This window comes from Bythopirellula sp. (genome assembly GCF_041737835.1).
GTDB lineage: Bacteria > Planctomycetota > Planctomycetia > Pirellulales > Lacipirellulaceae > Bythopirellula.
In genome coordinates, this window is record NZ_JBGSQY010000064.1 from 1 (window position 1) to 56,963 (window position 56,963).

Here is a 56,963-nt window from a genome sequence, read left to right on the forward strand (position 1 = left end):
GACCCCGTTCGATACCGCTTCGCTGGTGGCTGGCATCGACACGAGTATTCATCCCGTGGCGTGTGCTGTCGAAATCGGTCGTGATCTTATGTCCGACTCGGCTGTCGACGTTGGCCGTATCTTGCTGGAGAACATCGGCCAGCGGATGCTATCTGAGCTAGATCGTGTGATTGTGCTGGGCAACGGTACGACTCAACCCCAAGGCATTGCCAATGCGTCAGGAACTACGGACATCGGCAATCCAGCCGGTGGGTCTGGTGCCGTAGCACAAGTTGATGATGTGGAAGCCCTAGTCTTCTCTGTCGCCAAGCAATTTCGTCAGCTTAACTTGCGGCCTGCATTCATTGCCAACGATGTGACCTATCGTCGTGCTCGTGGCATCCCTGTTGGTGCTTCCGATGAACGCCGAGTTTTCGGCATGACTCACAACGATTACACGATTCTCGACTACCCATTCCTGATTAACAACAGCCTGCCAAACAACTACTGGGCTTTTGGCTGTCTCGCCAAATATCGCTTGTATCGCCGACAAGCTCAAGAAGTTCGCTTCACCGATCAAGGCAAGGAGCTTGCACTCAAGAATCAGGTGCTGTTGGTCGTGCGTGGTCGTTTCGGTGGCCGCGTGATGGATGGGGCAGCGTTCAGCTATACCGACAACGCCCAAGCATAACTTCCCAGCCTAGTTGATGGTGATCTTTTATAGGAGGCGGCAAGCCATGTCAAAATCTAACTTAGTGGTGATCGAAGTCGACACGCCACAGAACAGTAACGTCGTCTTCCGGCCCTTGCAGAAGCCGATTCGAGGGAAATTTGACTTGCATCGGGTAAAAGAACCCAACGCGGGCAAGCTCCACTCGTTGTGGCCAGAGCCGATTCCCGGCCAGCTATTGAGCCTGGACCTAGTGACGGCTGAAGGTGTCATCCTTGACCCGCTGTACGATGAGAAGTTCAAGGCCATCCGGGAACGCATCGAGGGTATGGGGCAGAAGCTCCCCCCGCAACGAGAAGTCTTTCAAGGTGCCGATGTAGCGACCTGGGTGTTCTACATGCGGGAACTGGTCACCAGCGGCAAAGCCCGGGTGATCGAAGGGGAGTTTCCGAAGATCGACGAAAGCAAAGTTCAAAGGCGTTTCTTCAGCACGGAACGCCCTGACACGAACGACCGACTCGTTGCAGCCATTGAACGCCAGTCCGACTTGATGGCCCAACTGCTCAACAAGTTGGCCGAAACAAAATAACAAAATAGAAGCAGGCTTTTGCTAGCTTCCCCGCGTTGTCAGTGTGAACGTACCTCCTCACGCAACGCGGGGTTTTTGATCCTCAACGAGAGGCCCGGTGGAGGAACACGCCGCCTGTAGACCGAAGCCGGGATTATTTATGTTCAAAATCTTCAGACGCAAAACTGATCGTGTCAGGCAGCAGCAAGCCAAGCGCATCTTGGACCTGGAGAGCCAGCTAGAGGCCCTGAAGCGTGTCCTAACGATCAAGGATGCTGAGTTGGAGTCTTTGGCTACTGTGATCGCCCGTGATCGTGAGCGGGTCAAAGCGGAGACGGCAGCCTATATCCGCCAGCGTGCGGACAGTGAGGGAACGCATGAGCAACTATCTCGATAATGCGTTCTCGGAAGCCAGTACGATGTACGGCCATGCCAAGGCCGCTGCTGCGTCTTCTCCCGGTGCCATGCTGACCAGTGGCACAATCGGTATGAGCTTGAATCAGAGCAAGCTGTCTCGCCACAGTGAACAGTACCGGCATTTTAGGGGCTGGACGTTCGTGGCCGTCCGTGCCATCGCATCTCGCATTGCTGGTCAAGATATTTGTCTCGCCAAATTAGGGGAGCGTCCCAAAGGTAAGAAGCTCTTCTTGCCAAATTCGCTGAAGAGCCTGGGGGACAAGTTGGCCCCTATCGAAAATCATGAATTCCTTGACGCGTTGTGTGATCCGAACCCCATCATGGTTAAGTGGTCGTTGATGTTCTCCACGGTGGCCAGCATGCTCTTAACAGGCCGTGGCTATTGGTGGGTGAGTGAGGCTGAAAAGGGTTTGGAAATCTGGCCGATTCCGTCGCACTGGATTGAGCCGAGTGACGCCATGCGGGGTGGTTGGAAGCTCAAACCAACTGGCCTGGAAGAGCACGAGCTACCCCCGGAAGCCATCATTGCGTATAGCTTTCCTGACCCGTCTAATCCGTTCGGTGCTGTCTCGCCATTGCAGTCCCAAGCCTTAGCTGTGGCCACGGATGAAGAGATTCAACACGCGCAACATCGGGCTTTCTTGAACGGTATCAACCCCGGTCTATTGGTCAGAGTTGGCAAAAACGATCAAGGCATCCGCCCTACCTTGAACGGTGGCCAGCGTCAGGAAATTATCTCTGCCATCCTCAAGCAGTACGGCGGGACTGTGAATCGGCAGAATCCCTTGATCGTTGATGGCATGATCGAAGGCGTGGAGAAGCTCACCACCAGCCCGCAAGAGATGGATTTTCTTAGCTCCGGTAACCAAACCAAATCACGCATCCTTCAGGCGTTCGGGGTCAACCCGATTGTCGTGGGGGAAATCGAAGGGGCCAACAGGGCTAGTGCCGTCGTGGCAGAGCAAAACTTCTGCTCAGAAACCATTGGCCCTATCTGCGAGTTGATGTCACAGAGCCTGACCCGCTGGTGTCGGTTATGGTACGGTCAAAAGCTTACCGCCTGGGTGGAACCTTGCCGCGTTCACGACCCAGAACAGAAGCTCAAAGAATGGCAGACAGCACGAGCTGCTGGAGATGTCACCACCAACGAGTTTCGAGCCAACGTCTTGAACCTAGAACCCCTTGCTGGTGGTGATGTTCGTACTGACTCGCTGGGCAATCCCCTGGGGACTGAAACCGAACCTGAGAAGACTTTCCGACTTAACGGCCATGCGAGGGTTTAAGCATGGACCCGCTGTCAGAACGTGTCAGACTGTGGCTCAAGACTCATTCCGCTGCTGAGAAGAGTTTCGCCACAGCCTTGCAACGATTCTTCAGGGAGCAAGCCGACAGAGTAGCCGATGCCATCTCTGAAATCTTTCCTGAAAATTTTTCAACTGACCAATTGGCAATGATCTTCCAACCGGCTGTCCAGCACGAGAAGTTTCTGCCCATCATCCAACGCAACCTAGGGGCCATGATGATCCAGGGTGCGAAGCAAGAACTACGCGCCGCGAAATCGCACCAGAGCCATTCTAAAGACTTCAACGCTAATGACGAGTTAGTATGGCAATTCATCCCTCAGAACGTCAAACAACGCATCCTGCAAAGCCTGGAAGACAGCACGAGCCAACCTTACTGGGAAGACATCCAGCGCGGAGTTGAAGCTGACCTACGGGCTGTGATTCAAGCGGGCATCGAAGAGGGGCTAAGCACTTACCAAATCGGAATGAACATCCGCGAGCATATTGGTGGGTATGAGGCAAGACGCCGCGCGTATCGCATATCGAGAACGGAGACAACCGGGGCTCTCAGTGCTGGCCATCAGGCTGCGATGGAAAGCCTGGGCAGTGCGGTTACTTCCAAAAAGTGGCTGGCAATCGGCGACAAAGAAACCCGCGAAACCCACGAGCAAGCCCACGGCCAAACGGTTCCCGTCAACGGTTCGTTTTTGATCGGTGGCCACGAGTGCGACTATCCCGGCCAGTACAGTCTTCCCCCGGAAGAGAGAATCCATTGCCGGTGTACGACTATCAGCGTCCTACGTGAAGACATTCTGGCGGCTGCTGAGAATTTAGAATCTGACCACGTTTTGCATTGACTAGCATTCATTGCTTTAAGGTCACGGTAGGCGGTTCCCAGCTTGCAGGAAGAATAAATCCAGTGTTCCGCAGCTCTAGACTATCACCCGAGAGCGATTCTGAAGTGACGACAGCCAATTTATTCGCGAGCTTGTAGGTAGAATTACGCGTTTGCTCAACTTCTACAAATATTGAGTTTTCGCCATAGGTGGCGACTAAAAGTTTGTTCGGCTCTGACAGTCGATGGAAAAAACTTACTTGATATAGTGCGTGCCACTGCCCAACAGAGTATGCCACCCACGCAGGGATTACGCTGAGAAGCATTAAAAAGCAAACCGCAACAACAATCTTATCGAGAAGACTGTAGCTGCTGCGAAACGAAGAAATCTTGTTCACAGGCTCTGCTGGTAAGAGTGTTGCTAAAAGTACCATCACTATTCCAGATATCAGAGCACTCCAGAGAATAACATGTATTTGATTCCCAAAATCCGCGAACGCAAAAATTCCCACAAGACAGACGACCAATTGAAGTATAGTCGGCCAAATTGTGAAACCACGAAGTCGCCACGCAAGTCCAAAAGTAATACCTATGAAAACGCAAGCAAATACGTTGATATCTAGTGAGCGGTTGACAATGAAATGGATAACAGCAGCGACTATGCATACCAGTACTATTGCGGTGGTAAATTTCACCCATATTGCAGCATGCCACATAATAGTTTCTATGAAAATGGCTCCCATTACTAGCAAAATTCCCACGAACACAAAGGCGATAAATCCAGACAGTAAATAATCTGCCAAATCAAGAGTGATAAAATCTGTTGGGATATTGAAATAGGCGCAATAACCTCTCTCAAAAGCATATCTCACACCGATACCTACACCGCTGATAATCCCGGGGATTAACAATAGAATGACAGACTTTGTAAAGTCATTCAAAGCAAGAAAACCCTCAATTGGTACAGGCTTTTGTATTTCATCATCCATGCTATCTGTGATCCTGTGTTTTATGATGTTTGAACATTGAAGTTACGCGGTTCTTCCGAAAAAACGACGGCACAGCGACAAGATTCTCCACTATTTGCCACAAATTTCCAGTGTCCTACCCTATTCAAATCCTCCCTGAGGGCCTGCCAAATCGCTAGAATGCCCCTTCCAAGGTGTTCGCACTGGTAAGGGCTTCCAGCCTGCTTTAGACCGTGCGAGAATTGCTGGAGGAGTCAGTAACATCTAATCCGCCGCCGAAAGGAACCGTTGATGGCTACGTCCAAGAAAAGTGTCCTCATCGTGAATGTGCTGTTCTGGATCGTGGGAGCGATGCTCTACCCGCTGGCAAGCCTTTTGCCCACCGAATCAGGCGAGACACCAAAGGTATTTTCTCTGTTGATTCCTATCTTGTTCTTGCTCCTGGCGGTTGGATCAACCACCATGATATCTCTTGCCTTGGGCCAACCAGAAGTGAAAGCCAAATAGCCGGGTGTCACTGACACCCGCGAGGGGCGATAAAGGGGTATTCAGAGCGATACCCCTGAGACCAGACTTTGCAAAAAACACGGGAAAACGCTAGGCCTTCGGATTCTAGCGTTTTCCCGTTTTGCATTAAAAGTCCGTTGCTCTACCGACTGAGCTACGGGCTCGTTTTTTATAGCCGAGAACAGAACTTTGAGAGCTCACGGCTTTTTAGTAGGGATGACAGGAGTTGAACCTGCACTCCCGAAGGAACTGGAACCTAAATCCAGCGCGTCTGCCAATTCCGCCACATCCCCATTACAATCATTGCCACGCCAGAGCGGGCAGCACCAAAGTATAATCGCCTCTTGCGTTTGAAACTAGGCGTCAGCTGCCAGCCCGCAGCCACGCGATTTCCACGGTTTTCCAAGCATTTTCATGAACGAACTCCCCACCAATTTGCAGGCCCTCCGCGAAGAAGGCGTTCTCCGGATCACATGGCCCGATACCCAAGCCGATTTCCTGCTCGCGTTTCTCCGCCGGCAATGCGAATGTGCGCACTGCGTCAATGAATGGACCGGCGAGCAAATTCTCGACCCGGCGAGCGTTCCCGACGACATCGTGATCCAGAAGATGGACCTCGTGGGGAACTACGCGGTTCGCCTCGAATGGTCCGACGGCCACAATTCGGGGCTCTACACTTGGAAACGGCTGCGTGAATTGGCCGAAAAGCTATAGTGTGGCATCGCTGCCGGGAGCATGAACTGGCGTCAGGGGCACTTCGACTTGGCGAACGATGCCCCGCGTTTCCACTTCAAAGCGTATCCGCGGCGTATTCTCGGCGAGCAATTGTTGCACGCGGCTCAGCAATTCGTCGCGGCCGGCAAACTGGTTGCCGTCGACGCTGTAGATACGATCATTGACTTGAAAACCGGCCAGCGCAGCGGGCGAATGCGGCACGACGCGCGTGATGTACACCGTCTGCGGTTCCACGGGATCTTCCCGCCACGAGAGACCCAAGTGGACCGGATTGCCCGAGAGCTGAACTTCGACTTCCAGTTTCTCTTCAACGCCGGGCCGTTCGATGGTCACTGGTAACACGCTGCCGCTCCGTAGGGCCATTGTTTCCAGCATTGCGGGATTCTCAACTGGCAATTGATTCACCGCGACAATTCGATCTCCCGCGGCAACAAGACTATCACTACTGAACACGCGATTGATTTGCAGTTTGTTGGGCTCACCGGGAACTGCTTCGGTCGTGAAATTCAACCGTGAGGCCAAAGGAGGGAGCGGCCGTTCAACGCGCCGTTGCGTGAATGGTGTATCCATCCGCGATTCGTTACGAAATCCGGGCAGCGTTTCGGTATCGGCCAGTTCTTCGACTTTCTCCAACAGATAGCCGGTGATTAACCGGATGCCTTCGACGTTGATCTTTTCGACATCGTCCGAGGGGCGATGATAGTCGTCATGCAAGCCGGTGTGGATGTAAATCGACGGCACCTGAGCCTGAAAGAATGTCCAGTGATCGCTGTTCTCTTTATATTCCCAACTGAAATCGAGCCACGCATCATCCAGCCGAGTTGTGCTGAGCTGACGACGCAAGCCAGGGGCACACCGTGAACCGCCGACTTCGATTCGCCCATCGGTGAGCCGACCTACCATGTCGATGTTGATTCCTAGCTTCATGTTATCGAGCGGCAAGGTTGGCTGCTTGGCCCAGTGCGCGGAACCGAGCAGGCCTTTTTCCTCGCCATCCCAAAAGGCAAACAGGATCGACCGCTTGGGGCGATGTTCGGTGCGGGTCATCGCGTCGACCAATTCCAACACAGCCGAGACGCCACTGGCATTGTCGTCGGCACCATTATGCACGTAGCCAAACGGGCCGTAGCTGTTGCTTTTTTTGCCGTAGCCGACGTGATCGTAGTGCGCGCCGACGAGCAGGTATTCGTCTTTCAACTGCGGATCGCTACCCGGCAGTATGGCAAGAATATTGCGCTGATTGCCGCGGAATGCTTGGAAATAGGTCCCGTCGACCCCCGCGGGTTGCAGACCGATTTCCTGGAGATGGTCGACAATATATTTACCCGCGGCGTGTCCGCCCCGTGAGCCGGCTTCACGTCCTTCGAGGATGTCCCCCGCCAAGAAATTCACATGCCCCGTGAGTTCGGGCTTGGTGATCGATGCGTAGGCCACATCAAACCAGGCGTTCTCTACCGCCTGCAACGGTCCTGCCGATGCCGCAAAGATTCCGATGCAGCAAATCCCCGCGAAGCGACGGACAGATTGTTGCAATTTGCGGTGAGAGAACATAACCAGTCCGTGGGCCATCACATTTTTCCTGGGCATATGCCAAGCGAAGCGAGCTAAGGAGTCGTCTCCAAAACATCGTTCTGAAAGTTTATCGACCAGCAACCAGGGAAACTGCTTAGCGCCCTAGCGGAATTTTATTGGTAACGATCAGTTGCAACTAACCAGTTGAATCAAATGCGCACGCCACGGGTGGCTATTTCCCAATACAAAACTGGCTAAAAATCCGATCCAATACGTCATCCGTGTAAACAGCCCCCACCACGCGGCCTAGTTCCGCAAGCGCACTACGGAGATCCGCCGCCAGGAGTTCGTTGCCCCCACCGGCACGCACAAGTGCGAGCGTCGATTCCAGTGATTCTGCCGCGCGGCGTAAACTGTCGGTACATCGTGCCGTCGTCGAGGCCACGGCCCCAGCTTGGGGCGTCGAACCAAGTTGGGTTGCAATCGCTTGTGCTAATAGTTCCAAACCTTCGCCCGTTCGGCTGCTGCACCGAAACATTCCCGCTTGTTGGGGGGCTTCAAGTTGCTCGGATAGCAAATCGCTTTTAGTTTGAACCAAGATTGTTGTTTGACCCAGGGGAGACTCAGGCCAAGACTCCCATGGCGCGGTGGCATCAAAACATTGCACCTGACAGTCTGCCTGCTTTTTCTGCTCCCCTGTCATTTCTTGAGCCAGCCTTGGAATGGAAACGCCAGCGACAAGCGGATCAACGCCCGCCGTATCAATCAACGCACATTGGAACCCATTCAAATCAACTGTGGCCATCAAGTAATCCCGCGTCGTACCCGCAAGCTCCGAGACCAGTGCGCGATCTTGTTCTTCGCTCACACGATATTTATCAACAAGGGCATTGAACAAACTGCTTTTGCCCGCGTTCGGTGGCCCCACGAGCACCACCTTGGGTAGCACCTGAGACTGGTTCCGGCTAATAAGTTGTGCGAGCGTTTCGGCAACCAACTGTTGAGCCGCGATAAGTTGCCACTCAATTTCTGCCGCAGCAATAAACTCGATATCTTCTTCGACGAAATCGAGCCCTGCTTCCAAATGGGCAAGCAGTTGCAAGAGTTGCTCCCGCAGTGCCATCAGCGGTTTTGATAATCCCCCGGCGAGTTGCCCCAACGCGGTGTGCAGCGACTCAGAGTTCTGGGCGTCGATGACCCCCAGCACGGCTTCGGCCTGGGTCAGATCGAGCCGGCCCGCGAGGAACGCCCGCAAAGTGAATTCCCCCGGCTCGGCCATCCGTGCGCCATGTCGGCAAAGCGTGCCCAGTGCCAACTCCAACAGTGGCGGAGAACCAAGCGTATGCAATTCTGCGCTCGGTTGCCGCGTATAACTGCGATCATTGGGCCAGAGCAGCAAATCGCACGGCAGCGTTACACCTTCTTTCAGCGGCAGTTCACCGGCAATCGTTTGCGAACGAGTGGTCGACCCAAGATTGCATGGCACTTTTGGCAGAAAGCATTGAGAGAGGCAAGCAACCGTTTGCGGTCCACTCACACGGATCATCCCTCGCGCCGCGCCACCCGCGGCCGTGCCAATCGCGGCGATCGTGTCGATCAAGTCAGGGATCATGTGAGGATTACAATCATCTCACCCCAGTCGGACGGCAACGCCCGTCCGGGGTTTCCCGGAGAGCGTGGCTCTCCGGCTGGGATTGAATTGCTATTAACGCTTCTTCTTCGGCCGTGAATCGCGTAAGGTGGCACCATTGCGGCTGCCACGGCCAGCAGGCACATCAACGTTGCCCGCGGGGACTAACGCTCCTGGCCCAGGTTTCGGTATAAGCTTACGTTCGGCGATGCCCCAAATGCTCGAAGCGATGAAGTAAATGCACAGCCCCGCCGCGACTTTGTAAAACATAATGCCCATAAAGAGCATCATGTAGGTCATGATCTTTTGTTGGAGGGCTGCCTGTTCGTTGGCCGCTTCCGGCATAAACATCTTTTGCTGCAAAATAAACAGGCCGACAGTCACCAAAGGCAGGATATTGAGATAAGGCCCTAGGCCAAAAATCCCCTCGCCGTTCGTAATGAAGGCAGGCATAATCGCCGACCAATTCCAGAACATGTCAGGAGCGGCCAGATTCGAACACCAGCGAATCGAATCACTGAACAGCGGAGCCTGACGCAATTCCACGTCAACCGCCAGAGCACGGTACAACCCTACGAAGATCGGGAGTTGAATGAACATCGGCAAGCAACCAGCCAGCGGATTGATGTTGTACTTACGATACAACTCCTGCATGGCCTGCGATTGCTTTTGAGGATCCTTGCCATATTTCTCTTTGAGCTTGTCGAGTTCCGGCTTGAGTTCCTGCATCTTCGCCATACTTTGGGCTTGTTTGCGGCTGATGGGGAACATGCAGCTTCGCACGAGCACAGTGAGCATGATGATCGCGAGGCCGTAATTGCCGACCCAGCCGTAGAATGTGTGGAGCAGCCACAACATGCCTTGCGCAACTTTGCCAAACCAGCCGTAGTACATCAAATCGGCTAGCGTGTATTTCGGATCGTTTGAAGCTATATATTGCGACAACAATTCAGGACGTTTCGGGCCAGTGAAAATGTTATACGAGTGGGCCAGCGTTTCACCCGGTTGCAGCATGTTTGTCTTGCTGATCAATCGGCAGCTGACGTTGGCATACAAACCATCGCTCGAACGCGACCGCGGCTTGGGGCTCAACGAAATCGGCCGGGCCACTTCGAGCCAAACCTCTTCGGGCGATTTCTTCATTGGGAGCATCATCGCGGCGAAATACTGGGCATCGACTCCCATGAACGCCATCGAGCCCCCTTCGAAATCCTCCCCTTCGCCGTTGGCAATCGTCGTCGGCGCTTGTTCCTCGGTGCTACCGCCGAAGTAGCGACCCACCACGTCACGCAAACCCGCGGTTCCCCAATGTCGGCCAAACTTGCGGGCATACCACCAACCCTCAATCGGCAAGCCGTTGGGGCCGTCCAAGCGATAAGCCAAATCGACGGCCTTATCGCCCAAGTTGCGAACTTCGACTTCCAGCACGATGCCATAGGCCGGAAAGCTTTGATTTTTTTGTTCTTTTTCGGGAATGGGCGTGAGCTTATACCGCTTGATCAATTCCAGCCGATACTGCGGCAACAGCTTGCGGAACGTGACGCTCTCATCGTCACTAGCCGCGACTTCCCAATAGGTGTCACGCAGCGCGACGCCCTCGATTTCGAGTTCCTCGGGCTGAAGTTCGGTCGCTGGGAGTATGCGGTCCTTACCGACGTGCTGCATGGTGAACACAAACGACGGCACATCGATAAAATCTTTAGGAAGCTCCTTCGTGCGCATCAACACGTTTTCGCTTTCAGGCCGCATCACTTCGAGCGGGCGACGGCTCAACGTGGCCACCAACTTTTGGGGAGCTTCGTCACCACGGGCAACGTTGAACTCAAACTTATTGCGTGGGCGTCGCTTCCCCAAAATTTCGGCGAATTGCTGAGCCGTTTCAACCTTGATCGCTTCCTTATCGCCTTCTACCGAGATGATGCGGTCGCCGACTACGACTCCCGCCTCAGCGGCAGGTGTCCCGGCGCCAACGACTTGTACGCGCAATCCGCCTTCAGGATCAGGCACCAACTCCAAGTGGCCGATGTAGCCACCACGATCTTGCAAATCGCGGAACCGCGGATTCGCAAGTTCCACGCGTCGCACACCGGCCCCTTGATTGGTCAGCGTGAACAGCGCCCGATAAGGCGAAGCGGGATCAGCCGAACCGAGAGTCAAATAAGCGAGATCGCTTTCGTCCTGTTCGGGGAAGTCGGTGAGCTCTTCCACCGATTCCTTGTCGGCATCCACGGCGGGGGCGGCTTCGACGCCAGCCCCTTCGCCCGGCGGGTCGGCGACGGCTTGTTCTTTGGCTTTATCGGCTAATTTTTTCGGAGGGCGCGGCGGCGCTAGAAAGAAGCTGTTGAGCACCAGCACCGCAAACGAAAGGGCCAAAAATAAAATGACGCGGCGTTGGTCCACGACTGCTGATCTTTCTCTTAACGACTGTAGGGGCCGAGGTCTCCGACCTCGAACGAATTGGTCATTGTATGCTCATCGGGGCTCGATGATTAGGCGAAATCAGAACTCGCCTGCCCAGAAAATTGCCCCGGTTTCGGCCAACCTTTCGGCATTTTCACACGAAAACGCCCGTGGCCTCAACGCCCTTCCTTGATGCGGTCTCCCAGGAAATTATCCAAATCGGGAGTTTGATAGATTTTTTCTGCCGTCTTGCCAAAGTCGTAATCCACGCGGTGGAACGTCAATTTGTTGTCTTCCTGGACGACATAGCAAGAACGTGGATCGCCGTCGCGGGGCTGGCCGACCGAGCCGACGTTGACCATAAACTTTTCGTCACCACGAAATTCAAACACATTGCCCGTCTGCTCGGGGGTGATGAACTCTAAGCTCGAAAGAAACACGCCCGGCACGTGGGTGTGGCCTTGAAAGCAGCCCCGGTTGATCAAGCCGAAGAGCTTTTCCATCTTTTTCTGATTATAAATGTCTTCGGGGAAGACATATTCATTGACCGGGTTGCGGGGCGAGCCGTGGACGTATAGCCAAGGTTCATCGCGATAAACACGCGGTAAGGTGCCTAGGAAATCCCAGCGGCGGTCGATCTGGTCGCGTGAACCAGTCGAGTTTTCCAGTTGATTGCGGGTCCAGAAAATGGCCCGCTCGGCGCCGCTGTTGAATCCCTCGGGGTCGAACATCGCGCCCTGGTCGTGATTGCCCAGCAGGCAAACCGTTGATTTCTCGATCACCAGATCGAGGCACTCACAGGGATTCGGTCCGTAACCGATAATATCGCCAAGACAGAAAACTTCTTGGACGCCTTGGCTGGCAATATGCGCGAACACGGCCTGCAAGGCTTCAAAATTGCCGTGGATGTCGCTGATAACCGCACGTTTCACCGGAGAGACGACCTCGCATCAACTAGCTGAACTCGATGTTGCTGGACTAGCTTGAGAGCATCCCCTCATGCCCGCGCTCTCCTATCCACGCGGCGGCACGTGCCAACACGTTGCTACACAGTACGTTGCTGCACAATGCCATTGCCAAATCGCCAGTCTAAGTACCGCTCGAAAGGGGGTCAAGGACGCCCGCTGGGGGTGGCCCGACAACGCCCGACGGGTCGCGGACCGGCGGCTTCCCCTGAATCGTCGCCGAGTTCCCCGCCAAGCGAGCTTTTTTTCGCAAGGTGGGGTCATGCCGCCCTCCACCCTTGGAAGGGGGCGCAGCGACTGGTAGTTTCAATAAATCAGCCAACTCACAGACCGCGGAGCCACCTACCCTTGAGAATTTTGAGCCTGGAAACAAGTTTACGACAAGGCAGCGTGGCCGCGCTGATAGGGGAGGGCAACGGCGTTCAGTTGCAACAAGAGCTGCTGCTTCCCGCAGACGAGCGCTCCGCGCAAACTTTGCTACCCACGATTCAGGAACTCTTGCATGCCTGCCACTGGCAGCCCCAGGAACTTGATTTAGTCTGCGTGACCACAGGGCCCGGTTCCTTCACTGGCCTGCGAATTGGCGTGACCGCAGCAAAGACGTTGGCGTTTGCTGTGGGAGCCAAGCTCGTCGGCTTGCACACCTTGGCTGCACTGGCCGCGAGCGTGTCGCCAGTAAGCGGCCGGTTATGGGCCATCATGGACGCCCAGCGTCAGGAACTCTTCGTGGCAAGTTTCGCTGGAAAAGAAAAAACGAGTGAGCCCGTCACGCGCATTCTCAGCATCGACTCCTGGCTCTCCCAATTGCGTACCGGCGATTCTGTCGTGGGCCCGCCACTCGCGCAATTAAAAGAACATCTGCCCACGGGCGTGACTGCCGCAGACGAAAAGTTATGGCAACCGCAAGCAAGCGTAGTGGGCGAACTCGGCTACAAGCTTTTCCAACAAGGCTGCACGGTCGATCCGATTCAACTCGTGCCCAACTACTATCGCAAGAGTGCCGCTGAAGAAAAATTCTTGCAGGCAAAGTCGTAAGGACCCCGCGATTCGTTGAATTGCGGCTATTTCGAAAACTCAACGAGCACGTCTTCCGCTGCGCTGATTGTTTGATCGATTTCCGCCTCGGTGTGTGCCGCCGACACAAACAGCGCTTCGTATTGGCTGCATGGCAAATAGACGCCGCGGTCCATCATGCCCCAGAAGAATTTCGCGAACAGCCCGGTATCGCAGTGGCTCGCACTTTGCCAACCGGTGATCGGGCCATTGCCAAAGAAGAGCGTCATCATACTCGCCACACGCGCGAAAGCATGCGTTACGCCCGCCTTCTCCGCCGCCGAGCGCAGTCCTGCTTCCAAGCGTGCCGAAAGTTGCTCTAGCCGTTCGTAAGGTGGTTCTTCTTTCAAGAGCTTGAGCGTCGCGCAACCCGCCGCCGTCGCGAGGGGATTGCCACTCAACGTGCCAGCTTGAAAGACTTTGCCCGCCGGCAGAATGTGATTCATAATCTCTGCCCGCCCGCCGTAGGCGCCTACGGGCAAGCCCCCGCCGACGATTTTTCCCATCGTGGTGATGTCGGGGCGAATCCCCAAATACTTTTGCGCCCCGCCAAAATCGATGCGAAAGCCGGTCATTACTTCGTCGCAGATCAAAAGCGCGCCATGCTGCTGGGTCAGTTTTGTCAAAGCCGCGCAAAAATCTTGGCTGGGGATGACCACTCCCATGTTGCCGACGATCGGTTCGAAGATCACCCCCGCGATCCGGCTGCCGTGAGTTTGGAACGCTGCTTCCAACCCAGCCACGTCGTTGTATTCCAAGATTAACGTATCTTTGGCCGTGCCAGCCGTGACGCCCGGTGAGTTGGGCGTTCCCAGCGTTGCTGCTGAACTTCCCGCCGCGACAAGCAAACTATCGACATGCCCATGATAGTTGCCAGCGAATTTGATGATCACTTCGCGGCCCGTATAACCCCGCGCCAAGCGAATCGCGCTCATCGTGGCTTCGGTACCGGAATTCACGAGCCGCACTTTTTCGACCGACTCAATTGCGTCGATGATTCTTTCGGCAAGTTGGCTTTCCGCTTCCGTGGGAGCCCCATAGCTCGTGCCATGTTCCACCGCTTTGTTAAGGGCCTCCACCACGGCGGGATGCCGATGCCCCAGAATCATCGGCCCCCACGAGCCGATGTAATCGATGTACTTGTTGCCGTCGATGTCGTAGAGAAAAGCCCCCTCGGCGCGCTCAATAAAAATCGGCGTGCCCCCCACCGCACCAAATGCCCGCGCGGGACTATTCACCCCCCCCGGCATCAACTGTTGTGCGCGCTCAAACGCAGCAAGGCTCTTAGGACGCAATTTCTTCGAAGGCGAATTATTCATAATATTTTTTATGTTAGCCGGCATCGTCCCGATGCCGTGTCTTCTGGCAGTCCAATCTATTCCGTTTCCAAACTTTCAAGTTTCTCACGAGCCTGCTTCACTTCCACCGCAGCCCAAGGCTTATCACCATACAAGCGAATAATCGCGCGGTACATCAACTTCGCTTGTTCCGGCTGCACGCCTGCCACAACTTCCGCCGCGGCCATACGTTCCTTGACCGCAGGGAGTTGCTCTTTCGCTTCCTCATCGGATTGATTCTTCAGTTTCGCGAGTTCCTGCCTAGCCAACACCAACCATTTGCGATCATCCGCCGTGAGGGCGCTCCGGTCGTTCCCTGTCGCCACTTCACCATCGGCGGTCACGCCCAATGGATCGTACAGATCGATCAAATCGCTGAGCTTCGCAGCGGATTGTTCGGGGTTTGGCGACGCTAGCGCTTCCATGTAAAGCTGCTGAATCGGCCCAATATCTTTTGCTCCCGGCACGCGGCCTTGCACGCGAGCCTTGCGTTCGAGGCGTTGGAACTCGAGTTGATCGACATAGCTGGAAAGTTCCCCGGCCCGCGGATCGTCGGGAAACCGCTCCATGAATTCGGTGAGTTCCGTTTCGATCACACGCAGGTCACTGTCCCCTTCGCGATCAACGGTGGCCGTGATCGAAGTAAAAAGTTCGTCAGCCGTGGCAGGGCGCAAGAGGCGCCACCCTCCCCAGGCCATCCCTCCCAACAAAACAACAAGCGCGACCCAGCGGGCGATCAGCGCAACATGGCTTTCCTCTTCTTCTTGACGTTTGTGTCGCCGGGCTTCTTCGTCCACCGTTGTGAACCGCGTGCCGCTGGGGCGCGGAGTTGTTGACGGTGATTTCGCCTGCGTCACGGCAGCCGGTGCAATGACGGGTTCTTCTGGTTGATCAATCGTCGGCGCGCCATAAATATCTTCTGCCCCCAAAGTTGCTTCGCCGTGCAGCATCATGGGTCCGTCAAATTCGCTCGTGACATCGTTACGCATCACCGCCGTCACGCCCGGTTTCGCCGGCTCGGTTGCCCAATCGACTTCGATTTCATCACTCTCAACGGGTACTGGCGTTGGCCGAGATAACGCTTTTTCCATTGCTTCCATGTGCCGACTTAAAACCAACACATTGGGAAAACGATTTTCCGGATCTTTGGCCAGAAGTTGATCGATCAATCGCCCCACTTGTTCGGGCGTTTCTGGCGCGTAACGTCGCACGGGATCAGGCTCGGCAAAGCGCTGCAGCTGCAACATCTCGGGCATCGACTTCGCGCGAAACGGCGGTCGGCCCGCGAGCAGGGCATACATCACGCCCCCCAAGCTGTATTGATCGCACTTCTCCGTGACGGGTCGGCCATCGGCTTGCTCGGGCGACATATAGTCGGCTGTTCCCAGCACGCCGCCCGCGGTGGTGAGTTGGCTTCCACCAAATAGGCGCGCGATGCCGAAGTCGGCGATCTTGATCCGCCCATCTTTGGTGAGCAATAGATTCGCCGGTTTGATATCGCGATGTACGATCCCATGATCGTGGGCGTGTTTCAGCGCACGGCAGACTTGAATTCCAATTTGCAGCGTTTCCTGCCAACCAAATCGCCGTCCCTTGTTGATTTCTTCTTCAAGGCTCGTACCATCGACCAATTCCATGGAATAAAACAGGTTTCCGTCCTGTTCGCCGTAGCCATAGAGCCGCACGATCCCTTCGTGGCGGAGTTTCTTGAGCGACTCGATTTCCGCTTCGAAGCGTTCTCGGAAGCCGTCTTCCATGGCCAACTGGGGGGCCAGTGCCTTGATAGCAACCCGTGTTCCCGCCCCGGCGCCGGTTCCCTCATAGGTCGCCGTGTAGACGGCCCCCATGCCCCCTTTGCCGATTTGCCGCTCGATGCGGTAAGGCCCGAGTTTCTCAATCTTCATCAATCGCCTCAGTTGCGCAGTTTGCAAGTGAAGTTAGCCTGCATCGTCCCGATGCCGTGATCACGGCAAATTTGTCAGTTCAATCCTAACACCCCCAGCAGACTCCAGCTAGCAGCCAGCATTGCGGCAGACCTTGAACCAGGAAGCTCTTTTTCCTATAAGCCCACTGCAAATCTCCTTTCATTTTCACCTAGCGTGGGTCGTCGGCTCTTTGTCGATGGCTCGACGAGGTCATTGGTATGTCTCGGCTGCAAACATTTTTCGTGGCGATCGTGGTAAGCCTTGTGAGCAATGTCGCGCACAGCGAAACCACGTTTCCGTATGTTGCTTATATCTCCGCGCCGCAAACGTATTCGCGCAGCGGTCCCGGGCAACAGTATTATCCCACGCAGCAACTGGCCCAAGGCCATGCCGTGGAAGTCTATCGCCACGACAGCGACGGTTGGTGTGCCGTGCGTCCCCCAGAAGGAAGTTTCTGCTGGATTCCTTCGCACGAAATTCATCGCGTCTCCAACACGATGGCCGAAGTCTCCGTGCAAACAACAGTAGCTCGTGTGGGAAGCACTGTTTCGCCCGCGCGGAGCGCCGTGCAAGTGATGCTTCGTCGCGGCGAGAAAGTGCTGTTACTTCCCGCGGCTCCGAACGATGATCCGCGCTGGGCTCGCATTACGCCGCCGGCGGGTGAGTTTCGTTGGATCGCGGCCAACAGTCTGTTGCGCACGCCACCCATCGAAGATGGGGCCGGCGTGCAACTGGCTAATGGTTGGACACGTCAACGCTTTCACAATGAGGTCCGACCGACCTCAGGTGAATCCACCGAAGAGTCCGCCGACTCGTTCGCTCACTTGCTGCAAAGTGTGCCGAGCCCGCAGCCCAATTATCCGAATCCCACGGCAACGACCGCCGCCGTAGTCCCCACTCCGACGGGTACCGATCCCGACGCCGTGCAACTCGTGACCGGTTCCCCAGCCGCGATCGAAATGGCCGACAGCACATCGCTCGCCCCACCGGCGTTGATGAATAATTCCACACCGCTACCCGGCAGTTCCAATCCCGCCGCACAATTGCCGGCTTCCATGCCACGTAACAGCACGACACCACGCGTTCGCTTCGATAACTCACCCACGGTGATTGGTCCCGGATCGGCGCGCGTGCAAGAGTTACAATTGCGACTCTCAGAGATCGTGGTGAAGCCAAAAGAAGAATGGCAATTTGGACCTTTGCAAACCGAAGCCGCCGCCATGCTCGAAAAAAGCGATTCCGTTTCCGAACGCGATCACTTGCGAAATTTGTTGGATCGCATCGCCCAATTCCAACAGGTTCAAGTCGGCCAGCCCAGCGAAATGCTGGCCAACATCAACTCCGCCAACGCCTCGGGCGAATTCACGGGACAGACCGCCCGAGTTCTCGATTTGGTACGCAACGACTTGGGTGGCCAAGCGGCTGACAAGAAAGCTGATCCCTTTGATGCCCAACCAACTGACGGCCGCCCAATAACGGATGGCGAAACCGATAATCCCGACGGCCCACGCTACGATGCAGTCGGGCGTCTGAAGCCAGTCGTCTCGCAGCAAGACGATGCGCCACGCTATGCTTTGGTCGACGACAGCGGTGGGGTGATTTCGTTTGTCACGCCAACCCCCGATCTCAACTTGCAGCCCTACGTCGGCATGCGAATCGGAGTGAACGGTTCCCGCGGGTTCATGCCCGAGTACCGCAAAGCCCACGTAACCGCCGGCCGCGTCACCCCGATCGAAGACCGCATTCGGCGGTAATGCATTTCATTGTGTGCATGCCACACAATGTCCGGCGTTAGCTGGCCGCGTCCCGCTGCCGTGATGGCATGCCACCCGCCCGCCGGTCCTCGTGGTACGCACACTTAATTGGTAGCGAATTACTTATTTGCCACTAGCAGTCATACCCTTAATCTGACGTTCAAGCGAGTCGAGACTCCAATCGCCTGGAGCCTGGCTGGGCGGAAATTCCTTCAAGCTCAGAAGAAACTCGCTTGCCACCGCTTGCAGCGGCACCAACACGAATGCCCGATCGATCATCCAATCGTGGTAAGTGTTGGAGTTTTCCTGTGATTTCTCAAAGGGATCGCGGCGAAGATTAAATAACAACGGCAGGCGCAGGTGAACGAAAGGTTCACGCCAGACATCGAGCTGATGAGCACGATTTTCCAGGTAGATTGCCTTCCAGTCGCCGACTCGAATCGCAACGACTTCGCCGCCATCGTTCACATAAATAAAGTTCTTACGCGGTGAGTCTTTCGTCTTGCCGCTCAAGTAGTCCAGCAGGTTGTAACCATCGATATGATTCTTGTAAGTACGTCCGTTAAGTTCGACGCCACCCTTGAGCAACTTTTCCTTAATGTCCGGTGCACCGGCGGCGGCGGCAAAGGTGGGCAACCAGTCTTCATGCGACACAATGCCGTTCAGCGTTGTGCCTGCGGGAAAATGATTGGGCCAACGAACAAAGCAAGGCACGCGAAAGGCGCCTTCCCAGTTGGAATTCTTCTCGCCGCGGAACGGCGTAGTGCCGGCATCTGGCCAGGTGTTGTAGTGGGGTCCATTGTCCGTCGAGTATTGGACGATCGTCTCGTCGGCAATGCCAAGCTCATCCAGTAGATCAAGCAGCTCACCAACGTGCATGTCGTGCTCGACCATGCCGTCGCTGTACTCATCAGAATTCGGTCCAGCCAAGTTCTTATGCTCTTCCTTCACATGAGTGCGCAAGTGCATCCGTGTGCCGTTCCACCAGCAAAAGAAGGGTTTACCCGCTTCGTGCTGGCGTTTAATAAAGTCTTTGGCAGCGGCCAGGGTTTCATCATCAATAGATTCCATGCGTTTCTTGGTCAGAGGTCCAAGATTCTCGATGGTTTGCCCACCCTTACCGTCGGCCGTTGATTTGATAACGCCGCGAGGTCCGAACTTTTCTAAGAAAGTTTTGCCGCTCGGCAGTTTCATGTCTCTTGGGTAGTCGCGATTTTCAGGTTCTTCTTCGGCATTGAGGTGATAGAGGCTACCGATGAATTCATCGAAACCGTGCATTGTGGGGAGATGTTCGTCACGATCCCCCTGGTGGTTCTTGCCAAACTGGCCCGTTGTATAGCCTTGGCCTTTCAACACGGTAGCCATCGTCACATCCGACTTTTGCCAACCTTCCTTGGCGCCCGGCATACCGACCTTGGTCATGCCCGATCGCACCGGCACGCTACCGCTAATGAAAGCAGCCCGACCCGCCGTACAACTTTGTTGCGCATAATAATCGGTGAACGCGACACCCTCTTTGGCGACTCGATCGATATTCGGCGTGTGATAGCCCATCATCCCCCGGCTATTGTGGCTGATGTTCCACGTGCCGATGTCGTCGCCCCAAATGACCAGCATATTGGGTTTTTTAGCTTCCTGGGCAAAAGAGTCGCTCGACGCGGCGGCAACCAGGACGACGACTAAAATAAGCCAGCGAAAAAAACGATGGCGACACATGGCAATGCTCCAAAAACTTTGTGAGGAGAGTCCGCGTCGTGCAGACTACGAGCGATTTTTGTTGCTCACAGTTTAGTGCATGGCAATGGATTGTAAATATTTTTTTCAACGCAAATTTGTGCCGAAATATCGATACTTCAACCAGAACGAAAGTGAATGGACTGACCTCTTGAATGTCAGAGTTTACAGCAACTACAGTCCTTGGCCTCGACTATAGAAATTTCTAGAAACGCATCCCACCGCCAAGATTGGAGAAGAAATTCGCCGCGTCTCCGCCTAACCCCCAGCCGATACGTACTCCGACTTCAAAATTTTGCGTAATCAAATAGTGAACGCCCGGACTGACGTGGGACTGACTCAGTTCTTCTGAGCGGCCATCGGTAAAGATGCCAAAATACTCAATATGAGCATTCCACTGCTCGATCACCTCGACCTTGAGCACCGTCGAAGGCGCCCAGCGATCAAACTGATCGTCTTCTTCCGAGCCATCGCCGTAGCGGATCGCTGAGTCCCAAACCCAGTCTTCAGCCAGCTCCCACCCCCAAACATAAGCGGCCACCAAGTGCGTTGCCGTTTCGGGACCACGCGTGGGCGTGGTGGCTTGCACGATCGTCACACTTCGCGGTATCCAATCCGCTTGTTCCGTGATCGCTGCTTTGAAGCCATAAATCATTTTGGCTTCGGACTCGATTTCTCCTGAGTCGAGGTCGCCGGTTCCGCCCCCGCCGCCGGAAATAGCATTCGATTCACCGCCGACTTCATAGTTTGTACCCAGGCGAAGCTCAAGCCAATCATTAAAACCATAGCGAGAAATGTATTCTGGCAAGCTATGAGTTTCAGGTACGCCGCGATTGTCGATAAACGAGTAACCCGTTTCCAAAATCAATCGCCCCGCCCCGGCGGTTGTTACGGCCGGAGTAAATGAATCACGATCGGTCTCGATGGGTTCTTCCCCGGCTTTTTGAGCGATCGCCTGAGGAGCGGCCAAAAGCAGTACTATTGCAACGAGCGGCAAAATCTTACGCATGGCGATCTTTCAGGATAGGTAAAACCCAAACGCGACCTGCAACCGATTCGCAGCCCCACTTTCACCATTAACAGCTTCAGAATTCGATCGCACAAAAAAACCCCAATCGAACAGAAGACTGCCTCAGGCGGAAATTGTCACTCTTCATCGTGCCGGAGAAGTATATGAAGAGAATTCGCCGCTACTAGCACGATTAGAAAGAGAGCTTCTCTCGTATCGTCGGCAGTACCATAAAATCACTTGAGACGGGGTTCGTTTCGTGGCCAATTTTCTCCGCGATCACCATGTCGCTGCATGGAAATTTTGGATTCCCACCCCCCCTCTTTGTTGGGAGGGCTTTCGCGGAAAAGACGCGCTACGCGCGGCCAATAATCATTGTGGAAATGCATTTCTAAATCACGATAATGGGGCCTTATCGTTAGCATGTTAGAGGCCAGAATGCGTCGCAGGCGGATACGCAGTTCTGGCGACGCACAACCAAACACTACTGCGGTCGTACTTTTGTGATAGCGTTGACAATCATGACCCATTGATGGTGTAAAAATCAGGGCACAGGCCGTGGTCTGGTGAACGCGCTCGGTCTCCCGTAAAACCAACTGGTATTGCATGATGATAGAGAACTTATTGGAAAGAATTTCTGACGGGCAAACAGACTTGGTGTTTGATTACGTTGAGGCTGGCCACTCTGCAAAATCAACACATTTTGGAGATGTGTCGCTCATCAAGTGGTGTGCCTACCACGGTGACGTAACTGCCATCAAATTCTTGCTTCGCGAGGGTGAGTCCCTGGAATCGCTCGGAGACAATTTCGATCTCAATGGCGCAGTCTTTCATGGTTATCCCCGACTTTGTCAGTTCCTTATCGAGCAAGGGGCGGACGTGAACAGGCCGTTATTGGGCACCGGAGAAACACCTTTGCATTCGTCCCTGTGCACAGCAGATCGAAAGAACCATGATTATGTGCTTCAATTACTCCTCGAGCATGGTGCGAATCCAAACTGTGTGACCAATCCCTCTGTTGAAACCGAGTCCTTCATGCGTGACATCAGAACTCGAGCGGAAACACCGCTTCATCGCGCAGCGGCGTTTGGTAACGAAGGAACAATTCAAATGCTGCTTGATGCCGGCGCTCGCGTCGATGCAAAAGACATGAATGGTGATTCGCCGCTCACATGGGCCAGCTGGCATTTACGCCCCCGATCCATTCTGCGTCTGCTCTGTTATAACCATTATCGGGCGTAGATCATCAATCGGCCGCAAAGTGAGATCTTGGCATACTTGCGGTGGTGGAATGTTTTCAAGCCGTTCGATCTCACAGTGTGAATCCGTGTGGTGCCAATCATGAAATGGATCATTGTGATTATCAGTCTTGCAGTTGCAGGGTTCTGTTTGTTCGGCTATTTGGCCACGTTTGAGTTCAATGTCTCGAATGCGATATATTTCCGTATTGGATATGTTCTCATTGGCTTGAGTTGCCTTTTGGGTGCAGCATGGCTGATTCTTTCACGGAAGAGTTCGTCATGAAGACCGAGTCAGTTAACCCACTGCCGGTCAAACGGCCACCCCGCAGTCCTGGCCACGCCGGTGGTCCAGACATAGGCCAAACACGATGAAAAAGCACGAACTTCTTTCGAATCGCGCAAATAAGTCTGCCAAGTTGGAAGAGTTGGCGTTTTTCCGAAGAAAACGAGGGTCGCCACCGGGAATCAACTTGGCAAAGTTGGACAAGTTGAGCACGAAGAGGTGAGAGGTCGGAGATCAGAGGCCAGGACTACTGACCCCGGCCTCTCACCTCTGACCCCTATTTCCATCACCTTTTGATCGTCCCGCGCATGATCCGCGTCGCGAGCTCAGATACCCTTGGGTCCGCGTCCTCGACAGCGACCGCTCGGGCAATGCCGATCAGTTCGGGGTCGTTTGTGGTGGCAAGCGCGGTGAGGGCTTTGAGCCGCACGTTGGCATCGCTGTCAGAGAGCAATTCTTTGAGCCACCGCCGGGCCGTCCGTGCGGGGAGGACTTGCAGATCATCCACGAGGTTTAATCGCACTTGAGGATCGGACGAAGTGAACTTACTACCAAGCACAAGCTCATCGTTCGTAAGACCACGTTCCTTGAGGACCGTGCGAATGAGACCGGCTTGGAATTTGTCGGCCGTATTCAAATCCGTGAGTAAGGTTCGCGTGTCTTGCGACATGAGTTGGGCGATCCGCGACTCCATCACTTCGGGCGAAGGGACATCGATCGTTTCAGCCGCTGCCATGATGGGCGTTGAAACGGGCGCTTGGGCATCGGCCAAGGGTTCAGGATTTGGCGCAGCGGCGACCGGCGTTTTCGTTTGCCATTCCGGCAGCCAATCCGTTGCCGCGGGAAGCTGGGTCGAGCCGGTGATTTCCTCCGCTGAGTCGGACTTCGCAATTGATTCGGCGTCAACCGCAATGGGCAGTGGTGCTGACTCCTGGCGGGAACTGGCGATTGCACGCTCGCTGGGGAGCGCGGGGAGGCGAATCTCGGGTGCAGGGGGCGTTGCCGCGGTGACGACGACAGGTTGTTCGCTGGGAAGTGTTCGTAGGCGTGGACCCACCGGCGGGATCGCGTCGAGGATCGTGCTGCAATTCGCCAACAAAGGAACGGCAATCGCGGGGGGAATGTCGGCAGCCAAGTCAGCGAGTTCCACGGCAAGTCGCGTCGCCCATTGCTGCCCGAACGGCCCGAACTTATCGACGTTTTCCGCCAGCGCCGCGGCGAGCAGATTCGTGGGTGTGGCAATGTCGTACGCCGCATCGGTTTCGTGGCGCAACTTCCACGTGGCGAGTTGCTCCTTGATGATCTCCCGAGCCGCCAAAGCGACATCGGCTTTTTCGGAAGCCGCCGCACGAACCAAGACCGGGATTCCCGGATCCCCGAACCGCGCGACTTGTATGAGTACGGGGCGACAATTGGGGTGCTCGGCGCGTTCGAGTTTGGCAACCAAACCTTGGGCGAGCCGCTCTTGCTGCCAAGTGCGAACCTCTGGCCAAAGCGTAAACGCCGCTATCAACATCGTGGCCACGAGCCCGGTGAGAATCGTCAAACGGGCCAACAGCGAACGCGGTTTGGTGACATCCATGACACCAACTCACAGGTGGTTTTTGAGGGATAGTTCACCGCGATTTTCATCCAAGCTGGCAGCAGCGACAAGATCAACCATCGCCGACAGTGATAGCACTCCCGCGATCCCGCAGCTTTTTGCTGGGGTCGACTCCCCCGCCGTGCCGAATAACTTCTACGACCCGCAAATCTTCTCAAGCGTTGCGGGCAAGGGTAGGGGGGAATTGAATGCATCGCTGTCTGCGCACAACGAGCGCCGTTGCGCTCTGTGGTCATCGACCGCTTCGCCGTTTTGCGGCGTGGTCGTTAATTATCTGTCTCGCACTGAGCTGGGTTGGAAAATCCCGCGCGGCCGAAAAGTCGCTCGAAGCCAGCACCTCGGACCAGGCACGTTCGGAAGCTTTGGAAGCGATCCCGCTACAAAAAATCACTCCCGAATATCGCCAGGCCGTGCAGTCCGTGCTCCAAGACACGAGCGTCTTCCGTCGCCTGCCAACGCAGGTTGTGGATTGCGATCCCGACATGTTTTCGTTTCTGGCCAAGAACCCGGAAGTGCTGGTCGAGATTTGGCGCGAGTTGGGGATCACGCATGTGACTCTCGAACGGATCGATGCCAATTCGTTCCGCATGGCCGACAATGCTGGCACGACGGGCAAGCTCGTCATCGTCGAGCAAGCTTGCGAAGACAAAGCGCAGAACCGGTTTGTGATGTACGCCGAAGGCAGCTACGAGGGCAAACCGTTCAACAAACCGGTGAAGGCGCAATGCGTGCTGCTACTGCGGAGCGGTTCGTTCGTCGAAAGCAATGGTCGCAACTATGTCGCGGCTCGCCTCGATTCATTCATTCACATCGACCGTGCCAGTTTAGAGATTTTCGCGAAGGTGGTGCACCCACTCGTAGGAAGAATGGCAGATCGCAATTTTTCCGACACCGTGACCTTCGTGGGCAGTTTCTCGCAAGCCGCTGAAATGGAGCCCGCACGCATTAAGCGGCTGAGCGAGAATCTGGAGAATGTGAGTGTGAATCGGCAACGCGAATTGGCAAAAATTGCCTACGATTGCCACGAACACTCGAATCTCGACCTGACAGCTGCTGGCCCCGCAAAAACGGTGAAATAAGCTACCGCAAAGCATTTCGCCGTTTTCCAGCAGAAATATACCAAGGTTTGTTCCGTTCCCGCGAAGACGTTCTCGACAGCATGTGCCTCCATTAGGGGGCATTGCGGCTGACCGGGTTCGTCAATAATCAAAGAGTGCATGGCGGTATTTACCAGCACTCGTGAAGCGGGAGGGAATCGACCATGAAGTTCAAAGCATTCTTATGTTGCGTTTGTTTGGCCTTAGCACCCACATCGTGGGGCCAAGCGGCGGAAGTCGATTTGCGCGACGCCGCGCTGCCGATGGCTCATCTGGCAGTCTACGGCAAGCACAATCCAGAGCGTGATTACCAACGCGACTATCTGGCCGAGGTTTGGCAAACCATTCAGGAAGAAAAGATTCCTGAACGAATTCTGAAAATAGTCACCTCGCGGCTGCCTCAGGAGAAACTCGACGAGGCCCAACAAGTGATCGACGAAATTAGCGCCGCGATCGATCCCAGTTTGAAAGAATCGATCCTGAGCTCCGAGGAAGTCCTGTATTTGCAGATGATGGAGTTCCCCATGAACCATCATCTGATCGCACTACGTTATCCTGGTGATGGAGCGGAAAAAGTCGAAAAGAGCTGCCAGAACTTACTCAACTTGCTGGAGGCTAAAAGCGAGGGCAAGGTCCCAGTCACGCAGATTAGTCAAGGAGACGTGGAGATCACCGGCTTGGTCTTGCCGCCGAACTCACCGTTTCAACCGGTGTTTGCTCGTCTGGATGACGTCTTTCTAATCAGCAGTTCGCACGTCATGTTGAGCCAAGCCCTTGAAATGCTCAAAAGCCATAGCGGCAAGTCAAAGTTCGATGACCCACGCTTCGCCGAAGCTTTTGCCAAACTCCCCACTCCCGAGGATGCGACCGTCATCTTCGATGGTCAACTTTTGTTCAAGCAACTGGGATCAATCGGCGGATTTGTCCGACAACAGTCGAAAGAGGATCCCAAAGCTGTGCGAGTGGCAGATGCTATCGACATGCTCATCAGCGAGCTTGCGGTGATCGATTATGAAGTGACCGTCGAATACACCGAAGGATTTGAAAATCGCGCCGCGACCTTGGGCAAAGTCACCGCCGATGCGAAAGAGAAATTGCTCGGCAAAATGCTGGGAAGTGGCAAGCCGTTTGAAGATTGGCAGACATGGATTCCCGCCGACGCAGTTGCCTATTCGCTTTCCAAGGGCGTGCAGCTTCATCCGGTTTACGAACATGTGATGGAGATTTTGCAAACCAAGCTTCCTGAATCAAAGGACGCCTTAGCCAAATTTGAAAAGGTGCAAGCAGATCTGGATTTGTACCTCGACCGCGACATTTTGCAGTCGTTCAGCGGTGAAAGTGTTTCAGTGACTTTGCCGCGTGCCGATGAGGGGCAAGATTCCGTGTTCGCGTTGAAATGCTCCAATCCGGATCGAATTCGCGAATTGTTGCATCGGTTGGTCGACAACCTCAACAAGCTGCCGCCGTTGCAGGCTCAGCAGATTACGCTAGCCGCGGTGGAGTCGTTGCCGGAGTTTGAAACGCTCAATGTGCCGATGTTGGTCGCTTTCAATGTGAAACCGGTCATTGGTTTTCATGATGGTTGGATGATGGTGGGCTCGAATCCCGAATGTGTGCAGAAAATTCTGGATGCCCGTGCAGGCAAAACAGACACGATTGATAGCTCGGAACATTTTGAACGGTTTCACTTAGCAATCGAAGGGCCCGTGGATTCGCTTGCCTTCACCGATTTGGAAAAAGGTATTCACCACGCGGCAGATATGATTCGCAAGGTGGGAGGCATCGCGCCCATGTTTCTAGCGATGGCAGGGGCCAACGCCAATGCCGAAGAAATCAAACCGATAGTCGAAGCATTGGCACTGCTCCCAAGCATTGCCAACGTCGTGGAGAAGTTTGACTACTACCAAGCGAACTTGATGGTGGTGCAAGCTGGTCCGCTACCGGATTCGTACTTGAAGCAATCGGTGACGTTGATTCGCCAGCCTGTGACAACCAGCAAGTAACAAACTCACCGCCGCAGATTGAATTGATCTGCGGCGGCTTTAGTTTCATGACTTTCCGAAGTGCTTGAGCGCCAAATCGCTCAGCCCTTTGAGATCGAGCTTGCCGGTTCCGAGCACGGGAATTTGCTCGACTTCCAAAAAGCTATCCGGCGACGGAAGCCACAAATTGGGTAAGCCAAGTGTGGCCAGATGATCGCAGATTTGTCGCGGCGTTTTGTCGAGCTTGGTGTGGACGACAATCAAACGCTCACCACGTTTCTCATCGGGAACCGCCGTCACCACGGCCCGCACGATTTCATCCTCGGGAGATTGCACAAAACGCTGAATGGCTTCTTCGAGATTGAGATGGGGCACCATCTCTCCGCCAATCTTGGAAAACCGGCTCAGCCGCCCCGTGATTTGAATGAATCCTTGTCGGTCAATGATCGCGATATCACCCGTGACATACCAACCATCGCGGATCACCTCGGCAGTTTTGTCGGGAGAGCCGAGATAACCCTTCATCACATTAGGGCCCTTCACCAGCAACATGCCAGGGGTTTCGGGTGGCAAAATAGTACCGGTATCGGGATCAACGATCTTGGCCGTTACGCCGGGAACGGGCCGCCCGACGGTTCCTTCCTTGAGACCTTCATCGCCACTTTGCGAACGCATCGGCGGCACATTCACGGAAACGAGCGGCGAAAGTTCCGTGGCGCCATAGCCCTCGATTGGCCGCACGCCAAATTTCGCTTCGAACTCATCGGTAAGTGCTAACGGGAGCTTTTCTGCCCCGGCCACAACGACTTCCATCTTGGCAAAGTCTTCACGCTCACAGCGACGCAGGTACGAACGCAAGAACGTCGGCGTGGATAACAAGATCGTGACTCCCCACTTGCGGCACAAGCTTCCCACGATCTTGGCATCAAGCGGCGTGAAGTGATACACACACCGCACGTCGAGACCCAATACGGTCCAGAGCGTCACCATAAAGCCGAACGAGTGGAAAAAGGGCAAGATGCCGAGCAGGGTATCGTCACTCCGAAGGTGAATGACCTGATCAATCGCCTCAACATTGGAACCAATGTTGTGATTTGTGAGCACAACGCCCTTGGGATCGCCCGTGGAGCCGGAGGTGAAAATGACCGTGAGTTCGTCGTCGCTCGTCATGCGATGGATGCCTAAGATTCGTTCAAGAATCGCGAGTGGCGTCGCATAAGCCATCAGCACGCCCGCGATTTTGTCGGTGGTGGTGACTTTGTCTTTGAAGTCTTCTAGCAGGATCACTTTGGCGTCGATCTTCAGATCGAGCTTCTCCATAACCTTCTTGCTGGTGAGCACATGGCGGATCCCCGCCTTACGAATGCAGGCGTTGAGCACGTCGTTGGTAACAGTGTAATTCAAATTGGCTGCCACACGGCCGGAGAGCGTTACCGCGGCGTTGGTGATCACTGCGCCGACCGACGGAGGCATGAGCACTCCGACATATTTTTCGCCCGATTCAAATACATTTCGCAGCAAAAGCCGTCGCAAAATGAGCGTTCGCATCAGCAGCGATCCCCCCGTCGCTTCAGCACCGCTGGAGTCGGCCAATTTGAATTTGAACAAACTCTTACGGCATTTACGCAACATCAAGCGAGGCAAAACCATCATACGTTGTCTTCTCCCGGTTACGGCCTCGGCGCCGAGGTCTTGCACGGCTTGGCGGAGTTCGCAGATGTCGGTAACGTTTTCCACAGGCTTGCCAAACCAAATGGACACAGGGCGGAAAAACGCGCGGCGACGGATGCGAGTTAGTGGCCCACCACGGAAGGTAAAGATACTACCCCAGAGTTCATCGAGGTAGACCGGAATCACTTGAGCCGAAGTCCCTTTGATGATTTCCAGCGTTCCCCGACGGAATGGCTGCAATTGCCCCGACTTGCTGATACCCCCTTCGGGAAAGATGCAAACCAATTCGCCGTTGTTAAGGGCTTCACGAGCCGTGTCGAGAGCCGACTTCGTGGCCTTCGGGGCGCGGGGCAGAATGGGGATGACCCCCATGATTTGCGCAAGTCCTCGTGTCCACCGACTGTTGATGAAATCAGCCGACACGATCATGCGAATCGGTCGCGGCGAAATGGCAATCAATAAAAGCCCGTCCAGCCAAGAGACATGGTTGGGTACCAACAGCGCACCACCGACCTCGGGCAAGTTTTCGCGTTGGTGTACACGGACTTTAAACACGGTATGAGTCAGCAGCCAAGCCAAGAAGCGAATTGAGGCTTGGGGAATCATGCAGACGATATAAATCAGCACCGGAATCGTCAGTACGCCGCAAACGAGAAAAATCTGGCGAGCTGTCAAAAGTGGCGGCCCAACAAACTCCTGAAAAACTTCCCGCGCGAGACCTTCGCGTTCGGGGAATTCGTGTGTCAGTCCGATTACATCGAGAGGGGTACCAGTTTCGCGAGATTGTTCTAACCGATGCCACATTTCCGTGGCCAGGGCGGCCGTTTTGGGCTGATTCACATAGCTGGCCTGAAGATTTTCCAGTGTGCCGGGATCAGTGGGCAACCGCATGATGAAGAACGCTAACGACGCCAGCAACATGCCACTGAACGTCATGAAATTGCTCGCGGCGAGAATCGAACCACGCCGGTCGGGCGGACTATTGAATTGCATGTACGAGGCTAGCGGCACGTCAAACAGCCCTGCTGAGCATCCAAGGAGAAATAGCAAGATTCCCGCCCCGATATAGCTGAGGGTCAACTCACCCCCTTCGATGAAGAACTCGCCCTCGACGGTGAAAAGCATGACTGGCACGAGCACCAGACCTAGCGCGCCCAGCGGCAGAATTCCCAGTTCGACGCGGCCAGCCGACCAGATGCCAGCCAGCACGCTGCCGACACCCACACCAACGACCAGGGCCGCGAGCAGTGGTGCGACTTGGGTTTGCTTTTCGCCCCCAGCTTCGAAGGCAAATTGATCGATATTCAAATGCGCGAGCGCGGCCAGGGTCCAAAAGAAAAGAATACCCAACGCCACGCGCAACATCGCTGGCGTGTGGGAAAGTGTTTTGAGATCGGCCCACGTTTGTTGCGGGGCGTTCCACGGAAACTTACGCGATGGATCGCCGGCTTTGTAGTGTGCGATCGCGAGGCTGGTGACCCAACCCGCAATAGCCACTCCGACAAGCACATAAGCCGACCATTCCCAATGCGATTGGCCACGATCGCCCGTGTTATCCGCGAGCCAACTTCCAGCAGTCGCGCCCACGGTGGTAGATACGACGGTCGTCAGGCCGATGAGGCCGTTGGCAGCGGAGATTTTGTCGTCGCGGAGCATCTCCGGAATGCTGCCGAGCTTCGCTGGTCCAAACAAGGCGGCTTGAGAGCCGATGAGCCCCAACACGGCCAGCAGCAGCCACACTTGTCCCCAGACGATGCACAGAATCGCCAGGGCCATGATGATGATCTCGGCAAACTTGCAGGCCACGATGACGGAGCGTTTGCTGAAGCGGTCGGCCAAATAGCCCGCTGGTGCCGCGAGTAGAATGTAAGGAGCGACAAACACCGCCAGGCCCAGGGTCAGCACGCCGCTGACCTGGCTCGCTTCGAAATAATCCTTGCCGATGCCGATCACCAGCCAGCGCAGGATATTGTCGTTTGTGGCCCCCAAGAACTGGGTGGCGAGCAACCCCAAAAAGCTGGCTGAAAGGAGGCCACGTTTTTCCGAATTCGTAGCCGGGGGCGAATTGCTGAACGTGGTTTCGCTTGCCATTGAGAATCGAACGGTGCCGCCTGTGAGAATATGCCGATGACCCTCTAATGTAGCCTGCGGCGACTGTTTGCACCAATCGCAATCGGCAAACGAGACCTAGGGCGGTTCGTGCGTTTCGTGGCGTGATTGAAGATTTTGCAGTTTCCTTGTTAGTTGGATAGCTTGTAAAGTCTACTCATCGTAGCTATGCCGATTGTGAGTCAAGTCCCAGATGTGGTTTCCTTGTGGGTGCTGATTTTTATATTGATTTGATTACCGCCCTGTGGTTGGGCTTTATGGGGGCGTGCGTCGGCAGTTTTCTCAACGTTGTGGCCTACCGCGTGCCGCTGGGAATGTCGGTCGTCTGGAAGCCGTCGCATTGTCCCCATTGCTACCATCCAATTCGCGCCCGAGATAATGTGCCGGTGTTGGGGTGGCTCAGCTTGCGAGGCCGTTGCCGCGACTGTGGCGCGCCGATCTCACCTCGCTATGCGATTGTCGAAGCGATCATGGGGATCGTATTTTTCTTGCTCGCTTATTTGGAGTTGTTTCGCGGCGGGGCCACTGTCTTTGGCGAGCCGCTTACCGATTTACGCGGTGCAATGGACATCGTCTGGATCCCACAATGGGGAGTCATCGGGCAGTATGTCTATCACGCCTTGTTGGCCAGCGTTCTGATGACTATTGTGCTACTCCGCTTGGATGAAAATATCACCCGCGGAAAGTTAATGATCTGGTCGGTAGTTCTGTTAGCTCTCTACCCATTGCCAGCAATCTGCATCAACTAGTCCGCCACCAACTTAGCCGCATCTCTCGCAAAATATGTGAGGATGCCATCGGCTCCCGCGCGCTTGAATGCGAGTAAGCTTTCAAGCATAACTTTGTCGCGATCAAGCCAACCTTTTTCTGCCGCCGCAGTGAGCATCGCGTATTCGCCGCTGACTTGATATGCAAACGTCGGTACGCCGAAGGTGTCCTTCACTCGCCGCACGATATCCAAATAAGGCATCCCCGGCTTGACCATCACGCTATCCGCCCCTTCGGCAATATCGAGGGCTACTTCGCGGATCGCTTCGTCGCCGTTAGCGGGATCCATTTGATAGGTTCGCTTGTCGCCACTCCCCAAGTTGGCCGCGGAACCGACCGCATCGCGAAACGGGCCATAAAATGCCGACGCATATTTGGCGGCGTAGGCCATGATCTGCACGTGCTCGAATCCGGCGGCATCGAGCGCTTTTCGAACCGCGCCAATCCGGCCGTCCATCATGTCCGACGGAGCAATAATGTCGGAACCAGCCTCGGCTTGGACGACCGCTTGTCGACAAAGCATCGCGACGGTTTCGTCGTTCACCACATAGCCGTCTTGTACCAATCCGTCTTGGCCGTGGCTGGAATAGGGATCGAGCGCCACGTCGCAAATCATGCCGATTCGATTGCCGTGTGCTTTTTTCACCGACGATACGGCGCGGCACACAAGATTGTCGGCATTAATAGCTTCTTCGCAGTCTGGCGTTTTCTTTTCCGAGGGTGTGGCAGGAAATAGTGCCACAGCAGGAATGCCCAGCTCAATCGCTTCGCCGACAGCATCGACAATCAAATCTATAGACAGTCTTTCGACGCCCGGCATCGAAGTGATGGGTTCGCGCCGTGATTTTCCTTCACACACAAACAAGGGCCAGATGAGATCGTTGACTGACAGGTGATTTTCCTGAACGAGTCGACGCGACCAATCTTCACGTCTCACCCGACGCATACGAGTTTCTGGATAGCGGCCAAAAGATTGGAATTGTGCGTCGGCCATGATTTCCTGCCCAGAGAGTTCCGTGAATCTTGTCTATCGGACTTCCATTATCCAAGGCCATGTCCTTAAAATCCATGGCGGAAGTCCCCTGTCGTTTCATGGAATTTGTTTTATGCCCAGTTCTGAACCGAAAATGGCCCTTGGGCCGTTTGAGTTTCGTCCGGCCTTTGTGAAAGTCAACGGTCGGCCACAACTTGCCGATTGGAAGGGCCCCCTGCAATTTGCCATTTGGTGCCAACGGGCAAGTCCCTGGTGGATCGGCGATATGATCAACCGGGGTGAGGATCTTTTTGGAGAGGAATTTGGCGAGGTTTGCGGCGAAACGCTCTCGACCGACATGGTCAGCCGCTATGCCTCGGTCGCCCGTCGTGTCCCGCCACAAAATCGCCATCCAGAATTGTCATGGTCGGCACATGCCGCGGTCGCGCGTTTGAATCACAATGAACAGCGTAAGATGCTGGCCGAGGCCGCCAAGCATGGTTGGAACAGCGACGACCTGCGCAAACGAGTTCAGCAGTTTCTCAAATCGCGGAATGATTGATTCTGCTTGTCATGTGGTCACTTCATGATTTACGAATTTCACGATCTGCTATTGATAGGGATCGTGATGACCTTTGGCAGCGTCATTCAAGGGGCCGTCGGATTTGCCTCGGGCTTGTTGGGAGTTCCGCTTTTAGTACTTTGCGGTTTTTCTCTTCCAGAAGCCGCAACGATCAATCTTGTTTCTACGAGCGTTCAGAATTTTACGGGCACTTGGAAACTCTGGGACTATTTGGATTTCGAGGAACTAGTCTATCCGACGGTCGTGCGACTTTGCTTCGCGATCCCTTTGGGCACTTACGCGGCAGGTTGGGTTGACGAACGACTGACTCCTGTACACTCGAAACAAATTTTGGGATTGCTGTTACTGACCGTGCTATTTCTGTTGTGGTTTTTCAAGATCAAGCCGCGAGAGCAACTGAATATTTTTTGGAAGACGTTGGCATTTGGAAGTTCGGGGTTCCTGTTAGGTTTTGCTTCGATGGGGGCCGCGCCGCTGGTAATTTACGCGAATTCACTCACGTGGCCCGTAAATAAATCCCGCGCGTTCCTATTTTTCTGCTCCGCCGTGGGACAACCTTTTGCCGCCTTGTTTTTCTGGCTGAAATTCGGTGATAAGGTCCTAACGCCGGCCTGTTCGACGTTGCTGTTTCTCCCCGCAATTTTTGCCGGATTGTGGCTTGGTTTGCATCTGGGAGCATTTCTGTCAGTTGCAGTGTTTCGCAAGATCACGTTCGGACTGATTGCCATCACCGCAATAGCGGCCATCCTAGCACCCTTTCTGTAAGCACGTTACAACATGAAGCACACTCATCTCGAAGTTCATTTTCCATGAGGCCCGTCGTGTATCTTGCTAATACCCAGCGTTATGACTCGATGACTTACAACCGTTGCGGTCGCAGCGGTGTGAAATTGCCTGCAGTTTCTTTGGGGTTGTGGCACAATTTTGGTGGTGTTGATGCTTACGAAACGGGTCGTGGCATCGTGCTGCGAGCGTTCGATTTGGGCGTAACCCATTTTGATCTGGCTAACAACTACGGCCCGCCGCCTGGTTCGGCCGAAGAGAACTTCGGCAGGATACTCCACGAAGATTTAAAGACCTATCGCGATGAACTGATCGTTTCCACGAAGGCTGGGTATCTGATGTGGCCAGGGCCCTATGGCGAATGGGGATCGCGTAAGTATTTGTTGAGCAGCTTGGATCAAAGCCTCAAACGGATGGGTTTGGAATACGTCGACATCTTCTATTCGCATCGCCCCGATCCGGATACACCGCTAGAAGAAACGATGGGAGCCTTGGCGTCGGCAGTAACGCAAGGCAAAGCCTTATATGCGGGGATCTCCAATTACCGACCCGCGATGATGGCCGAGGCTTGCCGTTTGCTACGGGAAATGGGTACGCCGTGTTTGATTCATCAACCGCGGTATTCGATGTTCGATCGCTGGGTTGAGGAGGAAAGTTTATTGGATTTGCTGGAGCGAGAAGGAGTGGGCTGCATTCCATTTTCTCCGCTGGCTCAAGGGCTGCTTACGGACCGCTATCTGCAAGGCATTCCAGCCGATAGTCGTGCTGCTAAGCCGCATGGATTTCTCAAGCAACAGGAAATCACATCTGCACGACTTCAGCAAATCACCAAGCTCGGCGAAATCGCTTCGGCCCGTGGGCAATCACTCGCACAAATGGCGCTCGCGTGGGTGCTGAAAGATTCGCGCATCACGACAGTGTTAATCGGGGCGAGTTCTGTCGCCCAACTGGAACAGAATCTCGGTTGCCTTGCCAATCGTAAATTTTCCAATGAGGAAATCAACTCAATTGAAGAAGTGCTGCGTTCTTAAATGGCCAATGAAAAAAGGCCGCCCATTCCAGGCGGCCTTTTGAGTTAGAACGAATTGCAAACGCAGTCTTACTTGCGACGCACGACCAAGCCGATCAATCCTAGTGCTCCCAGCAAACAAGTCGTGGGCTCGGGAATGGCTTCGCCGCGAATCTCACCCGTACCTGAGGCTTCGAAACCCGTCACAAATCCACCTGCCGATGTCTTCGTGCCAGGTGTGACTTGAGCCGAGAATGATACAGTCACAGGATCGCCAATCACCAACCCGCCGGGCAGGTTTTGGGTAAAAACATCCGAGATTGCTGCACCGAATGTAAATTGAACGACGTTGAGAATGTCGACATACGTAATCGAGACATCCTCCAAATCAACCAGCAAGTACTCGCTAGCCAAAGGGGATGTGCCGATGAGCAAATCGAAAAAGCCAGGATTGCCAGGAGTCGTTTGAGAATCAACCGTACCTGGAGCAGAGGAAATTCCCGTGACGTCGGGAATGTAAGCATCCAGTGAAATGTCACTTGTGATGGTGTTGACTAACGAGCCGTCAACATAGATTTCCACGGAGGTAAGAGCATCAGCATCGGCTGGATTGGCCACGCCACCCGCGGTCGAGCCGCCATCATAAATCGCAGAACCATCATAAACGAGGTTCATACCCGTGAATTGAATTTCGATCGTAGCAGCCTGAGCGGCCGTCAGCGATAAAGCCACCATAGCGCACGCAGCTCCGCAGCGGGCAAGGTGTGAAACGAGTTGTGTAATCTTCATTAGTTCTAACTCCCCAGACGTAATCTTCAAAAGATGTATTGTCGCGATCCATCCTTGCGACTTCTGAATAGACGGATAATTCCGTATCAGGGCGACTAGATGCACACCCTGCGCTAGCTGCCCAAATTACTAATGTAATTAAATGACCAAACGCCGCAACATTTATGTCGCGTTAATGGGTGGTTTTTTTAGGGTTTTTTTGGCTTAAACAACTACTTTAACAGACTGTGGGGCTGGTTCCAAAGCGACCACATGGAATTGCGCATTAGTTTGTCATCGACAAATAAACGCGCAACGAAAGGTCTTTGCTGCCTACCGGACACGCTTTTGTAAGCAAACCACAACTCAGCACCCACCTGAATGGGGGAAATCACTCTGAATCATTGTAGGGGAAGCCTCCACCAACCATGCCAACCCGCAAGCTCCCTGCACTTAAATGACCACCGGTTTACCCAACGCCCGACGGATCGGGACCAATTGCCCAGCGTGCATCAAGCCGTGCGTCGCGATCAACACAAGCATGTGCCCGGTTGTAGGGAACATCGAACGGAAATTCTCCGGCGCAGGCTGATCGAGGTCTGCCTCAGTGAGTTTGCTCAAGAGTACATTCGTCGCGGCATGGACTTGCTCAAACAGATCCAAGTACTCCTGCTTCGTGCAAAAGTTCTCAGGGTTGTCATCTCCAACCGTCGCCTTGCTATGCTTTTCAGCAAACCCGGCAGGCAATTCAATAACAGCCTCCGTGTCGACAAATCCGATCAATTGATTTTCCGACGAAATTAAATGCCCCAGCTGCCAGGCGATATGGTTACAACCAGGCCCGGGACGCAGCATGAGATCGGCATCGCTCAAATCTTCCAAATAACGTCCCAACACCATCGAGGAAGTATTCATCGCGATTCGAATCACGTCTTGCGCTTGCATGGCATTTCTCCGGTTCATGTCATTCTAAAAATCTTACGAACAAGAACACTGTAGCAATCGCGGCAAGGTTCTGGCCAGAGGAACTATCAACCGCCATAACGACCGCAGCGCGTGGGGAATGTTATTCGCAAGCAAGACTTCCAACTCTTCCAACTTGTCCAACTTTTTTGCACAGTTCGAAATGAAGTCGTGTTTCTTAATGTGAATGTTAAATGACTATAACTTCGGCGATGCCAGGATGGATAGTGTAAAGTATACGTCCTTCGAATGGTCATGATTATCAATCACCCACCCTCTGCGATGGGTAGGGAAAGGTCTTCAGAACAGGTATTTAATTTTTCGACTGTTAATGTCTTCGCCTATTTCTCCGTGCGCTTCCCTTGGTGTTTATTTCGGAGTCAATTATCCGCATTCCGAAATTGATTAAAAACTAGACCACATTATCATGATTTGCGGCGAAGTTACCACAACGATTTTTGACCACCCCCCGATTAGTCATTTAGGAATTTAGAATTCTCACACGCAAACGCGGGCCGCGGAGAGAAATCGCGAATGATATCAATTGCACTAATAAGTAAAACCGCTGATTAACGTTGATATGTAAGGTCTTTAATGCCGAAGACATGGCAGCCAATAGCCAAGGGAGCAACTGAGCCCGCCGAGCGGAGCGAGGATACCAGGGCAATGTCAGTAGAGATTTCGTTGTGAGTTCCGCGAACTTTGGGTGGCAAGCCCTCTAATATAAGTGCATGCCACCCATTGAGTAGCGATTCCGATTCGGGACGACTCGATGATTCGGTGCTAGCGTACTGAGAAATCACTGGGAATTCACGGTGAAAATAAAGAATGTTGGCCGCTTAGAAATGCCCTTTACGTGTTTAGGGCTTCTCGGCACAATACGCCCCGCTCGCTGCCAGGGGGAACCCGCGGCATTGAGTGAGTATTACCCACCGCCCACCCCGCTTGCCGGGCAATGAGTGCCCCGGGCGGCCAAAACAATCGGTCGGTCAAGGATGACCTTTTCCAGCAAGGAGTGCTGACGTGAGAGCCCATCTGTTCGCGTGTGTTTCCCTGTGTGTTGCTTTATTCTGTTCCGTGGCCAGCGCCCAACAACAACAGCCCCAGTCGGGCCCGAGTGCAAATGCCGCTCGCTACGGCTACGCGGTTGTCGACGTCACCTACATCTTCAAGAACTACGCCAAGTTCAATCAGCAGATGGAAGGCATGAAAGGCGCGATGGAATCGGCTGATGCTCAACTCAAGGCCGATCGTGATACGGTCGCCGGCAAAGAGCAAGCTCGTGAGCAATACAATCCTGGCTCACCCGAGTTCAAGCAAGTCGACGAAGAAATCGCTCGCTTGAAGGCTGAGTTCCAATTGAAGGCTGGCAAGATTCGCCGCGACTTCTTGGAGAAGGAAGCTCAAGTCTATTACAGCACGTTCATGGAAGTGAGCAACGCGGTTCAATACTACGCCCAGCAGCACAGCATCGGCATGGTGTTGCGTTTCAACGGCGACTCGATCGATCCGAACAATCGCGAAGACATTTTGCGTGCGATCAACAAGCCGGTTGTGTTCCAAAACAACGTCGACATCACACCTGATGTCTTGGCCTTGTTGAATCGTGGTGGTGCCCCGGGCAATGCTGCTCCTGCCGGCAATCTGGGTACGGCCAATGCCGCCACTGGTGCTGGTGCCGCCGCAGGTGCTCCGCAACGCCGCTAATCGACGGATTGATCCATCTTTCTTTTGACTTGCTGACTGACAATGACTTTCCTCCGCCAACAACGCACGATTCGCCGACCGGTAGCCGTCCTGGGCTTCGGCTATCACACGGGTAAAGACGTGCGTGTCGAATTTCGTCCTGCTCCCGCGGGAGCAGGAATCACATTCGTCCGTGAAGATCTCGGGCTCAATGCCCGGATTCCGGTCCGGTGTGAGCATCGCTACGAAGTTCCTCGGCGGACCTGTTTGAAAGTCGGCCAAGTTCATGTGGAAATGGTTGAACATATTCTCGCCGCGTTGGCGGGTTTGCAGATCGACAACTGCGAAATCGGCGTCGATCAACCCGAAATGCCGGGCTGCGATGGTTCGGCGATGGCCTTCGTGGCCGCCGTCGAATCCGTGGGAGCGGTCGAGCAAGAACGCGAAGTGAATCGCTTGGAGATCACCGAGCACGTCGCGCTCACGAGCGGCGACATGCGGATCGAAGCCTTTCCGAGTGCGACCAACTCCTACACGCTTGAATATACTGTGGACTATCCCAACGATCCGGTGATTGGTTATCAAATCGCAAGCTTGGAGGTCACTCCTGAATTGTTTCGCGATGAGATTGCACCTTGCCGGACGTTTGTCTTGCAGCGCGAAGCCGACGAAATGTTGCGAGCGGGCCTGGGCAAACGGGTACGTTCACACGATTTGTTGATTTTCGGTGATAAGGGGCCAGTCAGCAATCGATTACGATTCGACAACGAATGTGCCCGGCACAAGGCGCTCGACGTGATCGGCGATCTGGCCCTGACGGGTTGTGAAATTGAAGGCCACATTGTGGCTTATCGGAGCGGACATCGCTTGAATGCGGCATTCGCTCAGGAATTGCTCAGACGCTTTGCGGGCGTAACCCTCAAAGCGAGTGCGTAGCGGGCGGATTTTACAGGTGACTTTGGCAGGCCGAGTAACGAGATTCGAGTAATGGCAACCAGCATAGCAGCAAACGCCTGGATCGACCCGCGAGCCGAAATCGACGAAGAAGTCGAAATTGGTCCCTTCTGCATGGTCGGTCCCGGGGCAAAAATCGGATACGGCACGCGTCTGTTAAACCATGTCACGATCATGGGCAACGTCACGCTGGGCCGCAACAACACGGTTTATCCCAACGTCGTTCTCGGGGCCGAGCCCCAAGATGTGAGCTTTCAAGGGGCTGAAACCTACGTCGAAATCGGCGACAACAACGTTTTGCGAGAAGGTGTTTCGGTCAATCGCGGCACGGAAAAAGAAGATGGCATCACCCGGATTGGTGATCACAACTTCTTGATGGGCAATGTTCACATCGCCCACGATTGCAAACTCGGCGACCACATTATTATTGCTAATGGCTCGCTGTTGGCGGGACACGTCCACGTTCACGATTACGCCTCGATCTCGGGGGGGTGTGCCGTTCACCACTTTGTGACGATTGGCAGTTATAGTTTTCTGGCGGGATTGAGCCGAGCGCTGCACGACGTGCCGCCGTTCATGCTTGCCGAAGGAATCGCGGCTCATCCGCGGTGTATCAATATCGTCGCGCTGAAGCGACGTAACTTTTCTTCCGAGGCCATCGACGGGCTGGCAGCCGCTCATCGGCTGCTGTATCGCTCGAAGGTTGGTCTCACTCACGCTCGTGAAATCCTGCGTTCCAACGGCCAAGAAACGCCAGAAGTCGCTCATCTCCTCAACTTCATCGAAGGCCAACAAGTCGGAAAACATGGTCGAGGTCGTGAAGTGAGGAAAGCCGCGTGAGTCGCCTGAAATTGGCTGTTGTAGGTGCCGGTCACTTGGGCCGGTTTCATTCCCGCGTTGCTGCAAACTTGCCTGAGGCACGTTTGGTGGCCGTGGTTGATCCCGTCGCAAGCGCGCGGGAACAAGTCGCCACGGAAACAAACTCTCAGCCCCTAGCGGATTATCGCGAATTGATCGGCTTGGCCGATGCCGCGATTGTCGCCACCCCCACAACGCTGCACTTCGACGTGGTGCGCGAGCTGTTGCTCGGCGGCCTCCACGTGTTGGTCGAAAAGCCGATCACAACGACAGTCGCTCAAGCCGAAGAACTCGTAAATCTCGCCGAGCGTCAACAACTCGTACTGCAAGTGGGTCACATCGAACGCTTCAATCCTGCGTTCACGGCGGTGAGCAATCGCCTGCACGATCCCAAATACATTACCGCCCGTCGGCTAAGCACGTACACATTCCGTTCGACCGATATCAGCGTCGTGTTGGACCTGATGATTCACGACATTGATGTTGTGATGAATCTCGCTCAATCGCCGATCACACGTATCGAAGCCGTTGGTATTTCGGTGCTAAGCAAAGAAGCTGATATCGTGGATGCCCGGTTACATTTTGCCTCGGGCTGTATCGCCAATTTGACTGCTTCGCGGGTGAGTTACGAAGCCGTCCGTTCGATGCAGGTCTTCACGGATGATTGCTGTGCGACGATCGATTTTGGAGCACGCAAAGCGCGGCTCGTTGAACCGTGTGCCGAGGTTCTTTCACGCGAATTCGACGTTGATGCTTTGAGTGGCGATCAGAAAAACGCGCTCCGAGAACATTTGTTTACGGCATTACTCGCCAAAAGTGAAGTGCCGGTGACCGATTGCAACGCGATGGAGCAGGAACAGCTCGATTTCGCCAAGGCGATTCGCACCAGCAGCGAGCCGCAAGTGACGGGAACTCACGGGCGAGATGCCTTGGCCGTGGCGGAAAACATTATGCAGCAAGTCGAAGCCCATCAATGGGATCATGGCAAGCACAGCCGCCAAGGATCGTTGGCGATGCCCCACACGGTGCTGGAGCCAATCGACGCCTGGTCGGTGGAAGATACCGTGGTGTTGCGTCGCAAGGCTGGCTAATTCTTACACGCCCGTTTCGTATTTCTGTGTGATATATTTCGCCAACTCTTGGCGGCTTGCTTCGGCGGAAAGATTCGGATCTTTCTGCACACGGCACGCAAACGCGGCGAGCTCATCGTCGTGAATCACTTCGCGGAACCAATTCGCGTAGTCTCCTTGCTTGAGATGATGCAGCCAAGTGTCGTCGTCTAAGCCCTCGGCAACTTGCATGAACATTCGCAGATTTTGCACGCCCAAGTTGAGCTTGTCCTCCGGTCCGCGGAAATAAAATCGCATGTCGGCATCCATCTCGCCGTCGAGATACGTGCGTTGATGCCGCAAGTGTTCCCCCTTGGGCTCGATCCGCTTAAGCCAAGTGGGTGGTCCCTTTTCCTGCCACCAGATGGCCGCTTGGTGAGGCTCGCCGTCTTGCGGGGGCGCAAGGACACCAGGAGTTACGCCGATCAACGAACTATAATTCTGTATCAAACGTGCCGGGGTCTCACTGAGTGCCAGAAACACGTTGGCAGTTTCGAGAATGTCGGGGTGTAATCGATCCAGAAACGCCGTGATGAACATGATGCCGCCGATTTGTTCGACATTGATGTCCTCGCCATGCTGCCATGTTTTGGGGAGCGGATAGTGGGCTTCGTCGACCAGAATCCAGTGGGGCCGGCCCGTTTTGCGGCGATATTCGAGCAATGACCGCAAGAGTTGATTGAACAGCTTCGGCTGATTGTCGGTTTTCGTGCCGAACAGACTGACCACGCAGTTCTGTTTCGGTTGGCTGAGCACTTCGATCACTTCTTCCACCGTGGGGGCTTGCTCACGTGTGCCAAGCACGATCGCGCTGTCGAGACCTTGGTAATCGCCTTCGGGATCGATGATACAAGTTTGATAGCCTTCGGCCATCAATTGTTCGAGCACGCTGATGGCGAAGCGAGATTTCCCCGCCGCGGGATCGCCCGTCACTAGCACGCGGGTATCGCACAGCGGGACGCGAATCTCCTGACCGACCAAATCTTGGCCGAGCAAGGCTCCTTGATCGCTGCGCAGATGAAATTGCTGGAGATCGTTATCCAAGAGTTGTTCGACGACATGTGTGACACCAGCGCCACGATCTTGCGTGAGAATCCAATCGGCACGCTCTTTCACGCTATCGAGCGCATTATTCACCGCTGCCGAAACTCCGCAGAGTTCGAGAAATGCTTGATCGTTCTCCGCATCGCCGACGCCGACCGTGTTGTGGGGCGAGATGCCAAGTTTCTCCAGCGCCGCCGCGAGTCCCACCGCCTTGTTGATGTTGGTGGGGAGCACCATCACGGCCCCTTTGTTGAAAATGATTTGCAGTTCCAATGTCAGATCGCGAATCGTTTCAAACACGGCCGTTTCGTGGGGTGTCCAGGTCGCGACGATCACGTGACCAATTTCCAAAGGGGGCACGCCACGTTCGCTCAGGGTGTTCATGAACTCCAGCGGCGGGGGTGAGGCCAACAAGACTGTTTCTTCGGTGGCCGGATCAAGGATCACTGCGCCATTTTCGGCCACGATCAAATCGAACAAGCCCGTGTGGGGAAAGACTTCCAGCAGCGTCGGCAAAACGCGGCCAGTCACGAGAACCAAGCGACGGCCCGATTTTTTTACTTTGCGCAGTGCTTCCACTGTTGCATCGTCGACTTGGCCATCAGTGGCAAGGGTGCCGTCGTAGTCGACTGCCAGAGCGTGATATTGCATGAAATTCCGTCCGGAATGAGGATTATGATTTCTTCTCTAACTACGCAATTTCGATGCCAGTAAGCTCCATCCGCCGCTTACCAAATACAGGGAATTTGTCTATCATTGACGGTCTTACCGATTACCGAATTCGATTGAATAGTAGCGACATGCCTAAGGATTTTCTCAAAGACGCACGCGACGAATATGACGTCATAGTCATTGGCAGCGGACTAGCCGGCCTGACCGCGGCGAACATGCTCGGTGCCAACAGCTATCGCGTGTTGCTGTTGGAACAGCACTACAAGCTGGGTGGCATGGCCACGTGGTTCAAGCGGCCGGGCGGGCACATCTTCGACATTTCGCTGCACGGTTTTCCCTACGGCATGGTCAAGAGTTGCCGGCGGTATTGGTCGAATGAAATTGCCGATAGCATCGTGCAGCTGGATAGGATTCGCTTCGACAACCCGATGTTTTCGCTCACGACGACCTTCAACCGCGAAGACTTCACCAAGCTCCTGATCGAGCAATTCCAGTTGACACCGGAAGTGGTTCACGGCTTTTTCGACGCGGCGCGGAAAATGGATTTTCAGGACGATCAGCATCTCACGACACGTGAGTTGTTCGATCGCTTCTTCCCCGGCCGCGAGGATGTGATTCGGCTGTTGATGGAGCCGATCACCTATGCCAATGGCAGCACGCTCGAAGATCCCGCGATCAGTTATGGCATCGTGTTTTCCAATTTCATGTCGAAGGGCGTGTTTACTTTCCAAGGAGGAACCGACCGCCTGATCGAGCTGATGGAAAAAGAGCTTATAAATAATGGCGTCGATATTCGGATCCGTTGCGACGTCGAGCGGATCGTGTGCGAAGTGGGCAAGGCACGGGGCGTGGAAGTCGGCGGCCGGTTGATCAAGGCCAACGCGGTGATTTCCAATGCGAACTTGAAGCACACGATTTTTGGCTTGGTGGGTGAAGAGAATTTCGAGCATCAGTTTGTCGAAGAAGCCCGCGCGGTGCGGCTCAATAATTCGAGCACGCAGGTTTACATGGCTCTTAAGCCCGATGATACGATTGAGGAATCGACCGGCGACTTGCTGTTCAGTTCGACGGCCCCCGTATTTCGCACCGATTTGCTGTTGAGCCGCGATATTACAAGCCGCACGTATTCGTTTTACTATCCGCGGACGCGACCGCAGGGACGACCACGCTGTCTGATCGTGTCGAGCACCAACGCTCGCTACGAAGATTGGGCCGACTTGTCGGATGTGGAATATGAGGCGAGCAAAGGTGACCTGGTCGAAACGACGCTCGATGCGCTGGATAAGTATGTTCCCAACATCCGCGAGCGGATCGATCACGCTGAAGCCGCCACACCGCGGACTTTTAAGCACTACACCCAGCACGTCGCCGGCGCAAGTTTCGGCACGAAGTTCGAAGGACTCAAGGTGAGCTTCGACGTGCCCAAGCAAATCGAAGGGCTGTATCACGCGGGCAGCGTGGGCATTATCATGTCCGGCTGGTTGGGAGCGATGAACTACGGCCGCATGGTGGCGAGCGACGTCGACAATTTGCTCACGAGCAAGGGTTCGCGTCCTGCTGCGGCAGCTACGGAATAGAGAGTAATAGAACACGGACGAACGCGGATTGGGCGGATTTATACGGATAAGAATTTTATTACAGGAGAGAGCAGAGGGAGCAGAGTTATTTAAAAAATATGATGGTATGAATGTTGGGAATACAAGCAATTATTTCCAAGTCCATTTCTCTGCTATCTCTGCTTCCTCCTGTAAAAAAATCCGCGACGATCCGCCCAATCCGTGTTTATCCGCGGCCTATGGAATGAATTTATGAGCCTAGAAGCCATTAAAGCCGCGATTCCCCATCGGGAACCTTTTCTCTTGATCGACGAGATTGTCGAGCAGGAAGAGAACCGCATCGTCTGTCGCAAGACGTTCACCGGCGATGAATTCTGGTACGCGGGGCATTACCCGAAGTATCCGATCACCCCCGGCGTGTTGCTTTGTGAAGCGGCCATGCAGGCAGGGGCCGTGTTGCTTTCGAGCAAGATCGATCAAAACGGCGATGCTGTGCCCGTGGCCACGCGGGCCAACAATGTGCAGTTCAAAAAGATGGTGCTTCCTGGCGATACCGTGTTGATCGAGACACAACTCGTCGAGAAGCTGGCGAACGCCTTTTTCATGAATGCGAAGATTACCGTGGGTGGCAAGATCGCTGTTAGATTCGATTTCGCTTGCACACTTGCAAAGCCGGAATGATGAATTCAATTTTTCGATAACTTTTTAAGAACCTCCCCTAGCCCCTCCCACTGAGTACAGCGGGAGGGGGATTAAAAATGGCCTGTGATTTTCTGCAACTTTCTGGCAAGCGCGTTGTCGTGTTTGGCGTGGCCAATCGCAAGAGCGTGGCCTTTCATGTTGTGCAGGAATTGCTTGCGGCAGATGCTGAAGTCGTGCTAGTCGTTCGTTCCGAAGAACGGAAGGCTTCCGTCGGTAAATTGCTCCCCGAATTGTCGATATTTGTTTGCGACGTGCAGCATCAGGAGCAGATCGATCGGCTCGCAACGGAATTAACCGCGAATTATGACCGGTTGGATGGGGTCGTCCACTCGATTGCCTTCGGCGATTACTCAGAAGGTCCCAAGCCATTTCATGAAACGAGCAAAGATCAATTCCTGCGAGCGCTCGACGTGAGTTGCTTCTCGCTTGTAGCGATATCCAATGCGCTCAAGCACTTGCTCAGCCGCGATGCTTCGGTGGTGACGATCTCGATTTCCACCACGCGCATGGCCAGCGAAAACTACGGTTTCATGGGCCCCGTGAAGGCGGCCTTGGATTCGAGTTTGGCGTTTCTGGCCAAGTCGTTCAGCAACTTTTCGGAGGTGCGGTTTAACGCGGTCGCGCCTGGGCTGTTGAAAACGTCGGCTTCGGCGGGTATTCCCGGTTATGTCGATTCTTATTTGTATGCCGAGCGAGCCACCCTACGGGGGAAGGCGGTGCAGACTGGCGAGGTCGCCGCTGCCGTAGCTTTTCTACTTAGCCCAAAGTCCAGTGGCATCAATACGCAGCGAATCGTGGTCGATGCAGGGATGGAAGTGAATTACTTCGATCATCGCTTGATTGAAGGCTTCTTAAGCAAGGACCCTGATAAACCGCACCAGCAAACTTAACAGAACTGTCCGCAAGTTGAACATTTGCTGGGATGTAAAAAATACTGCGTAATCCCCACCAATTTCAGTGGTTGGAGGGGGTAGGATGATGGCAGATTCGCGAAAAGCATGATATTCTGGGAAGTGAGGCGGAGTCACCAGGAATCGGGCAGTTACTGGTTTGGGACGAAACGGATTGTCGGTCCGCGGAGACTCCAGCGGGTAACAGAGAACTTTTCTTGGCGGCCTTTGTTCGAAAGGTCTGGGTATGCATACGCCTGTGGCTGTAATCTGCAACTTGATTCCTGCCAATAATTTGCGTTATAGCGTATTGCTTGCCTGCCATCCCACCTGACGCCATGTCGAAACAACCGGCTCAAAGTTTTGTCGATCTCGTCAAACGTAGCCAACTGATTGAAGAAGAGCAGTTGGAACGTTTCCTGGCGAAGCTGCGCGCCGCCAACGGCGGGGCGCTCCCCGAAACACAAGAAGCCCTAGCGCAAGCGCTCGTTGAAGCCGACCTGCTGACCGAGTGGCAGTCCGACAAATTGCTCTCCGGCAAGCACCGTGGTTTTATCCTCGGCAAGTACAAGTTATTGCGGATGCTTGGCAAAGGGGGTATGAGCAGCGTTTATCTCGCCGAGCATATCCTGATGCGCGCCCGGCGGGCAATTAAAGTGCTGCCCAAGAATCGCGTCGCTGATGCGACGTATCTGGATCGGTTTCGCATCGAAGCCCGCGCCGCGGCGAAGCTAGACGACCCAAACATTATCCACACGTACGACATCGACGAATTCGAAGGCCAGCACTATCTGGTGATGGAGTATGTTGAAGGCCAAGATCTTCATCAGTTGGTGAAAGAGCAAGGCCCGCTCGATTATCTCGTCGCGGCGGATTACATCGCCCAAGTGGCGCGGGGATTATCACACGCTCATGCGATGGGCCTGATTCATCGCGACATCAAACCCGCCAACTGTTTGGTCGACAAAAATAAAGTCGTGAAGCTCTTGGACATGGGACTCGCGCGAATCGTCGAAGACGATGAATCGCTCACACTCGATAACAACGAGAACGTGCTAGGCACGGCCGATTATTTGGCTCCCGAGCAGGCCCTCAACAGCCACAAGGCCGATGCCCGCTCGGATATTTACAGCTTGGGCTGTACATTCTATTTCTTGTTGACGGGCCACCCACCGTTCCCGGATGGTTCGATCTCCGAGCGTTTGCTGAAACATCAGGTCGAGCGGGCCCCCAGCATTTTGAAGGACCGCCCCGATGCACCGCCGATCTTGGTGCATATCTGCGAAACAATGATGGCCAAGAAGGCCCACGAGCGCTATCAGACGGCCGATGAAGTCTCTGAATGCTTGGCGGAATGGCTGGCCGATCGTGGGCGTGAAGTTGGCGACAGCGGCAAGAATTTGCTCAGTGGTTCGGGCGGCGTCGGGAGCGACGTGTTCCGCCGTTTTGCTCAGTCGATGAATCGTTCCGGTGATTCGGGCGGTAAATCACAGGCGGGGAAATCAGGCAACAAGCTCGTTGCTCAGGTGGCTGTCACGGCGGTTGAGGACGAGGAAGAAATCGGCCTGGCTCCGCTTGAGGAAGATAAACCCGCCAAGCAGGTCGAAACTTTTCTTAAGACGGAAACCAAGCCCGAAGATACTCTCAAAGCGACTTTAAGCGATCCGCAGCCGCTCAAACGTCAGAAATCGTTGGTCGAAGAGGCGTTTGAACTCGAAGCGCAAAAAGAAACCGCTAAGATCCAACCCCGCGCCAAGCCCGGTGAGTTTGATCCATTGCGTCCGCCCGGTTACTCAGGCCCCAGCTACGGAACGCCCGGATGGGTGTATGTCTTGGTCGGCGTGGGCGTTGTCGCCCTGTTGGGGGTGGTGTTGGTGATCGCCTTAAATTAGCGGGGCGTCTTCGGTCACCGCAGCTTCGATCCCGCCGCGGACTCGTGTCTCTTGCCATTCCACGCCCAGCATCTGGCAGTTGATTCCCGAGCCAATTCCCAGCAGCGCCACTTTGTCGCCCCGTTCGATGTGTTTCGCTTCGGCGGCGAGCGTAAGGGTCACGGGCAAGGCCGCGGCACCGGTGTTGCCAAGTGTTTCAAACGTCGAGAAATCGAGCTTCGTGTCTAACCCCAACGCTTCGAAGAGCAACTTGCGATGGGCGACGCCGACCTGATGGCAAATCGTTTTACTAATCGCATCACGTTGCCAGCCAGACTGCGTAAGGAAACGAGCGAAAGTCTCTGCTCCCGTGGCGACGCCTTCCTTCATCAGTTGTTCGCTGTCGGTGTGCATGAATGTTTCCATCCCGGCACTTTGACAAAGATCGTGATGCTCGGTGTTGGCGAGTGCGGTGGCCGTTGTGAACTTGTTCTTCGTGCGGCTCAGTTCTTCATCGCACAAGAGAACCGCCACGCTGGCCGAGCCAATGGTTAGCGAGGCGATCAGGTTCTTGATGTTTTGGCGATTGAGAGATTCATCCGCATTAAGCCGTTCGATGGTGTTCTCGACAAGTTGCCGGCCGGATTCAGTACCAACGACCAACCCCGCACGGATTTGGCCCAGCTCGATCATGTTGGCCACTTGGATCATGCCCGTGAGAATTCCCAAACAGGCATTCGACACGTCGTAAATCAAACAATCGGGGGTCAGGTCCAAACCATGGTGCACGGAACAAGCGGTGGCGGGTTCGAGATAATCGCGGCAGACCGAGCCGTGGACAAGGGCTCCGATGTGATGCCGCTCCATCTCGGCGGCTTGAATCGCTTGTTCGCAGCTTGTGAGGCTCACTTGACCGGGTAACGTGCCAGCTTGAAAAAAACGCCGTTCGCGAATGCCAGTCATCAGTTCTAATCGCCCGTGCGGCAGCCGTAGCCGTTCGTACACGGGCGCGAGCCGATGCTCGAGCTCGTCGGTGGTGACGACTTCGCGGGGCAGGGTGTAGCCCAGGGCTTCGAGGCAAACTCGTTGGTAATTCATCAATGACGCCGCAAGGTTGCGATGGACACGCAAGGTGAAACTTTCACAATACAAGGCAGGATAGCGCGAGGCAACCGCCGCCAAGATCGCACGTGCATCAGCGAATGAAATAAAGTCGTTAGCCGGCATCGTCCCGATGCCGTTCAATTACTCAGAATTTGGTACCAGAATGGATCACAACCATCGAACCCGCGACTGGATCGCCGTGATCTTCGCCCTAGTGTTACCAACCGTGGTGACACTGGCGTATTTCGTATTGGCTGCGGAGTTTTCGCCGACCGTTCAGCAAGTGACATATGGCGTTGCCAAGACGTTCCAATTCTTGTTTCCCATTGGGTTCGTCGTGCTTGTCCAATGCCGTTGGCCTCAGCTTTGGCCCTTAAGCACGCGGGGCGCTGGTGCGGGACTTCTGTTTGGCCTTGCCGTGAGTGCGGCCATGTACGCGCTATATCATTTCGGGCTGAAATCGACCGAATTCTTTGCCGCCGCTGCCACGGAAATGCGCGAGAAGATCGATGGCATGGACTTGGAGTCAGCCACGGTGTTCATTGCCGTGGGAGTGTTTTACAGCCTCGTGCATTCCTTTTTGGAAGAATACTACTGGCGGTGGTTTGTGTTTGGGCAAATGCGTGAGCTCACCCGGCTGTGGCCCGCGATTGTGGTTTCATCGCTTGGTTTCATGGCGCATCACGTGCTTGTCATCGGCACGTACTTCGGATTTTTCTCGCTCGTGACGTGGCTGTTTTCGTTCTGCGTGGCCATCGGCGGCGCTGTCTGGGCTTGGCTCTACGACCGCTCTGGGAGCTTGTTGGGGCCTTGGCTGAGCCATTTGTTGGTCGATGCGGCAATTTTTTTGATTGGCTACGAAATCGCCGGGTCGTTACTCCAATCGTGACATTTCCCGACAATTTCTGCCCTTAGTGGTTGTCGGCCAAGAATACACCATCTTGTGCTAGCAGAAAAATTTGGGCCCAACATAGGCTAAGTCCTTGCCTTTATCAGACACTCGGTTAAATTCACCCCCACGACTTGCATCCTCATGCCTATGCCGTGTGACAACGGCCACAGCCACAAGGAGTGTTTCTGAGGCGAAGCGATAGGGACGTCAGCCCGAACTTGATAAAGCGGAGGGAATTCCGCATGGCGACACAACTCCAGTGGGGTTGTTAGCAATAGCTCCCAAGAGCCGCAAGCTCTAAGAGCAGTCATGGGTCGGTCAGGCTTCGAGATATTATGGATTCTACAGGTGCCAAGGAAGGTACAGCCGCGGACTTTTGTTTCGCGTTTGAATAGGCCACCTGTCAACGACCAGTTCTTGCGGTGACGTTTCTTTAATTTGATCCGAGCAGCATCAGGGGCCGCCGGTTTAACTATTCGCTTTGCACCACAAACGCTCTCCTGCGGAGTCCAGGACCGTAAGGCGCATTATGCGCCGGAAAAGGAGTGCAAAGCGATGACCAAGCCCGTGATTGGTGTTAACGCAGACTATCGTTCGGCCAAAGGAGACACGCCGGCTTATTCCTGTCTGGCTGCCGGCTATTTCGATGCCATTATCAAGGCGGGGGGCCTGCCCATTATTCTTCCCCCGTATCAAACAGAAGCCGACGTCGAGCAAATTCTCGATCATCTCGATGGCGTGTTGTTTGTCGGCGGCGCTGACCTCGACCCGCGCCGCGATGGCTGGATGCTACATCCCACGGTCCGATTGCAAGATCCCCGTCGCGAAGCGTTTGATCGCTGTATGATGCGCAAGGTGGCCGACCGTCGTCTGCCCGTCTTCGGCATTGGTGCGGGCATGCAGTTGCTCAACGTCTCGCAGGGTGGAAATCTTATGCTGCACATCCCCGAGGATCGTCCCACGGCCTTGCCACACAAAGATCCCTTGGACCCCGCCCATCGCCACACGTTGGAGCTCGTCCCCGGCACGATCATGGAACGCGTCTACGGCGACGGCGAACTACGCGTTAACAGCATGCACCACATGGCAGTTGATGAAGTCGCCCCCGGCTTCAAAGTTTCGGCCTGTTGCCCCGATGGCATCGTCGAAGCGATCGAGAGCACGATGAGCGATTGGTTCGCGATGGGAACTCAATTCCATCCCGAAGCCGAAACCGCCTCCGCGCTGGACGTTCGCATCTTTGAAGAATTCTTGATGGGTGTCTCAGAATTCCAAGGCGCTATGCGACTCGTCGCGTAATCCTTCGAGAGAACTTACCCCGGTTGCGCACAAGCGAACCGCGGGGCTCGTCTCGTAGGACGCGAGTTAACGACCCAGGACCCGACACGGGATAGGGATGCCCGTGTCAGGTCTTTTTTATTGGGCTTATTAAAGGGTTTAAATCGTTGGCGTTAGCTTAGGTATCGTCGCGTTCGTCGCCTAATAATACAGTCAGGCGACGCTAGTCGACTATCACTGCGCACGGCGCCCGCGGCTCACGGAAGCTGGGTCGTGCCCAACACTTTCAGAAACTCGCGCATCCACGCGCCGTTGGCAGGCCAAGCGGGGGAAGTGACGAGGTTGCCATCGACGCAAACGCTGTCGAATTTTTCGCTTGGCGGATCCCATTGAGCACCGGCGCGTTCGATGTCGGGCTGCAGGCTCGGATAGGCTTGTAGTTTGCGGCCTCTCAGCACGCCGGCCGTGTTGAGGATCATCGGGCCGTGGCAGGTAGCGGCGACCGGCTTGTTGGCAGAGAAGAAGTGCTGGACGACGGACTGCACCCGCTTGTCGAGCTGTAAGTATTCGGGCGACCGACCGCCTGGAATCAGGAGCGCATCGTACTTGCTCGCCTCAACGTTGTCCCAGTCTATGGTGATCGGAAAGTTGTGGCCCCGTTTTTCGCTGTATGTGCCGTGACCTTCAAAATCATGAATGGCCGTGGCCACTTTGTCGCCGGCTTTCTTGTCGGGGCAAGCGACATCGACCGTGTGGCCCATCATTTCGAGGATTTGCAGCGGGACCATCGCTTCGTAGTCTTCGACGAAATCGCCGACCAGCATCAGGATGAGTTTGCCGCTCATTGAGGGACTTCCTCCGCTAAAGGATCTTCGTAGAGCATGCTGGGCATGCGTTGGATTTGGCCCGCGCGATTGATGCAGGCCAGCGTGCTTTCCGCTTCGGCAAGCAGCATGTCGTCGCGATAGACCTTGTAGCTGTGGTCGATGCGAGCCGCGGTGGCGCGTTCGACGGTGGTGACGATCCGGAGCGTGTCGCCGAACTTGGCGGGCAGCAAGAACCGGCAACCGATTTTATGGACGACCAGCAGGTAGCCGTCGCGTTCCAAATCGGCGTAGTGATGCCCCGCCGCCTTGAGCATCTGCACGCGGGCGAGCTCGAAGTATTGGAAGTAGTTAGCATGATGAACGATGCCTTGTCCGTCGGTTTCGTAGTAACGGACTTCAATTTCGATTGAGTGTTGCTTCATGGCGGAGGGGGTTGGAGGCGGTCAACGGGGCGGGATTTTGTATCGTAGCGAACTCAACCAACGAGCGGGACCCATCTTGAGCAGATCGTTGCATTTGGTCGGTGAGAATCCTATACTACGCCTTGATTTACGCACTCTGATAGCGTTTTTTCTGGAGGCCATTCGATGAGTACAGGCGAAAATTCGGGGATCGGTTTCTCGACCATGCGGGGCCGCGACTATCCTTCGATCCGCCAATTTACGGTCTTCCTGGAAAACCGCGTCGGCCAGCTGTTGGAAGTCGTGCGGCGATTCGAAGGAAGCAACGTCCGTATCGTGGCGCTAACGATCTCCGATTCGGCCGAATGTGCGGTTGTGCGGTTCCTGTTGAGCGACCCCGAACAAGGCCGCGAGGTGCTGGAACGCGCCGGGCTGGCGATTGTGGAATCCGATCTCATCGGCGTGGAACTTCCCGACAGCCCCCAGCCGTTGTTGCAAGTCTGCACGGCGCTGTTGCAGGCCGAGATCAACATTTCGCAGGTCTATCCGCTGCTCGCTCGGCCGAACGATCGCCCCGCGGTAGCTTTGATGGTCGACAATAACGAGTTCGCGCTCGAGACCTTGGCGGCCAAGGGATTCAAGACCGTCAACGAAGACGATCTCAAAGACAGTGATTAGTAATTCGCCTAAGAATTTAACTGCTGATGGACGCTCATAGACGCTGATAAGACTTAGATTCAAACTTGCTCCTTATAATTATTTGCGAAAATAGCGCGGATTAGCGGTTAACAAAACGTCTTAATTTGCTAGGAACAGCTTCTCGATGCCCATTCAAGTTACTTGCCCCGGCTGCCTCACTAAGTTTTCGGTTGCCGATCAACATGCCGGCAAGTCGGGCGCTTGCCCGAAGTGCAAGGGGCCGATTCAGATTCCGGCGAAGACCGATGAGGTCATTATCCACACTCCCGAAATGGAAGCGGGAGCCAAGGACGCCAAGGGGCGTAACGTCCTCAAGCCGATCAAACGCAAAGAAACCAAGTTCAACACAAACATTTTTCTGATCGTTGCCGGCGGCGCGTTGCTGGCGATCATCGTGTCGTGGCTCGTTGGGCGGCAATTCGCGACCGAGGGGGTGCCCTCCTGGTTCCTGGCCATGGGAGCCGTGTTGCTTGGCCCGCCGTTGGCCTATGCCGCCTATTCCTTTCTTCGCGATGACGAACTCGGCGTTTATGCCGGGACCGATGTGGTGGTTCGCTCGCTCGCGTGTGGGTTGGTTTATGCCCTGATGTGGGGCGTGTACGTTTACGTGGGTTGGAATGTCTTCGGCGACGATGCGTTCAAAGCGGGCCTCGAGATGGTGCAGATCGGCATCCTGATCGCCATCGTGGCGGGGATTGGCACGTTCGCGGCGTTTGTGTCGTTTGACCTCGATCCCATCACGGCGTTCTTTCACTTTGCTCTCTACTTTCTGATCACGGTGGGCCTGCGATTTGTCATGGGGCTCCCTTTCTTGCCGGGGATGAACTGAACCCGTGAGCAATCTCCGCGAGATTCCTGAGATCGCCGCACTGCGGAATGGGCAGGGATTGGTCAGAATCCCGCCGGAGTTGGACGTGCCGCTCACGCATCGCGTGAAGCAATTGATCGACACGCCCGAGTTCCGCCGCTTGAGCCAGATCAGCCAATTGGGCCTCGTCGGCCTGGTTTATCCGGCGGCGAATCACACGCGATTCGAGCATTCGCTGGGCGTGTATCGCATGGCGCTGTTGTCCCTCGACCGCTTGGCCGAGGATCAGCGATTTGCGGCGGTTGTGACGCCGCGGGATGCCGAGCGATTTCTCGTGGCGGCCCTGTTGCACGATCTGGGGCACTGGCCGTTCTGCCATCCGATTGAAAACATGTCGCTGCCGCGCGTGCCGAGCCACGAGCTCTTCGCCAACAGCTTTCTGCTGGAAGGCGAAATCGCCGATGCGCTCCGCGATGAATGGGACATTCAGCCTCGGGAAATCGTCGAAGTTCTTTCCGGTAAACCCAAGGACCGCTGCAATCGCATCCTGCGGAGTTTGCTCTCGGGGCCGATCGACGTTGATAAGCTCGACTACCTCGTGCGCGACAGCCTGCACGCGGGAGTGCCGTATGGTCGGAATTTCGATCAGCCGCGGTTGATTCAAAGCTTGTGCCTCAACGAAATGGGCGATGGCTTGGCGATCACCGACAAAGGCAAAACTGCCGCTGAGATGATGGTCTTTGCCCGTTATGTGATGTTCAGCGAAGTTTACTGGCATCACGCCGTACGGGCCGCAACCGCCATGCTGCAACGGGCCTTTTCGATGCTGCATCAATCGCTCGACATCGACCCGTTGTTTCGACTGACCGAACGGCCGATGATCGATGCGCTGATGACCGCGGCGGGCGATGGCCCTGCTCGCGATTTGCTTGATGGGTTGTTCGGACCAACGCGCCGTTTGTACAAGCGGGTCACGCAGTACAGTTTGTTTCAGGAACCGCAGCTGTATCAAAAGCTCGCCCGCAAACCTTATCCGTGGCTGGTGCGGTGTGCGGAAAACTTTGCGGGTCTTGCCAGCACGGCGTTGTCGCGGATCGTGGCCAGTCATGAGATTCTCTTCGATGCGCCTCCTGTGAAGCTTGAGGTTGAGTTCCAAATCGACGTCCATTTCCCCAAGGAAAATTGCTACCGCCGACTGGGCGATATTTCGCCCGTTGTCCGCACACTCGCCCGCGAGCAGTTCGACGATTACGTCAAACGAGTGCGTGTCTTCGCTCATCCGCGAGTCGCCGAGGACTTGCGCTCCTTGCCGCGCCTGCCCGAGCTCATCGCCGAAGCGGCGGAGCTGACGGGTTAAGGGGAAGTTCTGAGTTTAGGCGTAGGCCGGAATAAGCTCCGCGCAGTTCCGGCTTGGCATTGCGTGTTCTAATTCTACGAATTCATCAGCTTTGCCAGCTTTGCGAGGTTTGCTTGGTTTGCGGCCTCTTAAATGTTGCCAAGCAGGGGGAAGGACTGCGGACAATGGACTGTAGACTGTGGAGTTTGTCTATCGTCTACCGTCTTACAGTCCACGGCCCTGGCAACTTTGTCATCTTGTTCAACTTTTGCAACTTTGTCATGCCTCCGCGATGAATAAGTTCGAAGGATCTCAGGTCATTCTGTGAGAGTCTAGGAGACCGAAGAATCTCGTTTCCATATTCACACGGTTTGTAGGCGTACTCCTCGCGCCGTCTTGCTCGGCTCACAATGACGAATACGTCGATGAGCTTACGAACTCCCCCGCTCACGCGGGAGGCTCGCCAAGCAGAAGCGAACATAGCACATCCGCGCGGCCATTTCCTTCTTAAAATTTGGCCACCTCATTACGTCATTCCCGCGCAGGCGGGAATCTAGAATTCTTCACGCAGAGAGGCTGAGTGCGCGGAGGAAACGAGCGTTAAGAAAATTTCTGGCCACGAAAAACACGAAGTGGCACAAAAAGGATTGTTGACAAGGGAATTCCGCCACGGGGGTCTCGGAGGGTAACCACGAAATAGGCGAAAGACACAAAAGAGAGAAACCACGAATCAAACGAATCGCACGAATGAGAGAATAGAAGCCGTGGAGCAGTAGGAGCATTCTACATGATATATGCCAATATTCATCGATTTATTATTCTGATGCTGATGTATTAATCCAATTAGCACTTAGCAAGGATGCCGACTTGTGAAGCCAGTACTAACTCTCAGTATGCTCCTGTCCATTTATGTACAAACTGCTTATTGCCATGCAGCAACGATTACCTATCAATTCTTGCCATTCGAATCAGTAAAGGCAGATTGGTCATTTGATGGTGGCTACATCACGACAGATGGAACACTGCGATAGCCCAGGACTTTCGGACAGTGGCGGGAGCCGGAATAATGGTTCTCGAAGGAGGTCCGATAGATGGACATACAAGCGAAGCAACAGCGGCCGACGTACAGCGATGAGTTTAAGCGAGATGCGGTGCGTCTGGT

Annotated in this window: 48 protein-coding genes and 1 tRNA gene; 30 read left to right on the forward strand and 19 right to left on the reverse strand. The window is 54.7% G+C overall.

What is annotated here, in order from left to right; translation table 11 throughout:
- The 5 genes from AC6T8Q_RS18460 to AC6T8Q_RS18480 form a co-directional block, all read left to right on the forward strand.
- Window positions 1–670: phage major capsid protein (locus tag AC6T8Q_RS18460; RefSeq protein WP_500680482.1), on the forward strand; the 670-nt coding region annotated here is incomplete at its 5' end.
- Between the two features lie 46 nt (window positions 671–716).
- On the forward strand, window positions 717–1,238 hold the full coding sequence (locus AC6T8Q_RS18465; protein ID WP_500680483.1) for a hypothetical protein: 522 nt from the start codon (window positions 717–719) through the stop codon (window positions 1,236–1,238).
- Window positions 1,239–1,377: 139 nt separating this feature from the next.
- Complete coding sequence (locus AC6T8Q_RS18470) at window positions 1,378–1,614, forward strand: hypothetical protein (RefSeq protein ID WP_500680484.1); 237 nt, start codon at window positions 1,378–1,380, stop codon at window positions 1,612–1,614.
- Window positions 1,595–2,917: a phage portal protein gene (locus AC6T8Q_RS18475; protein WP_500680485.1), complete on the forward strand. Its 1,323-nt coding sequence runs from the start codon at window positions 1,595–1,597 to the stop codon at window positions 2,915–2,917. Before AC6T8Q_RS18470 ends, AC6T8Q_RS18475 begins: the two co-directional genes overlap by 20 nt.
- A gap of 2 nt (window positions 2,918–2,919) precedes the next feature.
- Window positions 2,920–3,774 (forward strand): phage head morphogenesis protein, encoded by an 855-nt coding sequence (locus AC6T8Q_RS18480; RefSeq protein WP_500680486.1) that lies wholly within the window; start codon window positions 2,920–2,922, stop codon window positions 3,772–3,774.
- Window positions 3,775–3,781: 7 nt separating this feature from the next.
- Here the strand turns inward: AC6T8Q_RS18480 and AC6T8Q_RS18485 are convergent, their stop codons facing one another.
- On the reverse strand, window positions 3,782–4,741 hold the full coding sequence (locus AC6T8Q_RS18485) for a hypothetical protein (protein WP_500680487.1): 960 nt from the start codon (window positions 4,739–4,741) through the stop codon (window positions 3,782–3,784).
- A 270-nt stretch (window positions 4,742–5,011) separates the two neighbouring features.
- On the opposite strand from AC6T8Q_RS18485, the gene AC6T8Q_RS18490 reads away from it, so the two are divergent.
- The gene (locus AC6T8Q_RS18490; protein ID WP_500680488.1) at window positions 5,012–5,227 is read left to right on the forward strand and encodes a hypothetical protein; all 216 of its coding nucleotides are present in this window, start codon (window positions 5,012–5,014) and stop codon (window positions 5,225–5,227) included.
- 211 nt (window positions 5,228–5,438) lie between these two features.
- On the opposite strand, the gene AC6T8Q_RS18495 is transcribed toward AC6T8Q_RS18490, so the two are convergent.
- A tRNA-Leu gene (locus tag AC6T8Q_RS18495) sits at window positions 5,439–5,520 on the reverse strand.
- 121 nt (window positions 5,521–5,641) lie between these two features.
- Between AC6T8Q_RS18495 and AC6T8Q_RS18500 the strand changes: the two genes are divergently transcribed.
- Window positions 5,642–5,941 (forward strand): DUF971 domain-containing protein, encoded by a 300-nt coding sequence (locus AC6T8Q_RS18500; RefSeq protein WP_500680489.1) that lies wholly within the window; start codon window positions 5,642–5,644, stop codon window positions 5,939–5,941.
- Here AC6T8Q_RS18500 and AC6T8Q_RS18505 read toward each other — a convergent pair.
- The 4 genes from AC6T8Q_RS18505 to AC6T8Q_RS18520 all read right to left on the reverse strand — a co-directional run bounded on the left by AC6T8Q_RS18505 (window position 5,936) and on the right by AC6T8Q_RS18520 (window position 12,436).
- Window positions 5,936–7,531 carry a M20/M25/M40 family metallo-hydrolase gene (locus AC6T8Q_RS18505; RefSeq protein WP_500680490.1) on the reverse strand — a complete coding sequence of 532 codons (1,596 nt, stop codon included), beginning with the start codon at window positions 7,529–7,531 and terminating at the stop codon, window positions 5,936–5,938. The two genes, AC6T8Q_RS18500 and AC6T8Q_RS18505, sit on opposite strands and share 6 nt — an antisense overlap.
- 175 nt (window positions 7,532–7,706) lie before the next feature.
- Window positions 7,707–9,086: a tRNA modification GTPase gene (locus AC6T8Q_RS18510; RefSeq protein WP_500680491.1), complete on the reverse strand. Its 1,380-nt coding sequence runs from the start codon at window positions 9,084–9,086 to the stop codon at window positions 7,707–7,709.
- Between the two features lie 93 nt (window positions 9,087–9,179).
- A complete protein-coding gene (locus tag AC6T8Q_RS18515) occupies window positions 9,180–11,504 on the reverse strand; it encodes a YidC/Oxa1 family insertase periplasmic-domain containing protein (protein WP_500680492.1) in 2,325 nt (774 codons plus the stop codon).
- A 176-nt stretch (window positions 11,505–11,680) separates the two neighbouring features.
- A complete protein-coding gene (locus AC6T8Q_RS18520; RefSeq protein WP_496919118.1) occupies window positions 11,681–12,436 on the reverse strand; it encodes a metallophosphoesterase family protein in 756 nt (251 codons plus the stop codon).
- A 381-nt stretch (window positions 12,437–12,817) separates the two neighbouring features.
- Between AC6T8Q_RS18520 and tsaB the strand changes: the two genes are divergently transcribed.
- The gene (gene tsaB / locus AC6T8Q_RS18525; protein ID WP_500680493.1) at window positions 12,818–13,504 is read left to right on the forward strand and encodes a tRNA (adenosine(37)-N6)-threonylcarbamoyltransferase complex dimerization subunit type 1 TsaB; all 687 of its coding nucleotides are present in this window, start codon (window positions 12,818–12,820) and stop codon (window positions 13,502–13,504) included.
- A 26-nt stretch (window positions 13,505–13,530) separates the two neighbouring features.
- Here tsaB and hemL read toward each other — a convergent pair whose 3' ends face one another.
- Both hemL and AC6T8Q_RS18535 read right to left on the reverse strand, forming a co-directional pair.
- Entirely contained in the window at window positions 13,531–14,841 is a 1,311-nt protein-coding gene (gene hemL / locus AC6T8Q_RS18530) for a glutamate-1-semialdehyde 2,1-aminomutase (protein ID WP_500680494.1), read from the reverse strand.
- A 56-nt stretch (window positions 14,842–14,897) separates the two neighbouring features.
- Window positions 14,898–16,763: a serine/threonine protein kinase gene (locus AC6T8Q_RS18535; RefSeq protein WP_500680495.1), complete on the reverse strand. Its 1,866-nt coding sequence runs from the start codon at window positions 16,761–16,763 to the stop codon at window positions 14,898–14,900.
- Window positions 16,764–17,002: 239 nt separating this feature from the next.
- Here AC6T8Q_RS18535 and AC6T8Q_RS18540 point away from each other — a divergent pair, with 239 nt between their 5' ends.
- The gene (locus AC6T8Q_RS18540) at window positions 17,003–18,538 is read left to right on the forward strand and encodes an SH3 domain-containing protein (protein ID WP_500680496.1); all 1,536 of its coding nucleotides are present in this window, start codon (window positions 17,003–17,005) and stop codon (window positions 18,536–18,538) included.
- Between the two features lie 123 nt (window positions 18,539–18,661).
- Here the strand turns inward: AC6T8Q_RS18540 and AC6T8Q_RS18545 are convergent, their stop codons facing one another.
- Window positions 18,662–20,155 (reverse strand): arylsulfatase, encoded by a 1,494-nt coding sequence (locus AC6T8Q_RS18545; RefSeq protein ID WP_500680525.1) that lies wholly within the window; start codon window positions 20,153–20,155, stop codon window positions 18,662–18,664.
- Between the two features lie 322 nt (window positions 20,156–20,477).
- Window positions 20,478–21,281, reverse strand: coding sequence for a transporter (locus AC6T8Q_RS18550; protein WP_500680497.1), 804 nt, complete (start codon window positions 21,279–21,281; stop codon window positions 20,478–20,480).
- Window positions 21,282–21,890: 609 nt separating this feature from the next.
- Here AC6T8Q_RS18550 and AC6T8Q_RS18555 point away from each other — a divergent pair.
- Complete coding sequence (locus tag AC6T8Q_RS18555; protein WP_500680498.1) at window positions 21,891–22,523, forward strand: ankyrin repeat domain-containing protein; 633 nt, start codon at window positions 21,891–21,893, stop codon at window positions 22,521–22,523.
- Window positions 22,524–22,771: 248 nt separating this feature from the next.
- Window positions 22,772–22,894 carry a hypothetical protein gene (locus AC6T8Q_RS18560; RefSeq protein ID WP_500680499.1) on the forward strand — a complete coding sequence of 41 codons (123 nt, stop codon included), beginning with the start codon at window positions 22,772–22,774 and terminating at the stop codon, window positions 22,892–22,894.
- A gap of 197 nt (window positions 22,895–23,091) precedes the next feature.
- Here AC6T8Q_RS18560 and AC6T8Q_RS18565 read toward each other — a convergent pair whose 3' ends face one another.
- The gene (locus tag AC6T8Q_RS18565; protein ID WP_500680500.1) at window positions 23,092–24,387 is read right to left on the reverse strand and encodes a HEAT repeat domain-containing protein; all 1,296 of its coding nucleotides are present in this window, start codon (window positions 24,385–24,387) and stop codon (window positions 23,092–23,094) included.
- Between the two features lie 209 nt (window positions 24,388–24,596).
- Between AC6T8Q_RS18565 and AC6T8Q_RS18570 the strand changes: the two genes are divergently transcribed.
- Window positions 24,597–25,487, forward strand: coding sequence for a hypothetical protein (locus AC6T8Q_RS18570; RefSeq protein ID WP_500680501.1), 891 nt, complete (start codon window positions 24,597–24,599; stop codon window positions 25,485–25,487).
- A gap of 182 nt (window positions 25,488–25,669) precedes the next feature.
- Entirely contained in the window at window positions 25,670–27,508 is a 1,839-nt protein-coding gene (locus AC6T8Q_RS18575; RefSeq protein WP_500680502.1) for a hypothetical protein, read from the forward strand.
- 45 nt (window positions 27,509–27,553) lie between these two features.
- On the opposite strand, the gene AC6T8Q_RS18580 is transcribed toward AC6T8Q_RS18575, so the two are convergent.
- Window positions 27,554–31,249 (reverse strand): MFS transporter, encoded by a 3,696-nt coding sequence (locus AC6T8Q_RS18580; protein WP_500680503.1) that lies wholly within the window; start codon window positions 31,247–31,249, stop codon window positions 27,554–27,556.
- A gap of 224 nt (window positions 31,250–31,473) precedes the next feature.
- On the opposite strand from AC6T8Q_RS18580, the gene AC6T8Q_RS18585 reads away from it, so the two are divergent.
- Window positions 31,474–32,016, forward strand: a complete 543-nt coding sequence (locus AC6T8Q_RS18585) for a prepilin peptidase (RefSeq protein ID WP_500680504.1) — start codon at window positions 31,474–31,476, stop codon at window positions 32,014–32,016.
- Here AC6T8Q_RS18585 and hemB read toward each other — a convergent pair.
- A complete protein-coding gene (gene hemB / locus AC6T8Q_RS18590; protein WP_500680505.1) occupies window positions 32,013–33,029 on the reverse strand; it encodes a porphobilinogen synthase in 1,017 nt (338 codons plus the stop codon). The genes AC6T8Q_RS18585 and hemB overlap by 4 nt on opposite strands.
- Window positions 33,030–33,141: 112 nt before the next feature.
- On the opposite strand from hemB, the gene AC6T8Q_RS18595 reads away from it, so the two are divergent.
- The 3 genes from AC6T8Q_RS18595 to mgrA are packed head-to-tail and all read left to right on the forward strand — an operon-like array spanning window position 33,142 to window position 35,405.
- A complete protein-coding gene (locus tag AC6T8Q_RS18595) occupies window positions 33,142–33,570 on the forward strand; it encodes a hypothetical protein (protein ID WP_500680506.1) in 429 nt (142 codons plus the stop codon).
- Window positions 33,571–33,594: 24 nt separating this feature from the next.
- Window positions 33,595–34,356 carry a TSUP family transporter gene (locus tag AC6T8Q_RS18600; RefSeq protein ID WP_500680507.1) on the forward strand — a complete coding sequence of 254 codons (762 nt, stop codon included), beginning with the start codon at window positions 33,595–33,597 and terminating at the stop codon, window positions 34,354–34,356.
- Window positions 34,357–34,400: 44 nt separating this feature from the next.
- Window positions 34,401–35,405: an L-glyceraldehyde 3-phosphate reductase gene (mgrA, locus tag AC6T8Q_RS18605; protein ID WP_500680508.1), complete on the forward strand. Its 1,005-nt coding sequence runs from the start codon at window positions 34,401–34,403 to the stop codon at window positions 35,403–35,405.
- 68 nt (window positions 35,406–35,473) lie between these two features.
- Here mgrA and AC6T8Q_RS18610 read toward each other — a convergent pair whose 3' ends face one another.
- Entirely contained in the window at window positions 35,474–36,172 is a 699-nt protein-coding gene (locus tag AC6T8Q_RS18610; RefSeq protein ID WP_500680509.1) for a PEP-CTERM sorting domain-containing protein, read from the reverse strand.
- Window positions 36,173–36,604: 432 nt separating this feature from the next.
- The gene (locus AC6T8Q_RS18615) at window positions 36,605–37,096 is read right to left on the reverse strand and encodes a DinB family protein (RefSeq protein ID WP_500680510.1); all 492 of its coding nucleotides are present in this window, start codon (window positions 37,094–37,096) and stop codon (window positions 36,605–36,607) included.
- A 1,041-nt stretch (window positions 37,097–38,137) separates the two neighbouring features.
- Between AC6T8Q_RS18615 and AC6T8Q_RS18620 the strand changes: the two genes are divergently transcribed.
- The 4 genes from AC6T8Q_RS18620 to AC6T8Q_RS18635 are packed head-to-tail and all read left to right on the forward strand — an operon-like array spanning window position 38,138 to window position 41,703.
- Window positions 38,138–38,821, forward strand: coding sequence for an OmpH/Skp family outer membrane protein (locus tag AC6T8Q_RS18620; RefSeq protein WP_496919030.1), 684 nt, complete (start codon window positions 38,138–38,140; stop codon window positions 38,819–38,821).
- A 42-nt stretch (window positions 38,822–38,863) separates the two neighbouring features.
- Entirely contained in the window at window positions 38,864–39,736 is an 873-nt protein-coding gene (gene lpxC / locus AC6T8Q_RS18625; protein ID WP_500680511.1) for a UDP-3-O-acyl-N-acetylglucosamine deacetylase, read from the forward strand.
- Window positions 39,737–39,787: 51 nt separating this feature from the next.
- Complete coding sequence (gene lpxA / locus AC6T8Q_RS18630; RefSeq protein ID WP_500680512.1) at window positions 39,788–40,594, forward strand: acyl-ACP--UDP-N-acetylglucosamine O-acyltransferase; 807 nt, start codon at window positions 39,788–39,790, stop codon at window positions 40,592–40,594.
- Window positions 40,591–41,703 (forward strand): Gfo/Idh/MocA family protein, encoded by a 1,113-nt coding sequence (locus AC6T8Q_RS18635; protein ID WP_500680513.1) that lies wholly within the window; start codon window positions 40,591–40,593, stop codon window positions 41,701–41,703. The genes lpxA and AC6T8Q_RS18635 overlap by 4 nt, the downstream gene beginning before the upstream one ends.
- Window positions 41,704–41,706: 3 nt before the next feature.
- Here the strand turns inward: AC6T8Q_RS18635 and AC6T8Q_RS18640 are convergent, their stop codons facing one another.
- Window positions 41,707–43,416 carry an HAD family hydrolase gene (locus AC6T8Q_RS18640; protein ID WP_500680514.1) on the reverse strand — a complete coding sequence of 570 codons (1,710 nt, stop codon included), beginning with the start codon at window positions 43,414–43,416 and terminating at the stop codon, window positions 41,707–41,709.
- 149 nt (window positions 43,417–43,565) lie between these two features.
- Here AC6T8Q_RS18640 and AC6T8Q_RS18645 point away from each other — a divergent pair, with 149 nt between their 5' ends.
- The 4 genes from AC6T8Q_RS18645 to AC6T8Q_RS18660 all read left to right on the forward strand — a co-directional run bounded on the left by AC6T8Q_RS18645 (window position 43,566) and on the right by AC6T8Q_RS18660 (window position 48,477).
- The gene (locus AC6T8Q_RS18645) at window positions 43,566–45,014 is read left to right on the forward strand and encodes a phytoene desaturase family protein (RefSeq protein ID WP_500680515.1); all 1,449 of its coding nucleotides are present in this window, start codon (window positions 43,566–43,568) and stop codon (window positions 45,012–45,014) included.
- 231 nt (window positions 45,015–45,245) lie between these two features.
- Entirely contained in the window at window positions 45,246–45,674 is a 429-nt protein-coding gene (locus AC6T8Q_RS18650; protein ID WP_500680516.1) for a 3-hydroxyacyl-ACP dehydratase FabZ family protein, read from the forward strand.
- 77 nt (window positions 45,675–45,751) lie between these two features.
- Window positions 45,752–46,585 (forward strand): enoyl-ACP reductase FabI, encoded by an 834-nt coding sequence (locus AC6T8Q_RS18655; RefSeq protein WP_500680517.1) that lies wholly within the window; start codon window positions 45,752–45,754, stop codon window positions 46,583–46,585.
- A gap of 338 nt (window positions 46,586–46,923) precedes the next feature.
- Complete coding sequence (locus tag AC6T8Q_RS18660) at window positions 46,924–48,477, forward strand: serine/threonine-protein kinase (RefSeq protein ID WP_500680518.1); 1,554 nt, start codon at window positions 46,924–46,926, stop codon at window positions 48,475–48,477.
- On the opposite strand, the gene AC6T8Q_RS18665 is transcribed toward AC6T8Q_RS18660, so the two are convergent.
- Window positions 48,469–49,683 carry a 3-oxoacyl-ACP synthase III gene (locus AC6T8Q_RS18665; protein ID WP_500680519.1) on the reverse strand — a complete coding sequence of 405 codons (1,215 nt, stop codon included), beginning with the start codon at window positions 49,681–49,683 and terminating at the stop codon, window positions 48,469–48,471. The two genes, AC6T8Q_RS18660 and AC6T8Q_RS18665, sit on opposite strands and share 9 nt — an antisense overlap.
- Window positions 49,684–49,723: 40 nt before the next feature.
- Here AC6T8Q_RS18665 and AC6T8Q_RS18670 point away from each other — a divergent pair, with 40 nt between their 5' ends.
- Window positions 49,724–50,449 carry a CPBP family intramembrane glutamic endopeptidase gene (locus AC6T8Q_RS18670; RefSeq protein WP_500680520.1) on the forward strand — a complete coding sequence of 242 codons (726 nt, stop codon included), beginning with the start codon at window positions 49,724–49,726 and terminating at the stop codon, window positions 50,447–50,449.
- Between the two features lie 558 nt (window positions 50,450–51,007).
- Complete coding sequence (locus AC6T8Q_RS18675; RefSeq protein ID WP_500680521.1) at window positions 51,008–51,751, forward strand: gamma-glutamyl-gamma-aminobutyrate hydrolase family protein; 744 nt, start codon at window positions 51,008–51,010, stop codon at window positions 51,749–51,751.
- A gap of 236 nt (window positions 51,752–51,987) precedes the next feature.
- On the opposite strand, the gene AC6T8Q_RS18680 is transcribed toward AC6T8Q_RS18675, so the two are convergent.
- Together AC6T8Q_RS18680 and AC6T8Q_RS18685 are read right to left on the reverse strand one after the other, a co-directional pair.
- Complete coding sequence (locus AC6T8Q_RS18680) at window positions 51,988–52,575, reverse strand: DJ-1/PfpI family protein (RefSeq protein ID WP_500680522.1); 588 nt, start codon at window positions 52,573–52,575, stop codon at window positions 51,988–51,990.
- Window positions 52,572–52,979, reverse strand: coding sequence for an acyl-CoA thioesterase (locus AC6T8Q_RS18685; protein ID WP_496919017.1), 408 nt, complete (start codon window positions 52,977–52,979; stop codon window positions 52,572–52,574). Before AC6T8Q_RS18685 ends, AC6T8Q_RS18680 begins: the two co-directional genes overlap by 4 nt.
- Window positions 52,980–53,144: 165 nt before the next feature.
- Here AC6T8Q_RS18685 and AC6T8Q_RS18690 point away from each other — a divergent pair, with 165 nt between their 5' ends.
- From AC6T8Q_RS18690 to AC6T8Q_RS18700, 3 genes are all read left to right on the forward strand, one after another.
- Window positions 53,145–53,636, forward strand: a complete 492-nt coding sequence (locus AC6T8Q_RS18690) for an ACT domain-containing protein (protein WP_496919016.1) — start codon at window positions 53,145–53,147, stop codon at window positions 53,634–53,636.
- 145 nt (window positions 53,637–53,781) lie between these two features.
- A complete protein-coding gene (locus AC6T8Q_RS18695; RefSeq protein ID WP_500680523.1) occupies window positions 53,782–54,486 on the forward strand; it encodes a hypothetical protein in 705 nt (234 codons plus the stop codon).
- A gap of 4 nt (window positions 54,487–54,490) precedes the next feature.
- Entirely contained in the window at window positions 54,491–55,822 is a 1,332-nt protein-coding gene (locus tag AC6T8Q_RS18700) for an HD domain-containing protein (protein ID WP_500680524.1), read from the forward strand.
- Window positions 55,823–56,963: the final 1,141 nt, after the last annotated feature.

Bases quoted from the DNA above. Each gene is read 5' to 3' on its own strand.
- AC6T8Q_RS18660 (WP_500680518.1), top strand. From the start codon at position 46,924: ATGTCGAAACAACCGGCTCAAAGTTTTGTCGATCTCGTCAAACGTAGC.
- AC6T8Q_RS18540 (WP_500680496.1), top strand. From the start codon at position 17,003: ATGTCTCGGCTGCAAACATTTTTCGTGGCGATCGTGGTAAGCCTTGTG.
- AC6T8Q_RS18555 (WP_500680498.1), top strand. From the start codon at position 21,891: ATGATAGAGAACTTATTGGAAAGAATTTCTGACGGGCAAACAGACTTG.
- AC6T8Q_RS18510 (WP_500680491.1), bottom strand. From the start codon at position 9,086: ATGATCCCTGACTTGATCGACACGATCGCCGCGATTGGCACGGCCGCG.
- mgrA (WP_500680508.1), top strand. From the start codon at position 34,401: ATGAGGCCCGTCGTGTATCTTGCTAATACCCAGCGTTATGACTCGATG.
- AC6T8Q_RS18655 (WP_500680517.1), top strand. From the start codon at position 45,752: ATGGCCTGTGATTTTCTGCAACTTTCTGGCAAGCGCGTTGTCGTGTTT.
- AC6T8Q_RS18690 (WP_496919016.1), top strand. From the start codon at position 53,145: ATGAGTACAGGCGAAAATTCGGGGATCGGTTTCTCGACCATGCGGGGC.
- lpxA (WP_500680512.1), top strand. From the start codon at position 39,788: ATGGCAACCAGCATAGCAGCAAACGCCTGGATCGACCCGCGAGCCGAA.
- AC6T8Q_RS18595 (WP_500680506.1), top strand. From the start codon at position 33,142: ATGCCCAGTTCTGAACCGAAAATGGCCCTTGGGCCGTTTGAGTTTCGT.
- lpxC (WP_500680511.1), top strand. From the start codon at position 38,864: ATGACTTTCCTCCGCCAACAACGCACGATTCGCCGACCGGTAGCCGTC.
- AC6T8Q_RS18695 (WP_500680523.1), top strand. From the start codon at position 53,782: ATGCCCATTCAAGTTACTTGCCCCGGCTGCCTCACTAAGTTTTCGGTT.
- AC6T8Q_RS18610 (WP_500680509.1), bottom strand. From the start codon at position 36,172: ATGAAGATTACACAACTCGTTTCACACCTTGCCCGCTGCGGAGCTGCG.
- AC6T8Q_RS18575 (WP_500680502.1), top strand. From the start codon at position 25,670: ATGAAGTTCAAAGCATTCTTATGTTGCGTTTGTTTGGCCTTAGCACCC.
- hemB (WP_500680505.1), bottom strand. From the start codon at position 33,029: ATGGCCGACGCACAATTCCAATCTTTTGGCCGCTATCCAGAAACTCGT.
- AC6T8Q_RS18615 (WP_500680510.1), bottom strand. From the start codon at position 37,096: ATGCAAGCGCAAGACGTGATTCGAATCGCGATGAATACTTCCTCGATG.
- AC6T8Q_RS18665 (WP_500680519.1), bottom strand. From the start codon at position 49,683: ATGCCGGCTAACGACTTTATTTCATTCGCTGATGCACGTGCGATCTTG.
- AC6T8Q_RS18565 (WP_500680500.1), bottom strand. From the start codon at position 24,387: ATGGATGTCACCAAACCGCGTTCGCTGTTGGCCCGTTTGACGATTCTC.
- AC6T8Q_RS18545 (WP_500680525.1), bottom strand. From the start codon at position 20,155: ATGCTGGTCATTTGGGGCGACGACATCGGCACGTGGAACATCAGCCAC.
- AC6T8Q_RS18560 (WP_500680499.1), top strand. From the start codon at position 22,772: ATGGCTGATTCTTTCACGGAAGAGTTCGTCATGAAGACCGAGTCAGTT.
- AC6T8Q_RS18650 (WP_500680516.1), top strand. From the start codon at position 45,246: ATGAGCCTAGAAGCCATTAAAGCCGCGATTCCCCATCGGGAACCTTTT.
- AC6T8Q_RS18465 (WP_500680483.1), top strand. From the start codon at position 717: ATGTCAAAATCTAACTTAGTGGTGATCGAAGTCGACACGCCACAGAAC.
- AC6T8Q_RS18680 (WP_500680522.1), bottom strand. From the start codon at position 52,575: ATGAGCGGCAAACTCATCCTGATGCTGGTCGGCGATTTCGTCGAAGAC.
- AC6T8Q_RS18485 (WP_500680487.1), bottom strand. From the start codon at position 4,741: ATGGATGATGAAATACAAAAGCCTGTACCAATTGAGGGTTTTCTTGCT.
- AC6T8Q_RS18500 (WP_500680489.1), top strand. From the start codon at position 5,642: ATGAACGAACTCCCCACCAATTTGCAGGCCCTCCGCGAAGAAGGCGTT.
- AC6T8Q_RS18490 (WP_500680488.1), top strand. From the start codon at position 5,012: ATGGCTACGTCCAAGAAAAGTGTCCTCATCGTGAATGTGCTGTTCTGG.
- AC6T8Q_RS18640 (WP_500680514.1), bottom strand. From the start codon at position 43,416: ATGCAATATCACGCTCTGGCAGTCGACTACGACGGCACCCTTGCCACT.
- hemL (WP_500680494.1), bottom strand. From the start codon at position 14,841: ATGAATAATTCGCCTTCGAAGAAATTGCGTCCTAAGAGCCTTGCTGCG.
- AC6T8Q_RS18600 (WP_500680507.1), top strand. From the start codon at position 33,595: ATGATTTACGAATTTCACGATCTGCTATTGATAGGGATCGTGATGACC.
- AC6T8Q_RS18570 (WP_500680501.1), top strand. From the start codon at position 24,597: ATGCATCGCTGTCTGCGCACAACGAGCGCCGTTGCGCTCTGTGGTCAT.
- AC6T8Q_RS18550 (WP_500680497.1), bottom strand. From the start codon at position 21,281: ATGCGTAAGATTTTGCCGCTCGTTGCAATAGTACTGCTTTTGGCCGCT.
- AC6T8Q_RS18675 (WP_500680521.1), top strand. From the start codon at position 51,008: ATGACCAAGCCCGTGATTGGTGTTAACGCAGACTATCGTTCGGCCAAA.
- AC6T8Q_RS18505 (WP_500680490.1), bottom strand. From the start codon at position 7,531: ATGGCCCACGGACTGGTTATGTTCTCTCACCGCAAATTGCAACAATCT.
- AC6T8Q_RS18535 (WP_500680495.1), bottom strand. From the start codon at position 16,763: ATGAAGATTGAGAAACTCGGGCCTTACCGCATCGAGCGGCAAATCGGC.
- AC6T8Q_RS18685 (WP_496919017.1), bottom strand. From the start codon at position 52,979: ATGAAGCAACACTCAATCGAAATTGAAGTCCGTTACTACGAAACCGAC.
- AC6T8Q_RS18480 (WP_500680486.1), top strand. From the start codon at position 2,920: ATGGACCCGCTGTCAGAACGTGTCAGACTGTGGCTCAAGACTCATTCC.
- AC6T8Q_RS18475 (WP_500680485.1), top strand. From the start codon at position 1,595: ATGAGCAACTATCTCGATAATGCGTTCTCGGAAGCCAGTACGATGTAC.
- AC6T8Q_RS18670 (WP_500680520.1), top strand. From the start codon at position 49,724: ATGGATCACAACCATCGAACCCGCGACTGGATCGCCGTGATCTTCGCC.
- AC6T8Q_RS18645 (WP_500680515.1), top strand. From the start codon at position 43,566: ATGCCTAAGGATTTTCTCAAAGACGCACGCGACGAATATGACGTCATA.
- AC6T8Q_RS18470 (WP_500680484.1), top strand. From the start codon at position 1,378: ATGTTCAAAATCTTCAGACGCAAAACTGATCGTGTCAGGCAGCAGCAA.
- AC6T8Q_RS18580 (WP_500680503.1), bottom strand. From the start codon at position 31,249: ATGGCAAGCGAAACCACGTTCAGCAATTCGCCCCCGGCTACGAATTCG.